A 55,807-nucleotide genomic window follows, 5' to 3' on the forward strand; every position below is an offset into this window, starting at 1 on the left:
GAGAACCGCGAAGTCGGCGACGTCACCACCCTGGCCGACTCCAGCGTCATGGACCTCATCTCCAAGGGCCTCAAGACCAGCAACGACGACTGACCCAACACCACACACAGGGGCGCCCTCCCAACCCCGGAGGGCGCCCCTGCTGCTGTCAACAGGAACGTGAAGTTCCTGTCAGATCGTTCGGCAGGACCCTTCTGACCTGCGAAGACGACACTCCAGGACCGTTTCGCACGGCAACCATCCGCGGTGCGGATGTTAGGCTTTCGTCAAAGGTGTGCCGGGAAGTCTGGTCGGCGTTCGTAGTCCGTGCTATCCGCGATCGGAGCCCTCGCGTGTCGAAAGCCGACCACAACCAGTCCCCGCCCACCTCGGCCAAGAACTTCGACTTCGGCGCTTATCTGCGCACCGAAACCGTCGGCGGGATGGTTCTGCTCGCGGCCACCGCGATCGCGCTGCTGATGGCCAACTCCCCGCTGTCGGAGTTCTACCGGGCCGTCCGCGACTTCGAGCTGGGGCCGGAAGCCCTGCACCTGCACCTGAGCGTCGGCGAGTGGGCCAAGGACGGCCTGCTGGCGATCTTCTTCTTCGTCGCCGGGCTGGAGCTCAAGCGCGAACTCGTGGTCGGCGAGCTGTCCAACCGCAAGAGCGCGATGCTGCCGGTGATCGCCGCGCTCGGCGGCATGATCGTCCCGGCCGTGCTCGCCTTCGCGATCGGCCACGGCGCGCCCGGCGCGCACGCCGCCTGGGCCATCCCCGTCGCCACCGACATCGCCTTCGCGCTGGGCGTGCTGTCGCTGACCGGCTCCTGGATGCCCACCGCCGCGCGGGTCTTCCTGCTCAGCCTGGCCGTGGTCGACGACCTGGGCGCGATCGTCGTGATCGCGGTGCTGTTCACCGACGGCCTGAGCGTGCTCGCGCTGCTCGCCGCCGTCGTGCTGTGCGTCGTGTACTGGTACCTCCAGCGCAAGCGCGTCACCAGCCCGTTCCTGTACGTGCCGCTGGCCGTGGCGGTCTGGGTCGCGGTGCACACCAGCGGCATCCACGCCACCATCGCCGGTGTCGCGCTCGGCCTGCTCACCCGCGTCCGCCGCGACCCGGACGAGGAGGCCTCGCCCTCGGAGCGCCTGGAGCACCGACTGCAGCCCTGGTCGGCCGGTCTGGTCGTGCCGGTGTTCGCGTTCTTCGCCGCCGGGGTGCCGGTGGACGGCGAAGCGCTGGCGGCGATCGGCGAGGACAAGGTCGCCATCGCGGTCATCGTCGGCCTGGTGGTCGGCAAGCTGGTCGGCATCTTCGGCAGCTCGTTCCTCGCGGTGAAGCTGGGCATCGGGGCGAAGCCGACCTCGGTGCGGTGGAGCGACATGGCGGCGCTGGCGATGCTCGGCGGCGTCGGCTTCACGGTGAGCCTGCTGATCGCCGACCTCTCGCTGGAGGGCGCGGCGGCCGAGCGCGCCAAGGCGGCGGTGCTGATCGCCTCCGCGATCGCCTCCCTGGTCGCCGCCGCGATGCTCTTCCGCCGAGGCCGCAAGGTCAAGAACGACGAGGCCAACGCCGAATCCTGACCGCCCCGCAGAACGGGCCTGGAAACCCCGGAGAAGTCACTCGCGGGTAACGCACCGCGAGTCGCCCGGTCGGCCGCTGATCGCGCGTGGCACGATGGGGCACGTGAACAGCGCCCAGAACAGCACCAACGGCAGCCGTGACGGTGCGGGGTGGACCGCGGTCACGTCCATCCCGCTGTCCGAGGAGGGCACTGCTCCTGACGGCCAGTCCGTCGGCGCGTTGGTCCGCGATGCCACGACGCACCTGTCCACACTGGTCAGATCCGAGGTGGAGCTGGCCAAGACCGAGCTCGCCGGCGAGGTGAAGAAGGCGGTCAAGGGCAGCGTCTACTTCATCCTCGCGCTGGCCGTGCTCGGCTTCAGCATGTTCTTCCTGTTCTTCACGCTGGCCGAGGGCCTGGCCCAGCTCGGGCTGTGGCGGTGGGCGGCGTTCGGCATCACCTTCCTGCTGATGCTGGTGGTGGCCGGTTTCCTGGCCTTCCTCGGCTACCTGCGGGTCCGCAAGATCAAGGCCCCCAAGCGCACCATCAAGTCGCTGAAGGAGACGTCCCAGCTGGCCAAGCGCCACAAGGACGAAGAGGCGACCCCCGCGGCGTAAGACGCCCGACCGCGCCGCACCCCCACCCGGAGGTGCGGCGCGTTTTCACGTCCGCCCCCGGGTAGCGACCTGACCGGCGGGCCGTCGGCCCACGGCATCGCAGTTTCAACTGAAACTGCGGTCGGCCGTGGGTGGAAGTTCCAGTTTCAATTGAAACTGCGGTCCTCCGCGCGCGGCCGAGGTCGAAGAGGTGCCCCCGGTCAGCTCGTGCAGCTGCCGGTGGAGACCGGGGTGGTCAGGCGCGGGGCGGCGGCCACCTCGTCGGCGACCTCCGCCGCGGTGAGGGCGAAGCCCGTCTCCGGGTCGTCGACCGCCGCGCCGAAGACCACGCCGACCACCTTGCCGCTGGGGTCGATCAGCGGGCCGCCGGAGTTCCCGCTCTGCACCTTGCCGCGCACCGTGTACACCTCGCGGACCACCGTCTGCGCCTCGTAGATGTCCGGGCCGCGCAGCCTGATCTGCTCCCGGACCCGGCCCTCCGACGCGGTGTACGGGCCGTCCAGCGGGTAGCCCAGGGCGATCACGTCGCTGCCCGGGGGCACCTCGCCCTGCGCGAAGGTCATCGCGTCGGCGTCCAGGTCCGGCACCGACAGGATCGCGACGTCCACGTCCGGCTTGTACATCACGACCTCGGCGTCGAACTGGCCGCGGCCGATCTCGATGGCCACCCGGTCGGTGCCCGCGACCACGTGCGCGTTGGTCATCACCCGGTGCGGCGAGATCACGAACCCGGTGCCCTCCAGGGCCCGCGCGCAGGACGTCGCGCGCCCCCGGACCTTCACCACGCTGGCCCGCGACTCGCGCACCACCGGGCTGCTGGCCAGCGCCGGGTCCGGCGGCGCTATCTCGGCCACCGGGGTCTGCGAGAACGGCTCCAGGGCCTGCGGGAACCCGGACACCCCGAGCATCTCGCGCAGGTCGTTCGGCAGCTGCCGGGCCGAGTCGGGCATCACCGAGTTGACCGCGCTGAGCACCTTCGACCGGCTGATCGCGGCGGCCAGGCCGGGCAGCGCGGACGCGGAGGTGAACGGCAGCGCGACCAGCCACGCCACCACCAGCACCGCCACGAACTGCAGCACCGAGCCCAGCGCGTTGTCCACGCCGGTCAGCCGCCGGGAGGTGATCCGGTCGCGCAGCTCGCGCCCGGCCCACATGCCGAAGGTCTCGCCGAAGGCGACCAGCAGCACCACGATGCCGACGCCGAAGCCGAGGCGGGCCACCGGGCTGTCCAGCCGGTCCAGCAGCAGCGGGGCCACCTTCAACCCGACCACCGCGCCGACGAACACGCCGAGGAACGAGAAGAACGCCGTGACCAGGCCGCTCCGCGCACCCGACACTGCGGCGAGCAGTGCCAGCAGCACCACCAGCAGGTCGACCCAGTTCACCCGCTCACCCCTCCACCCGGCGATCAGACCGCACTACGGTCTCAGACCGGTCAAGCACGCCCGAACCCGATGTCCTCGGCCTCCTCCGCGGCCCGCCAGGCCTCGTCGAGCTCCCGGACGTCGGCGCGGTTCCAGCGGCGCGCCCACCCCGCCAGGTCGAGCAACCCGGACAGCAGTCCACCGGTGAACCCCCACACCAACATGCCGGGCACCAGGAACGCCGGGCCCGCGTGCCGCCCGGTCAGCTCCACCCGCAGCCGGTTGGCCGGGTCGGTCAGCCAGGAGATCGGCACCCGCGCGACCGCGGCGGTCTCCCCGGGGTCGACCGGTGCGACCGGCGAGGGCTCGGCCCAGTGCGCGAGCACCGGGGTCACCCGGAAACCGCTGTGCGGGACGTGCAGCTCGGGCAGGGTCACCAGCGGGCGAACGCCCTCCGGCCGCAGCCCCACCTCCTCGACGGCTTCGCGGAGGGCGGCGTCGACCGGTCCGCGATCAACATCGTCGAGCGAGCCGCCGGGGAAGGCAACCTGGCCCGGGTGCGAGTTCAGACCGTCGGCGCGGCGCAGCAGCAGCACGTCCGGGCCGCTCTCGCCCTCGCCGAAGAGCACCAGGACGGCGGCGGGCCGGGCCTCCGCGGGCGGGTTCTCGCGCGGCCAGCCGAAGTGCCCCGGGTCCAGCTCGGCGGCGCGCTCGACCAGCGGTCGCAGCCATCCGGGCAGCTCAGCGGGGTCGACGAGCAGTTTCGGGCTCACCGGGCCCCCAGCGTGCGCTCGACGGCGGCCCGGACCTCGTCCGGCGTCTCGAACGCGATCGGCGGGTCGATGCGGCGGACCTCGCCGGAGCCGGTCACCACGTAGCTGATCGGGAGCACGTTGGGCGCCTTGAGCGCGGCCCGGATGCGGTTGTCGCCGTCATGCACGTTGGGGAAGTGAACGCCGAGTTCGGCGAGCAGGTCAAGACCGTCGCCGGGATCGCTCTGCACCTGCACCCCGAGCACCCTGATGGCGCCCGGCTGCTCGGCGTAGGCCTGGAGCGCGGGCAGCTCGGTGCGGCACGGTCCGCACCAGGTCGCCCACACGTTGACCAACGTCGGCTCCCCGGCCACGGCCGCGCCGACGTCCGCCCGCGAACCGTCGGCCAGGCAGCTGCCGGTGACCCCGGCCAGCTGCGCCGGAGCACCCTCCCCGCTCGGGCAGGGTTCCAGCGCCGCAGCGGCGCGCTGCGCCGGGTCGACCGGCTTCGCCGCAGGTGGCGAGGCAGGTGCGGCGGTGTTCGCGGGTTGCTCGGCGTCGCGCGGCCAGAGCGCGATCACCCCCAGCACCGCGAGCACCAGGACGACGATGGTCCAGCGGATCTCGGTCCGGAAGGCGCTCACGCCACCGGCTCCTTGGCCGCGGCCTGCTCGACGGTGCGCTCCGGGACCTCCTCGACCACCCCGGCCAGCTCCAGCAGCCGAGGTGCCTCCGGGCCGCGCACCAGCTTGGCCGCGGCGGCCGGTTCGGTCGGCCCGAGCCCGTACGACGGGCAGTCCTTGGCCAGCAGGCAGGCACCGCAGGCGGGCTTGCGGGAGTGGCAGACGCGGCGGCCGTGGAAGATCACCCGGTGCGAGAGCATCGTCCAGTCCTTGCGCGGGATGAGCTCGCCGATCGCGTGCTCGACCTTGACCGGGTCCTCCTCGGCGGTCCAGCCCCAGCGGCGGACCAGCCTGCCGAAGTGGGTGTCCACCGTGATGCCCGGCACGTCGAAGGCGTTGCCCAGGATCACGTTGGCCGTCTTGCGGCCGATGCCGGGCAGCTTGACCAGCTGCTCCAGCTTCGACGGCACCTCGCCGTCGTACTGCTCCACCAGCGCCGCGCCCAGCCCCATCAGCGACGCGGCCTTGTTCCGGTAGAAGCCGGTGGAGCGGATCATCTCCTCCAGCTCGGTGCGGTCGGCGCCCGCGTAGTCGGCGGCCGTCGGGTACTTCGCGAACAGCGCCGGGGTGACCTCGTTGACCCGCTTGTCGGTGCACTGCGCGGACAGGATCGTCGCGACGGCGAGCTCCAGCGGCGTGTCGAAGTCCAGCTCGCAGTGCGCGTCCGGATAGGCTTCGGCGAGGGCTCGCACCATTCGGCGAGCTCGTCTCACCAGGCCCAGCCGGGTTTCACCGCCCGCGCGGGGCTTGGTCTTCTTGGTTCGAGCCAGATCCGACACCCCACCAGACTACGGATCCGGCCGACGCGGACGGTGGCCGTACCAACGCGCCCACCCGGCAACCCGACCCCGGTTGCACCCTGCTCGACGGCATGCGTGAGGATGTAAATCATGGTGGCTGCCTGGTTCGTCATCGTCGTGCCGCTCGTGATCATGTTCTTCACGCTCTTCATGGAGCGCGTGGAGGCCCGCCTGCGGCACGTGGCGGTGCAGGAGAACGAGGTGGAAGAGCTGCTGGAGAACGCCCGCCCCGACGAGGTGCGGGCGCTGTTCCGGCAAGGTATTGGACGAGCGCTGGAGTTGTTCCAGCTTCGCAGGGTGGGACGCGCCGGTAGGCTGCGTACTCGCCGTTCGCGCGACCAGTCTTAGAATTGCTGGTAGTGATCGGCGGCACACCGCCAGACGCGCGCACGCGGGTCCGGCACCACAGCAAGCCGCCGCGTCTCAACATGGAGGGACGAGGTGGACGAGACCCTGGCCCGGGCCGGCATCTTCCAAGGAGTGGAGCCGGCCGCGGCGGAGGCCCTGGCACAGTCGCTGGAACCGGTTGAGTTCCCGCGCGGGCACGTGATCTTCGCCGAGGGCGAGCCGGGTGACCGGCTCTACATCATTCAGTCCGGCAAGGTGAAGCTCGGGCGCAAGTCCCCGGACGGCAGGGAGAACCTGCTGGCGATCATGGGGCCGTCGGACATGTTCGGCGAGCTGTCCATCTTCGACCCGGGACCGCGGACGTCGACGGCGACCACGGTCACCGAGGTCCGCGCGCTGAGCATGGACCGCTCCGCGCTGCGGCAGTGGATCGGAACCCGCCCGGAGATCGCCGAGCAGCTGCTCCGCGTGGTGGCCCGCCGTCTGCGGCGCACCAACGGCATGCTGGCGGACCTGATCTTCACCGACGTTCCGGGCCGCGTCGCCAAGGCGCTGCTGCAGCTCGCGCAGCGCTTCGGCAGCCAGGAGGCGGGCCTGCTGCGGGTCACCCACGACCTGACGCAGGAGGAGATCGCGCAGTACGTCGGTGCTTCTCGGGAGACCGTGAACAAGGCGCTGGCGGACTTCGCGCACCGCGGTTGGCTGCGGCTCGAGGGCAAGAGCGTGCTCATCCTCGACCCGGAGCGGCTCGCGCGCCGCGCCCGCTGACCGGAACGCCGCAACGCGCGCGAACGACGCGCGTCGGCCGACGGATCCGGGACCTTCTCCCGGATTCTTCAGTCGACGCGCGTTTTTGCGCGCCCGGAAGCCGGTAGTTCTCCCCTCCCCAGGAGCGGCCTCGGCTGGTAGGACGGTGATCAGCTGAGGAGAGGGGCGGGGCGTGCACTGGATCGGATACCTCGGGGCGGCCGCGCTGGCCGCGCTGCTTGTCGCGATCGTGGCGGACCGGCGGAGCGCTCGGCGGGATCGCGCCCGCGAGGAGCAGCTCGAACACGCCCGGGCGGTTCGCGCGGAGCGCCGTGCCAAGCAGCCGATCTCGATCAAGCGGCCGAGCGGTCCGGTGGAGAAGCCGGTCCTGCCGCCGCACCGCCGCAGCAGCGGCTGGGTCGGCGGGGGTGACGGCTTCCACGACGGCGGTGGCGGCTGGGACAGCGGCGGCTTCGGCTGCGGTGACTCCGGTGGCGGCGACTCGGGCGGCGGCTGCGACTGACGCCGGACATGTGAAGGGGCCGGGCGCCACCCCCGACGCGGCGCTCCAGCCCCTTCACATGTGCGTGGTTAATCCCCCGACGACCAACCACGCTCCCCCGATCCTCCGATGCGTCGGCCCCGAATCCTCGACACCGGAGGAAAGCTTTTCTCGACGATGCTGGACGACGGGTGCCGCCAGCAAGGCCCTCTCACCTTCCAGGACGCAGCCAGCCAGAACTCGGTTGCAGAGTTCACCCGTTCCGGCTAACCACTTGCCAGTGTGCCGCGCCCCGGCGCTCAGCGGACCGGGTCGAAAGTCCCCACTTGTCCCAGGTGAGCCGAATTACCCGCGCGCAGTTTGGTACCGGAGTACCACTATCGCGATACTGGACGGGTGTCCCAATCCGCTTCCCTCGCCGACTACCGCACCGCCCTGACCGCACCCGGTGCCCGGGGGCCGGTCATCACCTCGCTGCTCGGCCGCCTGCCGATCGCCATGGTCGGCCTCGCCCTGATGCTCTACGTGCAGCGCGAGACCGGTTCGTTCGCCGCCGCGGGCCTGGTCTCGGCGGGTGCGCTGATCGGCGTCGCCTGCGGATCGGTCGCGCAGGGCCGGATCATGGACCGGGTCGGGCCGACCAAGCCGCTCTACGTGATGTCCGCGATCTTCGCGGTGCTGGTGGCCTTCGAGGTCGCGGCCATCGAGCTGCACGCCCCGGTGGCGCTGATGACCGGGCTCGCGTTCCTGGTCGGGGCCAGCGAGCCGATGGTGGGGCCGGCCTCCCGGGCCCTGTGGGCGGAGCTGCTGCCGCCCGGCCCGGCGCGCAACGCCGCGTACTCCTACGAGGCGATCAGCATGGAGACGTTCTTCATCCTCGGGCCGGGCCTGGCCGGGCTGATGGTCGCGATGCCGTGGCCGGGCACCGGGGTCGTCGTCGGCGCGGCGTGCATGGTGCTGGGCAGCGTCGGCTTCGCCTCCACGCGCGCCGCCCGCGCCCAGCGGCCGGAGCCCAAGCAGGGCCGCACCAGCCTGCTCGGCGCGATCGCCAGCCCGGGCATGCGGACGGTGGCGCTGGCCGCGCTGGGCTTCGGCACCCTGATCGGCTTCATCGAGGTCGGCGTGCCCGCCGCGGCGGTCGAGGCCGGTTACCCGACGGTCGGTGGTCTGCTGCTGAGCGTGCTGTCGGTCAGCTCGGTGGTCGTGGGCGTCCTCTACGGCCTGCGCCCCTGGCCGCGGCCGATGCACCTGCGCCTGCCCGCCCTGCTGCTCGGCTTCGCCGGGCTGATCACGCTGCTGGCCCTGCCCGCCACGCTGTGGGGCCTGTGCCTCGCGCTGCTGGTCGCGGGCAGCTTGATCACCCCGCAGTCCACGGCGCACTCGATGGCCATCGAGATCGCCGCCCCGGAGGGCACCGCGACCGAGGCGTTCGGCTGGGTGGTCACCTCGGTGACGCTCGGCGCGGCCATCGGCCAGTCGGTCAGCGGCCAGCTGGTCGAGCTCAGCGGCCCGGCGGCGTCCTTCCTGACCGCGAGCGCGGTCGGCGTCGTCCTCGCCGCGGTCCTCTGGCTCCGCCGCCGCACGCTCCTGCCCACCCGCGACGACGTCTCCCTCGCCGGGGTCTGAGCTACGCGGTCTCGCGGAGGTAGGTGAGCTGGGCGCGGACCGTGAGGTCGGCCGCTGGCCAGACCGAGCGGTCCACGTCGGCGTAGACCAGCTCCACCACCTGGCGCGGGGTGGCGTCCGGGCCGAGGTCGGCGAGGGCTGCGCGGACCTGGTCCAGGCGCTGGTGGCGGTGCTGCAGGTAGTGCGTCGCGATCGCTCGGACGTCCGGGAGCTCGGGGCCGTGGCCGGGGAGCACCCGCAGGCCTTCCGGGAGGTCGGCGAGGCGGCGCAGCGATTCGAGGTAGGAGCCGAGGTGGCCGTCCGGGTGGGCGACCACCGTGGTGCCGCGGCCGAGCACGCTGTCGCCGGTGAACACCGCCGGTTCGTCGTGCTCCACCGCGAAGCAGACCGAGTCCGCGGTGTGACCCGGGGTGGCCAGCACGCGCAGTTCCACGCCGCCCGCCTCGACGACCTCGCCGTCGCGCAGCGGCTCCGCGTCACGGCACAGCGCCGGGTCCAGGGCTCGCACCGGAGCGCCGGTGAGCTCTGCGAACCGCTCGACGCCGTCGGTGTGATCGCCGTGGTGGTGGGTCAGCAGCACCAGCGACACCGGGCCGTGGTCGGCGACGCGGCGCAGGTGGTCGGCGTCCTCCGGGCCCGGGTCGATCACCGCACGGCCGGTCGCGCCGGGCTCGCCCACGACCCAGGTGTTGGTGCCCTCCAGGGTCATCGGCGACGGGTTGCGGGCCAGCAGGACCGAGGCGTACCGGGTGACCGGTCGCAGCGTGGCGTAGGCGGGGTGCTCGGTCACTTCGCCTCCTCGAATCCCGGCTCGCCGGGGAGCAGCACGTGCCAGCGGCCGTCGCGCTCGACCAGCTTCGGGATGATCTTCGACAGGGTTCGCTCGGCTTCCAGTGCAGCTGACACGCTGCGATGCTCGGCGAGCTCCTCCAGCGTGACGCGGGTCGGCGGGAGCAGGTGGCTGCGGCCCTCTGCGCAGTCCGCGAGCGCCTGCTGCGGCGTCGCCCAGTACGCGGCGACCGCTTCCGAGGTGCCCCCGTCGGCCTGCTGGCCGGTGGGCATCGCGGCGAGGAAGAAGCGCGTGTCGTAGCGGCGCGGTTCGCGCTCCGGGGTCACCCAGTTCGACCACGGGCGGAGCAGATCCGCGCGCAGCACCAGGTCCTCACCGGCCAGGAACTCGGCCAGCGACAGGTCCCGGGCGACGAGCCCGGCGCGCGCGGCGGCGTAGTGGCCGGTGTCGCCGACCAGCGTCGTCGCGTCCGGACCGGCGAGCAGCACGCCGGACTCCTCGAACGTCTCGCGCACGGCCGCGCACACCAGCGCCCGCGCGGTCTCCGGCGAGCAGCCGAACCGCTGGGCCCACCAGTCCGGCCCGGGCCCGTGCCAGGCCACCGAGACGTCCGCGTCGCGCGGATCGACGCCGCCGCCGGGGAAGACGGTCATCCCGGCGGCGAAGGCCATGCCCTTCACCCGCTTCTGCAGGAAGACCTCGGGTCCCGCGGAACCGTCCCGGACCAGCATCACGGTCGCCGCGTCCTTAGGCGCCACCGGTCGGCCCTCAGGCATTTCGGGGACGAATCCCCTTGGCAGGGACCGATCTCCGGGATCTAGCACCATGCCGGACACAGTACCGCCTCGCAGTACCGCCTCTCCGCGATCTTCAGCGGTGGTGACGTTTTGGGGCGATCTTGCGTTTTCGGGGTTTCTTGTGGCTGGGTTGCGTCACGGTCCCCTGAGGTGCGGTGGGGTGGGGATCGGGTCTGTGCCCGGCAAGGTCGGCGGTTTTGTCTATAACTGGCCAGGCGTTTTGGGCGTGGTGGGGTGTCAGTTCCAGGCAAAACCGACGCCAGCTCGGGGCTTGCCGGCGCCTTGGGCGCACCCCCGATTGCCGTAACCGGGTTGGGGCATCGGCACCATTGGCGGCATGAGCGAAGCATTGCGGGTCGGCGTGATCGGAGCTGGACCTTGGGCGCACCGGGTGCACGCACCCGGGTTGGCGGCGCACCGGGGAACTCGGTTGGCGGCGGTGTGGGCGCGGCGGTCCGAGGCGGCCGAGGCCCTCGCCGAGGCGCACGGCGCGGAGGCCGTCGGCAGCTTCGAGGAGCTGCTCGACTCCGTCGACGCGGTGGCGTTCGCGGTCCCGCCCGCCGTGCAGGCCGAGCTCGCGCCGCGGGCGGCCCGCGCGGGCAAGCACCTGGTCCTGGAGAAGCCGCTGGCCGACGACCCGGCCGGGGCAGAAGCGATCGTCGAGGCGGTGACCGGGGCCGGGGTGGCGGCGCTGATGATGCTGACCCGCCGGTTCGACCCGGAGGTGCAGCGGTGGCTGGCCGGGCTGCCGGAGCTCGGCACCTTGCAGGGCGCGACCGGTCGCTGGCTGGCGGGCGGTCTGCTGGCGGGCGACTACGCGGCCTCGGCGTGGCGACAGCAGGACGACGGCGCGCTGATCGACGCGGGCCCGCACGCGATCGACCTGCTCGACGCGGCGCTCGGCGACATCGAGGAGGTGCACTTCGCCGACCGCGGCGCCGACGGGCTCTGGCAGCTGGTGTTCGGCCACGAGGGCGGCACCACCAGCACGCTGGCCCTCTCGCTGCGCATGCCGGTGCAGCCGTCGCTGGTGGACTTCGCGGTGTACGGCGAGCACGGGTGCGCCCCGCTGACCGGTCGCCGCACGGCGGCCCGCGAGTGCTACGCGCAGCTGCTCGACAACCTGCTGGTCATGATCCGCGAGAAGCGCGTGGACCACCCCTGCGGCGTCCACCGGGGCCTCCACCTGCAGCGAGTCCTCGCCGACGTCCTGAAGGCCCGCTGACCAGCCCGCGCGGCGACGTTTCCGCAGGTCGTGATACGTGAGCAGTTGCGACCCCGCGGGTCAGGAGCGCTGCTGCTGGGGGGCGTAGGCCTGGTTGTTGGCCGGGGCCGCGCCGATCGGGGGGAAGCCGCCCGTGCCGCCCGGCATGGTCGACGTCCAGCCCTCCTCGCCGTTGTTCGCCCCGTTCTGGCGGCGCGGCGGGGCGGTGGTCCGGTCCTGCTCGCGCTGGGCCAGCTCCTCGTGCAGCTTCCGCAGCAGGTTGCGCTCCCGGTCGGTCAGCTTCGCGTCGACCGCCGCCGGGACGCGCATCCCCGGCCCCTCGGCTGCCGCCTCGGCGCTCCGCGCGAGCGCCGGGGCCTCCTCGCGCTGCGGCTCCGCCTCGCGCTGCGGTTCGGCGCTGTGCCGCCGCTCGCCCTGCTCGCTGCGCGGCTCCGCGGCGGGTGCCGCTGGCGCGGCGGCCGCGGGCGCTTCGCGCTGCTCCGCCGGGGGTTCCGGCTCCGCCTGGCGCTCTTCGACCGCGGGGCGGGCCGGGGCCGGTTGTTCGGCCGGGGCCGCGTCCAGGTGCACGCGGTGGGCGGCGGCGAGGGCTTCGCGGTGGTACTCCGGCAGTTCGGTGCCGCTGTCGAAGACCTCGACCGAGCAGTTCAGACCGGCTCGGCGCAGGGCTTCCAGCAGCTGGTAGGCGACTGCCGAGGTGGAGCCGTCGGCACCGACCTCGGCGAGGAGGATGCGGCGCGGCACCGCGCCGTAGCTGACGCCCGCCGGGGTGGTGCGGGCGGCGCACCACAGCCCGCGCAGGCCCTGGAGGCGGCCGGTGATCGGGGCCAGCGCCGCGACCAGGTCCGCGTCGACCTCGTTGGGTTCGCCGAAGCGGTGTTCGCCGACGGGCACCGCGTCCACCACGTGCAGCCGGTCGGCGAGGGTCTGCGCGGAGCGGGATTCGTCGAGCGAGCGCCGCAGGTGGTACTGCTCGGTGGTGTTGACCGGGATGCGGCCGGCGATCAGGCAGCCGGTGAGGTACTCCGCCGCGGCGGCCGGGAGCCCGGCGCCGAGCAGTTCGCGGGCCGCGTTGATCCCGTCGTCGTCCACCCGCCCGGCCATGGCCAGCAAGAGGTTGTGCAGCCGGTCCTCGGGGCCAGCTCCCTCAGCCACGTGCACCACGTTGCCTCCTTCGGATGTCGGTCGCTCAACCACGACGACCGGCGAGTTCTTCGGCTCCCGCGCACACCAGCGCCGATTCGGCGAGCGCGGCGCGGTGGTAGGCGGTCGGTTCCTGCTCCGGCGGGAGCGCTTCGACGCGGGGTTCGGGTTCGCCGAGCGCGCGCAGGACGCGCTGGATCTCCCCGGTGAGACCGATGACGTCGGCGGATGCGGTCACCAGCAGCACCAGCTTCGCGGTTCCGGCGCCTCCGGTGGTCCGCCAGCTGCTGCGCACCTCCCGGACGCCCGGTCGGCCGCGCAGCGTGGCGCCGAGCACGAGGAGCGCGGAGTCGGCGACGGGGTCGCCCGGGCTCTCGGCGGTGAACGCGTGCTGCGGGGCGGTGTCGGGGTCGGCGGGGAGGACAGCGTTGACCACCGCGGGGTCGGCGCCCAGCGGGAGCAGCGCTTCGGCGAGCAGGCGGTGCTCGGCGTCCTCGAGGCCGATCCGCTCGCGCACCAGCGTCCCCGGGAGGACTTGCGCGATCACCTCCGCGGCGTCCCCGGCGAGCCAGTCGCGGAAGCGCCACAGGTGCCGGTCGGGCAACCGGTCGGCGAGTCGAAGCAGCAATTCGTGGCACAGCAGCTCGTTCTCACGCACCGCCAACGTCGGCCCCCTCCAGCCTCGTCTCCGTCGATGCGGGTGTCGCCCGCCGCCCCCCGGCTCCAGTTACACCCGTCCAGGTGAACCTTGGTCGCGTCGGCCGGATCAATCAAGCCCTTGAACGACCGTTCCGCAACACAATCGAATTGATCATCCCCCGTTTGGGCTAACCGGTTCCGGCGAACTCAATCACGGGGTGATCACAGCGTACTGGTCGCCGTCACGAGTTCGCGGCCCAGCCACCGAAAAACGTCGCGGATCACCCGACGTGCCGAGAACAAAACGCGGCGTCACCCGAAAAAAGGGCGACGCCGCGCACGTCGGGTCTGGAACGTCTCATTCGACCTCGACGACCAGCTCCACCTCGACCGGGACGCCGAGCGGGAGCTCCGCAACGCCCACCGCGGAGCGGGCGTGCTTGCCCGCGTCGCCGAAGATCTCGCCGAGCACCTCGGAGGCGCCGTTGACCACCGCGGGCTGCCCGGTGAAGCCCTCGGCCGAGGCAACGAACCCGACGACCTTGACCACCCGGACCACCGAGTCGAGCCCGACCAGGTTGTCCACCGCCGCGAGCGCGTTCAGCGCGCAGATCCGGGCGTACTGCTTGGCCTCGTCACCGCTGATCTCCGCGCCCACCTTGCCGGTCGCCGCGACCTCACCGGCCACGATCGGCACCTGACCGGCGGTGAACACCAGCGACCCGCTGCGCACCGCGGGCACGTAGTCCGCGACGGGGGCCACCACCTCCGGCAGCGGGATGCCCAGCTCCGCCAGGCGATCCGTCCAGCGCCCCATGTCAGGCCTCCTTCGGCCGCTTCAGGTAGGCCACCATCTGCTCACCGGTGGGACCGGGCAGCACGGAGACCAGCTCCCAGCCGTCCTCCCCCCACTGGTCGAGGATCTGCTTGGTCGCGTGGATCAACAGCGGCACGGTCGCGTACTCCCACTTCTGCATGCGGGCAGCTTAAGGCCCTGCACCGAACTCGTTCCGCGTGGCGGTGCCGGGTCCCCGAGCTGCGTCGGGGTGCGACCCGGAGACATCTCGGGATCCCGGGACCTACGCTGATCGCGTGACCGACTGGAACGGGGAACTGAATCAGGCCCGATTGCACGTGGTCAGCGGCAAGGGCGGCACCGGGAAGACCACCGTCGCCGCCGCGCTCGCGCTCGCGCTCGCGACCGGCGGTCACAAGGTGCTGCTGATCGAGGTCGAGGGCCGCCAGGGCATCGCGCAGCTCTTCGACACCGCGCCGCTGCCCTACGCCGAGGAGTGGATCGCCGCGGCGCCCGGCGGCGGCGAGCTGCGCGCGCTGGCCATCGACGCCGAAGCCGCGCTGCTGGAGTACCTGTCGATGTTCTACAACCTCGGCTTCGCCGGACGCACGCTGCGCAAGATGGGGGCCATCGAGTTCGCCACCACGCTGGCGCCGGGCCTGCGCGACGTGCTGTTCACCGGGAAGATCAAGGAGTGCGTCGGCCGCACCGACGAGCACGGCCGCTACGTCTACGACGCGGTGGTCGTCGACGCGCCGCCGACCGGGCGGGTGGTCAAGTTCCTGGACGTCACCCGCGCGATGGCGGACCTGGCCAAGGTCGGGCCGATCCGCGACCACAGCGACGGCGTGGTGCGGCTGCTGCACTCCAGCGACACCGTCGTGCACCTGGTGACCCTGCTCGAAGAGCTGCCGGTGCGGGAGACCCTGGAGGCGGTCGCCGAGCTCGACGCCGCCGACCTGCGGCCCGGCGGGGTGCTGTGCAACCGGGTCCGCCCCAACCGGCTGCCCGCCTCGGCCGTCGCGACCGCCGCCGAGGGCCAGGTCGACGCCGACCAGGTCCGCGCCGGGTTGGAGGCGGCCGGGCTGCGCGTCGACGAGGACGAGCTGGACGGGCTGGTGCACGAGACGATCGAGCACGCGATCCGGGTGCGCGCCGAGGAGAGCGCCCGCCGCCAGCTCGGCGAGACCGACCTGCCCACCGTCGCGCTGCCCGAGCTGACCGCCGGGATCGACGTCGCCGAGCTCTACGAGCTGGCCGAGATACTCACCGAACACGGCATCCGGAGCCCCCGATGAGCGAACCGCTGCGGCCCGCGCAGGTCGACGTCGACGCCCTGCTGGACGACCCGAACACCCACGTCATCGTCTGCTGCGGCTCCGGCGGCGTGGGCAAGACGACCACCGCGGCGGCGCTGGCGGTGCGCGCCGCCGAGCGCGGCCGCAAGACCGCGGTGCTCACCATCGACCCGGCGCGGCGGCTCGCCCAGGCGCTCGGCCTGCGCGAACTCGGCAACCAGCCGAAGCAGGTGGTGGTGGAGGGGTTCGAACCGGCGGGCGACCTCAACGCGATGATGCTGGACATGCGCCGCACCTTCGACGACATGGTGCTCGCGCACGCCGGGCGGGAACGCGCCGAGCAGATCCTGAACAACCCCTTCTACCAGACGATCTCCACGTCCTTCTCCGGCACGCAGGAGTACATGGCGATGGAGAAGCTCGGGCAGCTGTCCGCCTCCGGCCAGTGGGACCTGATCGTGGTGGACACCCCGCCGAGCCGGTCGGCGCTGGACTTCCTGGACGCCCCGCAGCGGCTGTCCACCGTGCTGGACGGGCGGTTGATCAAGATGCTGTCCAGCCCGGCGCGGGTCGGCGGCAAGGGCCTGCGCAAGATCGTCGGCGCCGGGTTCGGGATCTTCGCGAAGGCCGTCTCGACGGTCATCGGCGGGCAGCTGCTGGCCGACGCCGCCCGGTTCGTGCAGGCCTTCGACTCCACCTTCGGCGGGTTCCGGGAGCGCGCCGAGCACACCTACCGGCTGCTGCGCTCCCCCGGCACGGCGTTCCTGGTGGTCGCCGCGCCCGAGCCGGACGCGCTGCGGGAGGCCGCCTACTTCGTGGAGCGGCTGGCCGGGGAGCAGATGCCACTGGTCGGCCTGGTGGCCAACCGGACGCACCCGGTCTTCACCGGGCTGGCCGGGGCGCGCGCGACCGCGGTCGCCGAGGAGATCGAGTCCGGCGGTTCCGCGCCGCTGGCGTCCGCCGTGCTCCGGGTGCACGCCGATCGGGTGGCGGTCGCGGAGCGGGAGAAGCGATTGCTGGCCCGGTTCACCCGAGCGCACCCGGAAGTGGCGCTGGTCGGAGTTCCCGCACTTCCGTCCGATGTGCACGATTTGGCGGGATTGCGGGAGATCGGCCGGCGACTGGCCGGTGAATAACGGGTAACGGGGCCGGGCAATCCGCGCGGCGAATTGCCCGGCCCCGCCCCGAATGGACTAGCTCACCTGGTACTCGTCGAAATCGACGTATTCCCGGCGGGCCGCTTCGAGCAATTCCCGCCAGTTGCGGACATCGGGCCGACGGCGCAGCAGCGCACGCCGCTCCCGCTCCGTCATTCCGCCCCACACGCCGAATTCGATCTTGTTGTCGAGCGCCTCGCTGAGGCACTCGGTTCGCACCGGGCAGCCGAAGCAGACCATTCGCGCCTTGCGCTGCTCGGCTCCGCGGACGAACAATTGGTCCGGATTCTGGTCACGGCAAGCGGCGTTGACCCGCCAGTCCCCCTGCTCGAACATAGAGTTCCCCCAGCTCCTCACTGGATCGTCGGCGACCGTATTTCGTCCGGAGCCCCCCGGCACCGGATGCTGCGGCGGTACGCTCGGCCGCAGCAGTGCTGTCGCTGGACGTAGACGGACTGTAGAGCCCCCCGGTTCCACAACCAACCAAGGGTTGTCGCTCCGTTATCTTTCGAACTCATCACATCGGGCGGACTTCGCCCGTGACACTCCGTCACGAACCGGTTCCGTTTTAGGCTGGCGAAGTGCGTGTCCGGGACGGCTTGCTGAAGCTTTTCGGTCTGTGTGTGCTGGCTGGCGTACTGGTCGCCGGATTGTTGTTCCCGGTAACGGGATCACTCGGCGTGGTCTCCAACCGCGCCAGCGATGCGGTGAACAGCATCTCCGCCGACCTGATGACCAAGGAACCTCCTCTTGTGACGACCGTCACAGACAAGGACGGGCGGCCGATCGCGTACCTGTTCGACCAGAACCGGACCCCGGCCGCGCCGGACCAGATCGCCGACACCATGAAGGCCGCCATCGTGGCCATCGAGGACCGGCGGTTCTTCGACCACCAGGGCGTCGACTGGGCGGGCACGGTGCGCGCCGCGGTGACCAACCAGGTGTCCGGCTCGATCGCCCAGGGCGGTTCCACCCTCACCCAGCAGTACGTGAAGAACTACCTGGTGCACGTGGTCGCCGCCGGTGACCCGGTGAAGCAGCACAAGGCCATCGAGCAGACCCCGGCGCGCAAGCTGCGCGAGATCCGGATCGCCCTGCAGCTGGAGAAGCAGCTCTCCAAGGAGGAGATCCTCGCCCGCTACCTCAACGTGGTGCCCTACGGGAACCAGGCGTACGGCATCGCGGCGGCCTCCCGCACCTACTTCAACACCACCCCGGACCGGCTGACCATCGCGCAGGCCGCACTGCTGGCGGGCATGGTGAACAGCCCCAGCGCGCTGAACCCGGAGAGCAACCCCACCGAGGCGATGGACCGCCGCAACCTGGTGATCAAGGCGATGGAGGACCAGCAGCGGATCACCCCGGAGGCCGCCGAGGAGGCGCGCAACTCGCCGCTCGGCCTGGTCCAGCCCCTGCAGGGCATCCCCAACGGCTGCGTGGGCGCCGGACCGGCCGACGGGTTCTTCTGCAAGTACGTCATCGACTACCTGGAGCGCGCCGGGTTCACCGAGGAGCAGCTCAAGACCGGCGGCTACACGATCCGCACCACGCTGGACAAGCACGCCACCGACGCCGCCAAGGCCGCCGCCGAGCGGGGCGTGCCGAAGACGACCAAGGGCATCGCCAACGTGATGAGCGTGGTCGAGCCCGGCAAGGAGAAGCACCGCGTCCGGGCGCTGGTGGCCAACCGGGACTTCGGCCTGGACGCCTCGCAGGGGCAGACCGCGTACGCGCTGCCCAGCGGAGTGGTCAAGTTCGGCGCCGGGTCGGTCTACAAGGTGTTCACCGCGGCCGCCGCGCTGGAGAAGGGGATGGGCATCTACAACACCATCCAGTCCCCCGGCTCCTACACCTCGTCGGTCTACAAGAACGGCACCGCGCCCTACACCGTGGGCAACGCCGAAGGCGTGCGGCCGGGCCCGCGAACCCTGCAGATGGCCCTGGCGACCTCGCCGAACACCGCGTTCGTCGCGCTGCAGGAGCGCGCCGGGCTGGAGCAGACGGTGGACATGGCCGTGCGGCTCGGCATGCGGCAGACGCTGCAGAACTACACCGCCTTCGGCGACCCGGTGGCCCCCAACAGCGCCAACGGCATCTCGCAGGCCGACTACGTCAAGCAGCACAACATCGGTGCGTTCACCCTCGGGTACGCGCCGACCAGCCCGCTGGAGCTCAGCAACGTCGCCGCCACCATCATGAGCGGCGGCACGTGGTGCCCGCCGACGCCGATCGAGCAGATCCTGGACCGCAACGGCAACCCGGTGTCGATCACCGAGGACCCGTGCGAGCAGGCCGTCGACGAGGGGCTGGCGAACGCGCTGGCGGTCGGCATGAGCCGCGACGACCAGCCGGGCGGCACCGCCGCCGCGGCGGCCGCCGGGGCGGGCTGGACCCGGCCGCTGGCGGCCAAGACCGGGACCACCGAGGCGCACCAGTCCGCCGGGTTCCTCGGCGCCACCCCGCAGTACGCCGGGGCGGTGCTGACCTTCAGCGACGGCACCTCGCCGCAGGGCATCTGCGACAGCGACCCGCCGCGGCTCTGCGGGGTCAACGGCGGCAACATCTACGGCGGCAAGGTGCCCGCGCGGACCTTCTTCGACGCGATGAAGCCCATCCACGAGGGCAAACCGGTCGCCCCGCTGCCGCCGACCACCAAGCGCTACGAGACCGGCGGCGACGAGTTCCAGGTGCCCAACGTGGTCGGCATGAGCTCGGACCGGGCTGGCGAAGCACTGGAGAAGGCGGGCTACAAGGTCCAGGAGCGCTCGGTGAACAGCCCGCGCAAGCGGGGCCTGGTGGTCAGCCAGACGCCGCGCGGGTTCGCGCTGCCGGGCGAGACGGTGACGATCTCGGTGAGCACCGGCTACGTCCCGCCGCCCTCCCCGGAGCGGCCACCGCCGCCGTCACCGGAGCGACCGCCCGAGCGACCACCGGAGCAGCCACCGGAACAACCGAATCCGCCCGGCATCCCGCCGGGGATCTTCCCACCGTGACCGACCAGTGCGGGCGCTTCCGGACCGGAGGCGCCCGCACTGCTGTGCGGAGCCGGGGGCGGGGCCGAGGTGGGGGTTCTTAGACTCGATTGCGTGACGAACACGCAGGTGAGCACCAGACGCGCGCGATCCCGGTACCGGCTGTTGGAGGTGCGGGCCGCGGAGCGGGTCACCCCGCGGATGGTGCGGGTCACGCTCGGCGGCGAGGAGCTCGCCGACTTCGTCAGCAACGGCAGCGACCAGCGGATCAAGCTGTGCCTGGCGCAGCCCGGACAGCCGATGCCGCTGGGCCGGACCCGCGCCGAGGTGTTCGCGCTGCCCCGCGAGCAGCAGCCCCGGCAGCGCACCTACACCGTCCGCCGGTTCGACCCGCAGCGGCAGGAGCTGGCGATCGACTTCGTGGTGCACGACCACGACGGCCCGGGCAGCACCTGGGCGGCGCAGGCGGCCCCGGGCGACCAGATCGTGACGGTCGGCCCGAGCCCCGCGTACCAGCCGCAGCCCGACGCCGACCCGCTGGTGCTGGTCGGGGACGAGACGGCGCTGCCCGCGATGTCGGCGATCCTGGAGGAGCTGCCCGCCGAGGCGAAGGTGCGGGTCTTCGCGGAGGTCGCCGACGCCGCGGAGGAGCAGTCGATCGACTCCGCGGCGCAGGTGGAGTGGAACTGGCTGCACCGCGACGGCGTCCCCGCCGAGCAGAGCACCCTGCTCGTCGACGCGATCCGCGCGGCGGACCTCGGCCCGAACCCGCACGTGTGGATCGGCGCCGAGGCCGACGTGGTGCACGAACTCCGAGAGCACTGCCAGCGCGAGCTGGGCCTGGACCGCCGCCGCCTCTACGCCCTCGCCTACTGGCGCCGCAACACCGCAGGCGACTGACCGGAGGAATGAGCGCCTCGCTGTGCGTGGCGGTGCGGGTAGCGGAAGCGCCCGCCTGGCTGTGGGTGCCCTGACTTGTGTATGACCCGATACACGGCGTCAGGGCCGTCCTCGCCGGAAGGAACCCCGGAGGGGTGGGCACCGTGAACCCACGGCGGTGCAAGCTGACAGCGTGGGCTATGCGCCTGCGGCGCATGCGACCCTCGCCGATCGGTGCCGGCCGCCCGTCGCGGGCACTGTTCACCGCAGAAAGCGGCTCACGCCGCTTGCCCGAAGCAGAACCCGGTCAGCCGACGAGTTCGGCTTTGACGAGGGCTGCGACCTTGCCGCCCTCGGCTCGGCCCGCGACCTTGGCGTTGGCCGCCTTCATGACCTGGCCCATCTGCTTCATGCCCGGGCGCTCGCCGAGTTCCGCCTCGACCTCGCCGACCGCGTCCTTGACCAGCTGCGCCAGCTCGTCGTCGCCCAGCGGCTTCGGCAGGTAGCGGCGCAGGATCTCCGCCTCGCCGACCTCGGCCTCGGCCTGCTTCTCGCGCCCGGCGCTGCGGAACGCCTCCGCCGCCTCGTCGCGCTTCTTGGCCTCCTTGCTCAGCACGCGCTGCACCTCTTCGTCGGTGAGCTCGCGCGCCTGCTTGCCGGCCACCTCCTCCTTGCCGACCGCGGCCAGCGCCATCCGCAGCACGCCGGTGACCACGGTGTCGCGTTCCTTCATCGCGGCGGAGAGGTCCGCCCGCAGCTTGTCCTTGAGCTCGGCCATGCGCTGATTATCCCGTCGTCCGCGCGGGCGGGGCACGCGGTCCGCCGCGGGTGCCGGAGCCGACGTAGGGTTGGTGGGGTGAACAAGTTCGGGCGACTTCTGCTCAGCGCGGGCGCTCTCGGCGCCGCGACGGTCACCTACTCGGCCGCGATCGAACGGCGGCGCTGGACGCTGCGCCAGGTCTCGCTGCCGGTGCTCGACGAGGGCACCGCCCCGCTGCGCGTGCTGCACATCTCCGACCTGCACATGACGCCGAACCAGCGGTCCAAGCAGCGGTGGGTGTCCGAGCTGGTGGACCTCGACCCGGACCTGGTGGTCAACACCGGCGACAACCTCGCCCACCCGCAGGCGGTGCCCGCGGCGCTGCGCGCGATGGGACCGCTGCTGGACCGGCCGGGCGTGTTCGTCTTCGGCAGCAACGACTACTTCGGGCCGACCGCGAAGAACCCGGCCCGCTACCTCCTGCCGTCGTCGAAGACCAAGCGCATCCACGGCGAGCCGCTGCCGTGGCGGGACCTGCGCGCGGCGATGGCCGAGCGCGGCTGGCTGGACGCGACGCACCGCCGCCACGAGATCGAGGTCGCCGGGGTGCGCATCCACATCGCCGGGCTGGACGACCCGCACCTGCACGCGGACCGCTACGACCTGATCGCCGGTCCGCTCCCGGAGGACGTGCAGCTGCGCCTCGGCGTGACGCACTCCCCCGAGCCGCGGGTGCTGGACAGCTTCGCCGAGGACGGCTACGACCTGGTGCTGGCCGGGCACACCCACGGCGGCCAGCTGCGGGTGCCGGGCTACGGCGCGCTGGTGACCAACTGCGAGCTCGACCGCGGCCGGGCGCGCGGGGCGTCGACCTGGGGCGAGCGGATGCACCTGCACGTCTCGGCCGGGCTGGGCACCTCGCCGTACGCCCCGGTGCGCTTCGCCTGCCCGCCGGAGGCGACCTTGCTGACCCTGCTGCCCCGCTCCGAATCACCCGCCCTCACCAGCGAAAACGCGAAGAAGGGGACCCCGTTCGGAACGGGTGAGAGCGTCCGGTAGAGTATGATCCAGCGGTTGGGGCGAGCACCCGAGATGCTCCTCCGCTGGAAGATCGGGGTGTGGCGCAGCTTGGGAGCGCGCTTCGTTCGGGTCGAAGAGGTCGTGGGTTCAAATCCCGCCACCCCGACAGGTGAGAGGGCCTGGTCGGAACTTCGCAAGAGGTTCCGACCAGGCCCTTTCTCTATGCCTGGACACCGCCGCCGGGAGAAGGCGTGCCATCACGTAGCACCTGGTGCTACACCGGCCTAAGTATCGGGAATCCTCGACACCAACATCATGGTGCTGCGCCGCTGGATCAACGTCGACGAGCTGCCTGCCGACATGGCGATCACCGCGATCACGTTGGCCGAGCTCTCCGCCAGCCCGAACCAGGTGCGCAGCAATGCGGAGCAGAGTTCGACCCCATCCCCTTCGGCGCAGAGGCCGCCCGGATCTACGGCAGGGTCACCGCCGCGGTGGTCAGCGCGGGCCGCAAGCCCCGGCGCAGGGTCGCCGACCTGATGACCGCGGCCATCGCCATCGCCGAGGAGCTCCCTCTCTTCACGACCAATCCCGACGACTTCAAGGGATTGGACGACCTGCTCACGATCGTCCCCGTCACGCGGCCACTGGTCCCCCACGGCCGTTAGGCCAGCAGGACCCCGCGTTCCGCCGCCGCGAAACGACCGCCAGCACCTTGCGCTCGGCGATCCGACGGGGCGAGATGCAGCCTGACGCCGACCTCGTCCTGACGGCCATCCGCGCGCGCTGAAACGCCCCGCCACTACGCAAGTTCGGCCAGGAACGTTCGGGCTGCTTCTCGGATGGCGGGTGGGTTGAAGTGCTGCTCCTGCCAGGTTTTCGCGCGGAGCGTTCCGCGGTCTCGGTAGGCGCGCATGATGCGCACGTGGTCGCGGCGGCCTACGAAGCGCCGGAGGTCCGCTTCGGTTCGCCACACCGAGACCGCGCCTGATCGGGGGCACCTCGGGTCGGGCGCCAGCCACAGCCACATCCCCAGCGCGCCTTCGAGGCCGGGCCACGTCTTCCGGAGGGCCATTCCCCGGGCTGCCACGCCGACGGCCGTCCACGGTCGGTGCGGGGTGAACTCGGTGACGCTCACGATCACCGGGTCTCCGCTGGTCGCCGCGGCTCCGGGCTTCCAGCGGGCGAACCAGATGTCGGTCATGGTGGGCTCCTCGCAAAGAAATAGCACGGTCGTTCGTGCTTCTTTTATACGCAAGTGACCGCACGGTCGTCCACCTTTCCTCGGTAGACTCGGAACCCGGGGCAGGAGGTGGACGAGTGGCCGACCGGCGGATCGAGCGCGGGAACCAGACCCGCCAGCTGGTCCTGCGGCGCGCGGTGGACCTGGCTTCCGTCGAGGGGCTCGAAGGGCTCTCCCTCGGGCGGCTCGCGAGCGAGCTCGAGCTGAGCAAGAGCGGCGTGTTCGCGCTGTTCGGGTCCAAGGAGGACCTGCAGCTCGCCACCATCGGCGCCGCCACCAAGATCTTCGCCGAGCACGTGATCGAGCCCGCGCGGGACACCTCCTCGGGACTCGACCGGCTGTGGCGGACCTGCACCGGCTGGCTGACCTACTCGCGGGACCGGGTGTTCCCCGGCGGCTGCTTCTTCTACGCCGCCTCGGCCGAGTTCGACGCGCGCACCGGCAAGGTGCACGACGCGCTGGTCGCCGCCCGCGCCGACTGGCTCGACCACCTCGAACGGACCGCTCGGGAGGCCCAGCAGGCGGGCGAGATCCGGCCCGACGCCGACCTCTCGCAGCTGGTCTTCGAGCTCGCCGCGTTCCTGGAGATGGCCAACGCGGAGTCCGTCCTGCGCGACGAGTTCTCCTGCTACGACAAGGCATCCCGGGCCGTGCTGAACCGCCTGCGCGGTGTCGCCGCCGATCCGTCGGCGCTGTCGTGATGGCGGTTTCCCGCCAGCTTCCGCCGACAACGGGCGCGACGATCGGGGCATGACTTCTCGCGTGCTGCCGATCGGATCCGATGTGCTGGACGAGCTGCGCAAGTGCGATGACGCCGGGCGGGAACCGCAGGTCCGGGTCGAGGACGACGCTTACGGCCAGCCGCTGCGCTGCTGCCTGCGGCGGAGCCGTCCCGGCGAGCGGATCGCGCTGGTCTCCTACGCCCCGCTGCGGCGGTGGGCCCGGGACCGCGGTGTCGACCCCGGCGCTTACGAGGAAGTGGGGCCGGTGTTCATCCACGCCGAGACCTGCGACGGGCCGGAGAGCCCGGTGTGGCCGGAAGCGATCCGCGGGACCCGGCGGGTTCTGCGCGCCTACGACGGCAGCGGGCAGATCCGCGGCGGGTGCCTGCTCGACGGCAACACCGAGCTCTCCGAGCGCACCGCCGACGACCTCCTCCTGGACCCCGAGATCGCGGTGGTGCACGTGCGGGCCGTGGAGTTCGGCTGCTTCCTGTTCGAGGTTCGGCGTTGAGCGCCTGTCGGTACCGCAGGTCGCGGGGGCATCGGGCAGTATCGAGGGGGTGAGCACCTACCCCGAGGCGAAGATCCCCGAGAAGCTTTTCGACGACCCCGAGCGGGAGGCCCGGTGGCGGGCGCGGTTCAGCGCGCCGCGCGTGTCGTTGCCGGACTGGGCGCGCGACGCGCCGCAGCGCAGCCTGTACGTGTCGAACTTCAGCGGTACCTGGGAGCTCTACGCGTGGGACCGCGACGCGGACAAGCACCGCCAGGTCACCGACCGTCCGAACGGGACGTTCCACGGCACGCTGTCCGCGGACGGCGAGCAGATCTGGTGGTTCGACGACACCGACGGCGACGAGTTCGGCAGCTGGCGGGTGGAGCCGTTCCACCCCGGTGGTGAGGCGAAGCCCGCGCTGCCGGGCACGCACCCCGGCTACCCGGCCGGTCTGGAGCTCGGCCGGTCGGTGATCGGCATGGGGATGTCCACCGATGACGGCGTGACGGTCTGGGTGGTGCGCGACGGCAAGCCGGAGGTGCTCTACGAGCACGAGCAGGACGGCGGGCTGTCCGCGATGTCCTGGGACGAGTCGATGCTGGTGATCTCGCACTCCGAGCACGGCGACAGCCGCCACCCGGCCCTGCGGGTGCTGCGCACCGACGGCTCCGAGGTCGCGGAGAAGTGGGACGGCCCGGGCAAGGGGCTCGACGCGCTGGCGTTCGCGCCGGTCGCCGGCGACCCCCGGCTGCTGGTGCTGCACGAGCGCCGCGGCAAGGAGGAGCTGCTGATCTGGGACGTCGCGGCGGACACCGAGACCGAGATCGAGCTCGACCTGCCCGGCGAGGTCTCGGCCGACTGGTACCCGGACGGCAAGGCGCTGCTGATCGCGCACACCCACCACGCGCGGACCACCATGCACCGCTACGACCTGACCACCAAGACCCTCACCGAGCTGGCCACGCCGCCCGGCACGGTGGTGGGCGCGACCGTGCGGCCGGACCACTCCGTGGAGTACGTGTGGTCGTCGGCGGCGACGCCGTCGCTGGTGCGCACGGTGTCCGCCGACGGCGAGGACCAGGTCCTGCTGACGCCGCCCGGGGAGCGGCCGCCGGGGTCGGAGGCCGTCACCGACGTGTTCGTCGAGGTGCCGTACGGGCCGAACGACACGGTGCACGCGCTGGTGGCCCGCCCGGCCGGGGCCGAGGACGGGCCGCTGCCGACGGTCTTCAACCTGCACGGCGGGCCGCACGCGGCGGACGAGGACCGGTTCTCGGCCTACCGCGCGGCCTGGCTGGACGCAGGGTTCGCCGTGGTGGAGATCAACTACCGGGGCTCCACCGGGTACGGCTCGGCCTGGCGCGACGCCATCGAGGGGCGGCCGGGGCTGACCGAGCTCGAGGACGTCGCGCGGGTGCACGACTGGGCCGTCGAGGCCGGGCTGACGACCCCGGCGCAGAGCATCGTCGCGGGCGCGTCCTGGGGCGGGTACCTGACGCTGCTGGCGCTGGGCACCCAGCCGGAGCGGTGGGCGGGCGGCGTCGCCGGGGTCCCGGTGGCCGACTACGTCTCCGCGTACGCCGACGAGATGGAGCCGCTGCGGGCCTACGACCGCGCGCTGTTCGGCGGTTCGCCGGAGGACGTGCCGGAGGTGTACGAGAAGGCCTCGCCGATCACCTACGTGGACCAGGTGCGGGTGCCGACGCTGGTGCTGGCCGGGGACAACGACCCGCGCTGCCCGATCCAGCAGATCCTGAACTACCTGGACCGGTTGGGGCAGCGGGACATCCCGTTCGAGTTCTACCGCTACGACGCGGGCCACGGCTCGCTGGTGGTGGCCGAGACGCTGCGCCAGGTGGCGGCGGAGATCCACTTCGCCCGCCGCGCCGTCGGCCTGGGCTGACGCCCCGGGGGGACCGCGGTTTCCGCGGGAACCGCGGTCCCCGAGCTTCCGATCACAGGGTTTCGGCGCGGACGACGTCGAGGTTGTGGAAGGTGGGTTCCTCGTCGCAGAGGTCGCGCATCTTGCGGGAAAGGGCGTCGGTCTCCGGGAGGCGCGAGTTGCGCATCGCCTCGTCGTAGGACGGGAACTCCACGAACTCGTAGTAGCTCCCCGGCTTCTCGTGCTCCTGGGTGAGCACCGCGCGGGTCGCGGTGCACTTGCCCCCGGTGACCGCCTCCCACTCGTCGAGCAGTTCGTCCAGCTGATCTCGCTTGCCGGTCTTGAACTCGATGAGCTGCACGAAGTTCATGCCGTCCGGACCGGTGGCGTGCTCGTCCTCCAGCAGTCCGCGGATCTGCTCGCGCAGCTGCGGGGTGTCCTCGTGCTCGTGCACCGACACCGCGTGCTCGACCGCGGCGCGGAGCACTTCCTCCTCCTCGCCGACGAGGGTGAGCGTGCAGCCGGACTCGCTCGGGTACTTGCGGCAGTCCGCTACCTTCCTGGCCATGGCGGATCTCCTGTTCTGCCGATGGAGTCGCGCAGCCACCCCAGCTCGCGCTCGTACTGCGGGTCGGGGTGGGTGGCGATGCCCTGCACCAGCGGGACGCGCACCTGCGCGGCGGGCCAGAACCAGTCGGCTCGGCGCACCACCAGCCCGGCCATCTGCACCTGGAGCAGGACTTCGACGTTGAGGCGGCAGAGCCGGGTGCCCTGCAGCATCTCCTGCGCCTCGTCCTGAGCTCGCCCGACCACGCCGGGAGCTCGGGTGTGCTCGAGGAACAGCAGCTGCCCGACGGGGCGCAGCACCCGGCCGACCTCCTGCAGCACGGCGCGCGGTTTCGCCGTGCAGCACAGCGAGAACCGGCTGACGACCACGTCGAAGGCGTCGTCCGGGAACGGCAGCTGCGCCGGGTCCGCGTCGACCGGGTCCACCGCGAGGTCCGCGCGGACGCGGCTCACCTCGGCGGACGCGCCGAGCAGCGCCAGGTAGCGGACGTGGCGGTAGCCGAGGAGGTCTTCCGGGTCGAAGGCGCCGACGTCGAGCACCTGGCCCGCCGCCCGCTTGCCGGTCAGGGTGCGGAACCGGTGGAGCATCTCGACTGGCGCGGAGGAGTCCACCCGCTTGTAGTGGCATCGGACGCGCACCGCGCGGGCCCGCTGGGTCATGTCCGCAGCATGCGCGGCACGCAAGCCGTCTACCAGGGGATTCCGGCCCACCGGCTGGTCCGTTCCGGTGGCAGCACTGGCCTGGGATTGATCGAAACCGCAAGAATGGTGGCCATTTCACACAGCATCGAGCAGGCGGGGTGGGGAAATGGCAAGCGTCAGCAGACGGGGCTTCCTGGGCGCGCTCGGCGTCGGCGGTCTCGTCCTCAGCATGTCGGCCGGGACCAACCGGGTGGTCGCGCAGGCGCAGCAGCGGTCCGGGCTGACCGTGCGCGGCGACGAGTTCCTGCTCGACGGCGAGCCGTTCCGGATCATCGCCGGGGAGTTCCACTACTTCCGCACCCACCCGGACCAGTGGCGGGACCGGTTGACCCGGATGCGCGCGCTCGGGCTGAACACCGTGGACACCTACGTCGCGTGGAACTTCCACGAACCGCGGCGCGGCGAGGTGGACTTCACCGGCTGGCGCGATGTCGTGCGGTTCGTGGAGATCGCCGGGGAGGTCGGCCTCAAGGTCACCGTCCGCCCCGGTCCGTACGTCTGCGCGGAGTGGGACTTCGGCGGCCTGCCCGCCTGGCTGCTCGCCGACCCCGACCTGCCGCTGCGCTGCGACGACCCGGCCTACCGCGAGCTGGTCGACGAGTGGTTCGGCGAGCTGCTGCCTCGGCTGGCACCGCTGCAGGCGACCCGCGGCGGACCGGTGATCGCGTTCCAGGTGGAGAACGAGTACGGCAGCTACGGCAACGAGCAGCAGCACCTCGCGCACCTGCGGGACACGTTGCGCCGCAACGGGATCGACAGCCTGCTGTTCTGCTCGAACGGGCCGTCGGAGTACATGCTGCGCGGCGGGAACCTGCCGGACGTGCTGGCCACGGTGAACTTCAGCGGCGATCCGACCGAGCCGTTCGCCGCGCTGCGCCGCTACCAGCCGGAGGGCCCGATCTGGTGCACGGAGTTCTGGGACGGCTGGTTCGACCACTGGGGCGAGCAGCACCACACCACCGATCCCGCGCAGACCGCGGCGGACGTGGCGAAGATGCTGTCGGCCAACGCCTCGGTGACGTTGTACATGGCCGTCGGCGGCACCAACTTCGGCTGGTGGGCGGGCGCGAACCACGACGACGCCGAGGACCGGTACCAGCCGACGATCACCAGCTACGACTACGACTCCCCCATCGGCGAGGCCGGTGAGCTGACCGAGAAGTTCCACCGGATCCGCGAGGTGATCGCCGAGCACGCCCCGGTGCCGGACGAACCGCTGCCCCCGCTACCGCCCCGCCTCCCCGCGCAACGCGTCCGCCCGGACGCCTCGGTCGGGCTGCTGGACTCCCTCGACGTGCTCAGCGAACCGACGCAGCGGTCGGCGCCGGTGCACATGGAGGCGCTGGGCCAGCCGCACGGGCTGATCCACTACCGCACGCGCATCCAGGGGCCGCGCGAGACGGCCGGGCTGAAGGTGCGCGGGTTGGCGGACCGGGCGCTGGTGTTCGCCGACGGCGCGCTGCTCGGGACGCTGGACCGGAACGAGCCGCAGGGTTCGGTGGAGGTGCCGGTGCCGGGCGAATCCGTGCAGCTGGACCTGCTGGTCGACCCCGGCGGCCGGATCAACTTCGGGCACCGGCTCAACGACCCCAAGGGCATCACCGACCGCGTGCTGCACGGCGGGCAGGCGCTGTTCGGCTGGGAGATCCGCCCGCTGCCGCTCGACGACCTCTCCGGCCTGCGCTTCTCCCCCGGCACGGCCGCCGGACCGGCCTTCCACCGCGCGGCGCTGCGGATCGGCGAGCCCGCGGACGGGTTCCTCGCGCTGCCGGGCTGGACGAAGGGCCTGGTGTGGCTGAACGGGTTCCTGCTCGGCCGCTACTGGTCGATCGGCCCGCAGCGCACCCTGTACGCGCCGAGTCCACTGTGGAGGGCCGGGGTCAACGAGCTGGTCGTGCTCGAGCTCCACGAGCCCGGCGCGGAGATCGAGCTCCGCTCCGAACCCGACCTGGGGTGACTGGTCGTGAGTGCGTAACAGTGTTCGAACACTGTTACGCACTCACGAGCCCCGGAGGTCCAAGCGGTACTGCAGCTCTTCGAGGCGCTGGCCCCACTGCTGGACGGATTTCCGCTCCACGCAGCGGAATCCGGCGTCGAGGTAGAGGTGCGCCGCGGCTTCGAGCTGGCCGACCGTCCAGAGCTTGACCTGCTCGAAGTCGCGGTCCCGCGCGTGGTCCAGGAGGGCGCGGATCAACCGTCTCCCGACGCCCGCCCCTCGCGCCGCGGGCGAGACCAGGAACCACCGCAGCTGCGCGACACCCGCTCCTTCGTCGGTGAGCGCGACGGTGCCCACGACCTCGCCATCGCGCTCGGCGAGCCAGAGCAGGCCGGGATCGGCGCCCGGGGCGTCGCGGGCTTCGCCCAGCGCTGCGGCGAAAGCCGCCAGACCTCGGGCGACGTGCGCTTCGAAGCGCTCGTCGAAGCCGTACTCGCGGGCGTAGAACCGGCCGTGCATGGCGAGCACGGTGCCGAGGTCGCCGGGCTTCGGACCGGTCCGGATGGTGATCTCGGGAGCCATCTCCACTCCTGGCGGTGAAACAGTTGTTTCACCCGTAGGCTAGCAGTCCGACCAGGACCGGAACAGAGGGCGACGATGACCGAGCGGGACACGGGGCGACGGGCCGAGCTGCTCGCGAAGCTCCTGGACTACTCCGCCGCGCACGGCCTGTCGGAGGTGTCGCTGCGCCCGCTCGCGGCCGCGGTCGGCTCCAGCCCGCGCATGCTGCTGTACTTCTTCGGCTCCAAGGAAGGCCTGGTCCGCGAGGTGCACCGGCACGCCCGCGACGTCCAGCTCCAGCTGCTCGCCGACGCCCTGGCGGACTGCCAGGACCGCACCGATGCGCTGCGCGCGCTGTGGCGCTGGCTGAGCTCCACCGCGCACCGCGACGTGATCCGGTTCTTCTTCGAGAGCTACGCGCGCTCGTTGCAGGGCGGCGCGTGGGAGGGCTTCGGCGAGGCCAGCGTCCGCGAGTGGCTGCCGCCGCTCCAGCAGGCCCTCGGCGGCTCCGAGGCGGAGGCGACCCTGGCGCTGGCCGCGCTCCGCGGACTGGTCCTCGACCTGCTGGCCACCGGGGACACCGAGCGCGTGGACGCCGCGTTCGAGGCCCTGCTCGCCGGGATGTGAGATGGTCGACGCACCGGAATATCTGGTTCCGCGCGGTTGTCGACCCCTGTCGTGAGCCATCTCTTCGAACCGATCAAGCTGCGCGACCTCGTCATCCGCAACCGCGCCTGGGTGTCCCCGATGTGCCAGTACTCGGCGACCGACGGCGTGCCCGACGACTGGCACCTGGTGCACCTCGGCCAGTTCGCCACCGGCGGCGCCGGGCTGATCATCTCCGAGGCCACCGCGGTGGTCCCGGAGGGCCGGATCAGCCCGCAGGACACCGGCCTGTGGAACGACGAGCAGGTCGCGGCCTGGCGGCGGATCACCGACTTCCTGCACGAGCAGGGCGCGGCGACCGGTGTCCAGCTCGCGCACGCCGGGCGCAAGGCGTCCACCTCCGCGCCGTGGGAGGGCGGGCAGACGGTCCCCGAGTCCGAGGGCGGCTGGGAGACGGTCAGCTCGACCAGCAACGCCTTCGGCAACTACGCCGCGCCGCGCGCCCTGACCGAGGCCGAGGTGGCGGAGCTGCCCGCCCAGTTCGCGGCGGCCGCCCGCCGGGCCGAGCAGGCCGGGTTCGACGTGGTCGAGCTGCACTTCGCGCACGGCTACCTGGCGCACCAGTTCTACTCGCCGCTGGTCAACGACCGCACCGACCGCTACGGCGGCGACTTCGACAACCGGGTGCGGGTGCTGCTGGAGATCACCGACGCGGTCCGCGAGGTGTGGCCCGCGGACCGGCCGCTGTTCGTGCGGATCTCGGCGACCGACTGGGTCGAGGGCGGCTGGACCGGCGATGACTCGGTGCGGCTGTCCCGCCTGCTCGCCGAGCGCGGGGTGGACCTGGTGGACGTCTCCACCGGCGGTGCGACGCCGAAGGCGGACATCCCGGTCAGCGCCGGTTACCAGGTGCGCTTCGCCCGCCAGGTGCGCGCCGAGGCGGACGTGCCCACCGCGGCGGTCGGCCTGATCACCTCGCCCGAGCAGGCGGAGGAGATCGTCGCCTCCGGTTCGGCGGACGCGGTCCTGCTCGGCCGCGAGCTGCTCCGCGACCCGCACTGGCCGCTGCGCGCGGCCGACCGCCTGCACGCCGACAACATCTGGCCGAAGCAGTACGAGCGCGCCCGCCGCGTCTGACCGTCCGCCGAGGTGGAGGGCACCGCCCCTCCACCTCGGCTGCTCGTCCACTGTGGAGATGCCGGGGGGTTCTGGGGCGAAGTTGCCCCGGTGGTGTTCGATTCGCGTAATCTCGCCTCAGGAACTCCTCGGACGTGAGATGGGCATGCGTACAACACCAGTCACAGCCGCCGCTGCGGTGGTCCTCACCGGCCTGCTGCTCACGGGGTGCGCGACCTCGGAGGACGACGCACCTGCACCGGAGGAGGAACCGCTGGTCGGCCCGACGTTGGCCGGGTTCGACCCGTGCGCGGTGCTGTCCCAGAGCGACCTGCAGCACGTCGGGGTCACCGCGCCCGGGGAGCAGGCCGACGAGAACGGCGAGGTCGGCTGCAACTTCCGCGGCGACGACGAGTTCCTGCTGCGGATCTCCAAGGCCGAGACGACCGACCTCGACGCCTGGCAGCAGCAGCGCGGCGGCTTCAGCAGCTTCGAGCCGAACACCGTCGGCACCCGGCCCGGCATCAGCGCGGTGCCCAGCGGCTCCCCGGAGTTCTCCTGGTGCAGGCAGATCGTGGCGGCCGGGGAGGGCTCGGTCTCGGTGGAGCTCAAGTACAACGCCGACACCGGCCCGGCCGACCCGGAGACCTGCGCGAAGGCCCTGGAGATCGCCCAGGTCCTGGAGCCCAACCTCCCCTGACCGACGCCTCGTGAGTGCTTTGCGGTGCTACGACCCCGCAAAACGCTCACGGGCGATCACCTGCCGGGTCAGGACGCGAGCTGCGACTGCCACATCCAGTGGGCCTTCTCCAGCTCGGCCGCGATGCTGATCAGCAGGTCCTGGGTGACCAGGTCCGTCTTGTCGGACTCGTCGATGCGGACGCGCAGGCGGCGGATCAGCTCGCCGAGCGCTCGGGTGATCGACTCGATCACCTCCTTGTCGCTGCGCCAGTCCGATTCGAACTTCGGCAGTCCGGAACCCTCCGCCACCGTGGCGGCGCGGCCGTCCGGCGAGACGCCGATGGCGGCGGCGCGCTCGGCGACGTCGTCGGCGAAGCCGCGCGCGGTGCTGACCAGTTCGTCGAGGTGCAGGTGCACGTCGCGGAAGAACCGGCCGACGACGTTCCAGTGCGCCTGCTTGGCCACCAGGTGCAGGTCGATCAGGTCCAGCAGCGTCGCCTGCAGCAGCTTGCCGGTGGTGTCCTGGTCCTGGTCGTTGAGCGGGCTGGTGATCGGAGCCTTCTGGGCCATGAGCGGTGCAACCTCCTCGGACGCGAGCTGCCTCGCAACCGAGGGTGCTGGTTCGGCGGTACTGGCGCACTTCGAACGGCTGCGGACGGTGACCTGGGTCGCCTCTCCGGCGCTGCGCCACGGCCGACCGAGCGCCGAAGAGATGGCCGACCGCGCTCAGACGGTGAGGACGAGCTTGCCCTGGAGGTGACCGCCGTCGAGCAGCCGGTGCGCGTCGGCGACGCGCTCGAACGGGAACGTCTCCTGCACGTGGACCCGCAGCCTGCCCTGTTCGACGAGTTCGGCCAGACCTCGCAGGGCGACCGGATCTGGGTCGACCGCGATGCCGCTGAAGCGCATGCCAGCCGCCTCGAACTCGGCGGCGAGCTCCGAATCCCCCTCGGCGACCGCCGTCACCAGGTGACCGCCGGGACGGAGCACTGCGAGCGACCGCTCGACGGCGTCGCCGCCGAGCGTGTCGAGCACCAGATCGACGTCGCGGATCACCTCCGCGAAGTCGACCGCCGTGTAGTCGACCACCTCGTCGGCGCCGAGCCCCTCGACGAACTCCCGCTTGCCACCGCTGGCGGTCGTGATCACGTGCGCGCCGAGTGCTTTGGCGATCTGGATCGCGACGTGGCCGACCCCACCGCCACCGCCGTGGACCAGGACGCGGGCGCCCTCGGACACACCGCCGAGGTCGACGAGGCCCTGCCACGCCGTCAGCCCGACGACCGGCAACGCCGCAGCCTCGACGTGCGAGAGCGACGGCGGCTTGCGCGCCAGGTGCAGCGCCGGAGCCGACACGACCTCGGCGTACGCACTCGCCGCCCGGGGGAACAGCGGCATTCCGAACACTTCGTCCCCGGGCCTGAACCGCCATGTCGCCGCCTCTTCGACCACGCCGCTGATGTCCCAGCCGAGGATGAACGGCGGCTGGCCGATCAGCGGGAACTCACCGGCGCGCAGGCGCGCTTCCAGCGGGTTCAGCCCGATCGCCGTGACGCGGACGAGGACCTCGGTCGGCAGGGGCCGGGGCTCGGGCGCGTCCGCGATGGTGAGCACCTCGGGGCCGCCGAGCGCTTGCTGGGTGATGACTCGCATGACTCTCCTTGCTCGGGAGGGGCGAGAACCCAGGCTAGGTTTCCGATAGGAACCAACAGGTACCTTTGGCGCCATGAGCGGCTTCGGCCCCGACGATCCGTTTCTCGCCGACTGCCCGGCACGCCTGGCGGTCGAGCTGATCGCCGACAAGTGGACGGTGGTCGTGCTCTACGGCCTCAGCAGGGGTCCGGTGCGGCATGGCGAGCTGGTCGAGCTGATCGGCGGCATCTCCCGCAAGATGCTCACCCAGACGCTCCGACGGCTCGAGGCCCACGGGCTCGTCCGCCGGCACGCGTACGCCGAGGTGCCGCCCCGCGTCGAGTACGAGCTCACCCCGCTCGGAGCGACGCTGATCGATCCGATCCACGTGCTGACCGAATGGGCGAGGGCGAACGGCGACGCAGTGCTCGACGCGCTCGACGCTGATTCCGAGCCGGTCGCCCACGGCGACTGAGGCGCAGGCGACGGTAGAGCGTCCAGCGCGGCTTCATGCCCGCATCTGGCATGCAGGTGCCAAGCGCCGTTCGGTGAAGCACCAGATCCTGGTTCCGCAGCCGCGAGCAGCAAAGCGCCGGATCGATGCGGTACCGCAGGCGCACGATCAGCGGCTCGGGACCTTCTCAGGAGCGGTTCGCGAAGTCCACGACCTGGCGGCCGATGGTGCGCAGGATGGTGGCGACCTTCTCGTCCGCGCACTCACCGCCGGGTTCGAAGTGCGTCTCCGCGGAGTTGACCGCGCCGCCGAGCGGCGTCGGCCAGCCGCGAAGCGCGTGCACGACGGAGCGCAGGGCTTGCAGCGTGGTGACGGTGGCCTGCCAGCCGTACGCGATGCCGATGCAGCCGACCGCGCGGCCGTCCAGGTAGGGCCGCTCGTCGTCGCGCAGGTCCTCCGCGTAGTCCAGGGCGTTCTTGATCAGGCCCGAGACCGTGCCGTGGTAGCCGGGCGAGGAGAGGATGACGCCGTCGGCGTTGCGCAGCGCGTCCACCAGGTCCAGCGCGTTGTCGGCGCGCTCGGTCAGGTGCGGGTCGTAGAACGGCAGGGCGAGGCTGCTGCCGGTGATCGCGTGGACCTTGGCACCGGCTTCCCGGGCTCCCGCCAGCGCCGCGTGCAGCGCGCGCTCGGACTGCGAGTCCGGCCGCACCGAACCGCCGATTCCCACCACGGTCACCGTCATGCGTTGATCCTTCCACCCGCGCGCCGCGCCTGTCTTCCCCCGACGGACGTCGCCACGCTACGACTTCGAGCCCGGTCGAGGTCAAAGCGGAACGGCGGTGTGCTGGAACACAGCTACTTGCGGGTAGCCTCAACGTCGCCCTGCTGCCTTCCCGGGGAGGTCCACGCCCATGCCCAAGGTCCTCGAACTGGTGCAACCGAAGCTGGAGGCCGCGGCGCTGCGCGGCATCTTCGCGCTGCCCCGCCCCGTGCGACGGCTGATCGCCGGACCGCCCATCCGCCTGGACGACCAGGAACTCGCGCTGGACGCCCAGCTGCTGCTCAAGCTGCAGAAGCTCCGCGGGCACGAGCAGCTCGCCGCCGCCACGCCGGAGCTGGCCCGCGCGGCGATGCGCCAGGGCACCCGCCTCACCTCGACCGCACCGGTCAGCGGCGTGGTGGTCGCCGACCGGCAGATCCCGACCGCGAACGGCGAGCTGGCCGCCCGGCTGTACCGGCCGCGCGAGCTCACCGGCACCAGCCCGCTGCTGGTCTTCTTCCACGGTGGCGGCTGGGTCATCGGCGACCTGGACACCCACGACGACCTGTGCCGGTTCCTGGCCAAGCACGCCGGTGTCCGGGTGCTGTCGGTCGACTACCGGCTGGCCCCGGAGTTCCCGTTCCCCGCCGCGCTGGACGACAGCCTCGCCGCCTACCGGTACGCCGTGGACAACGCCGCCGAGCTGGGCACCAGCAGCGACGCGATCGCGGTCGGCGGGGACAGCGCGGGCGGCAACCTGGCCGCCTCAGTCGCCCTGATCGCCACCCGATCCGACCTGGTCGCGCCGGTGTTCCAGCTGCTGATCTACCCGGCGGTGGACGCCACCGCGCGCCGCCGCTCGCGGGAGCTGTTCGGCAACGGCTTCCTGCTCACCGACGAGGACATGACCTGGTTCATGGACAAGTACCAGCCCGACGAGGCCCTGCGCGCCGACCCGCGCCTGTCGGTGCTGCTGGCCGAGGACCTGAGCGGCCTGCCCGCGGCGTGCGTGGTCACGGCCGGGTTCGACCCGCTGCGCGACGAGGGCGAGGCGTACGCGGCGCGGCTGGCCGAGGAGGGCGTGCCGGTGATCAGCCGCCGGTTCCCGGACCTGATCCACGGCTTCGCCAACCTGCGCACCGTCGGCGACCGCTTCCAGGAGGCCCTGTTCGAGATCGTCGGCGCCCTGCGCGCTGGGTTGTCCCTGCAGAAGACGTGAGGTTCACGGCGCGGACGGATCGGCCGCCCGCGCCCGGGCGCGGGCGGTCTCGGACAGCCGACCGCTGATGTCGGCGAGCGTGGCCCCGCGCAGCGAATCCCACCAGGCCCGGTCCGCGTCGAGCACGATCTTCGCGACGGGGCACGGCCCCGTGCACCGCTGGCGTTCATCGGGCTGGGCAACGGATTCCTGCTGCCGCCGCTGATCGGTGCGGCGCTGGCCCAGGTGCGCCCGGACCAGGCCGGGTCGGCGTCGGGCACGGTGACGACCGCCCAGCAGTTCGAGAACTCGCTCGGCGTCACCGTGCTCGGCACGCTGGTCTTCGCGCTCGGCGGGTCCGGGATGCTCGCCGCCGACACCCGCCGTGGAAGCTGTCTGCGCGGTGTGCGTCGTGGCGGTGGTGCTGATCGTGCGCGGCACCGAGGAGGAGGCGTGATGCGGAAGGCCATCGTCATCGGCGGCGGGATCGGGGGCTTGGCCGCCGCTGCCGCACTGGTCCAGCGGGGCTGGCAGGTGGAGGTGCTGGAACGAGCGCCCGAGTTCACCGAGGTCGGCGCCGGGATCTCGGTGTGGCCGAACGCGTTGCGCGCGTTGGACGTCCTGGGGCTGGGCGACCCGGTGCGCGAGCGCGCGGTGCTGTCCGGGCAGGCGGGCATCAAGGATTCCGACGGCCGCTGGCTCTCGCGCATGGACACCGCTGAAGTCGAGTCCCGCTTCGGATCGGTGGTGATGCTGCACCGCGCCGAACTCCTCGACGTCCTGCGCGCCGCGGTCCCGCCGGAGGCGCTGCGCAGCGGCGTCGAGGTGCACCAAGCGCGGCCGGACGGCGTCGTGCTGCACTCCGACGGGGAATCCCGGGCGGACCTCGTGGTGGGCGCTGACGACATCCGCAGCGCCGTCCGGACCTCAGCCTGGAGCTCGTCCCCAGCACCGCGCTATGCCGGTTACACGGCCTGGCGGATGATCACCGAGCCGATCGAGATCGGCGACAGCGGTGAATCCTGGGGCCGCGGCGAGCGATTCGGCTACGCGGCCCTGCCGGACGGGCGGGTCTACTGCTTCGCGGTGGCCAACGCCCCGGAAGCCGGACCCCGCACGGGGCTGGCCGAACTGCGCCGCCGGTTCGCGTCCTGGCACGCCCCGATCCCTTCGCTGCTCGACGCGACGCGCGAGGAGTCGGTGCTGCACCACGACCTGTACGAGATGCCGCCGCTGCGGTCCTACGTGAAGGGCCGCATCGCGCTGGTCGGCGACGCCGCGCACGCGATGACGCCGAACCTCGGTCAAGGAGCGTGCCAGGCGCTGGAAGACGCTGTGGTGCTTGCGGAAACGGCGCCTGACCTCGCGAGCTACGACCAGAAGCGACGGCCCCGAACGCAGCGGATAGCCGCACTGTCCCGCCGGATGGGCATGGTGGCGCAATGGTCGTCCGCCCCCGCCGTGGCACTGCGAAACACGGCCCTGCGCCTAGCACCGAAGTCCGCGGCCTTCCGCTCCCTGGAGCCGGTCCTGAACTGGCGCGGTTGATTTCCGGTGCCGGGGTCGCTGGCCGCGAGCCTCGGTACGAGGAAGATCAGTGTCTTGGCGGCTGGAGCTCATGGGGGTGCGATGGGGCTGCTTGACTGGTTCACCGGGACCAAACGGCCTTCGGGTGAGGTTGCGCCGCAGTCCGTCGAGGCCGTTCGCACAGCACTTCTCGGCGTTGGCGGGCCGGACGAGCCGTTCGTGGTTCGCGACGGGCGGCCGGACGGCGTCGACCTGGTCGCCGAGTGGAAGATCGCCGATGCGCACTGGTGCGGCTACTTCGGCAACGCGACGACGATCAGCAGGACGTTGATGCGGCTGGACGTGTCGAGGCACCAGGTTCGCTCCGCGGACCAGGAGTGGTCGGTCACGTGGGTCGGGGGAGCTCCGCGGCTGACGCTGGCGGGGAAGTTCGCACGGGGCCAGATCAGCAAGAGGTCCTACAGCGCCACCTTCACACGCGACGAGCGGGGAAGGCTCGTCGCGGAATCCCAGCGAACGTTCTCCGCAGGCGAGTTGAAGGCTCCCCTGCAGGACGCAGTCACCGGTGCCGGATGGACTTGGCGCGGACTGGTGATCGGGAAGCTCTGAACCACCTCAGGAGCCGTGCCGGGGCGGGGCGATTTCGTGCGAAAGCGCCATGTTCGTCGACGGGCTCTTGCTGGTGGCCGGGGGGCGGTCGTTGGGGTCGTGAGTGGCGGTGGTGGTTCCGGCTTCACCTCCGGTGGTGATAGCCGGGGGGCTGGCGAGCAGAGGTGCCGTTGGGTGTGGGGTTTCGCGGGGTTCGAAGCGGTGGGTGGTCGGCTTGGGCGTGTTGCAATTTCAATCGAAATTGCGTCGTTCTCGACGGAACCTGCGGTGGCGACGTGGGCAATTTCAATCGAAATTGCAGTCGTCACCACCCCTCCGACGGCCGATGTAGACCACCCCTCCGACTGCCGTGGTAGACCACCCCTCCGACCACCGACGTAGACCACCCCTCCGACGGCCGTCGTAGACCGCCCCTCGGACGGCCGTGGTAGCTGGGTGGGTTGGTGGGGAGGGCTTCGCCCGAGGGGGTCAGCGGTCGGTGCCGAGGAGTTCTCTGAGGCGGTTGAGGAGGTCTTCCCGGTTCGTGGCTCCGAGGCGTTGTTTTATGCGGCTCATGTGGTGTTCCACCGTTTTCGCCGAGATGAAGAGGCGCTTGCCCACCTGCTTGTAGGTCAGGCCCGCCAGGACCAGTTCGGCTACTTCCTTCTCCCGCTCGCTGAGCATTCCGCCCTCGTCGCCGCGGACCGCTCGGGGGCGCGGGGGTTTGCCCTGCAGGGCTCGGGCGCATTCGAGCAGGGCCAGCATGGCGCGGCGGTCCGCGGTGCGGATCGCCGCTTGTCCCGCCAGGCGTGCGCCGTCCCATGCCAGGCCTGCTGCGTGGAGGGCTCGGGACGTTCGTTCGACCTCGTCCTGGTCCACCTGGCCTGCGAGGATTCCCAGCCACACGCGTGCTGCTTCGGCCATCGCCGCTGCTAGCGGGTTGTGGTGGGCCATGGACGACAGTTCCGCCGCCCGCTGCTGGGCCGTGTCCAGCTCGTCGAGGACGATCGATGCCTGGAGGCGCTTCCAGGTCAGCATCGACGTCCAGAGCGGCGGGTTGTCCAGGCGGTCGAGGAGGGCCAGGGCTTCGGTCAGGTACGGGTCGATCCAGTCCTGGTCCCGCAGGCGGGCCGCCGCGACCACCAGTTCTCCCAGCGGGAGCAGGGCGAACAGGTCCACCGAGTGCTCCGCCACGACTTGGCGGGCCTGGCCGCGCGCTGCGGCGAGTGCGGCCATGTCGTTGTCGCGGCTGGCGATTCCGGCTTCGATCGCCGTGGCCAGCAGTCGGTCCCGGGTGGTCAGCTCGCCGGTCGGCAGCTTCGCGCGCGCGGCCACCGTGTCGCCGCGCACCAGCGGCAGCCATGCCGCCAGCAGGCGGTGGCGGTCGCGCAGCAGCGGGCCTCCCGCGTCCGTGTCGATCGCCCGGTCCAACGTGGACGACGCGACGTCCAGCTCGCCGCAGTGCAGGGCGACCAGGGCCGCCACCGACGCCGGGGAGTCCGGCAGCAGCACACCGCGCCCCACCGGTTCCGACAGCGATGCCGCTCGCACCAGGGTGGACAGCGCGATGGAGGCCGATCCGGTGACCGATTCCCGGACCCCGGCGGCCAGCTGGACGGCGGCGCCGGTCATGGACGTCGGCGGGCCCGCGTCGTCCGCGGAGCTCAGCAGCTCGTCGGCGTCGGCCAGGCGTCCGGCGCCGATCAGGCCGACCGCGGCGAAGGACCGGTCGCCCGGCCAGCGCAGCCGCCCCACCGACCAGCGGCACATCTCCGCCGACCGCTCCAGCAGTCCGCGCTGCGCCAGCACGCTCGCCGCGACCTGCACGCCGAGCTCCCGGTCCGGGACCGCCGCGTCCACGACCACCTGGTCGGCCAGCCGCAACGCCTCGTCCAGCTCCCCCGCCACCGCCGCGGCCCGCGCGCGACGGGCGGCCACGGAGGTCGCCGGGGCTCCGGCCGAGACCGCGGCGTCGAACAGGCGCGGCGCCAGCTTCGGCGCGTCCAGCAGCGCTTCCTCCCCGGCCTGCTCGAACGCCTTGGCGAGCGTCGCTTCCGGGAGCAGCGCGATCTCGGCACCTAGCAGCGGGCTGACCAGCGGCAGCACCGGGCCACCGCGGGCCAGCTGGGTCTCGACCAGGCGGCGGGTCACGCGGAGCCGCTGCTCCCACGGCGTCAACCGCAGCACTGCCTCGCGCACGATCGGCAGCAGCACGTCGTCGGCCGCCACCAGACCTCCGGAGCGCACCGCCAGCAGCGCGGCGCCCACCTCGGCGGGGTCCAGGTCGAGCAGCGCCGCGAGCAGGTCCGGGTGCGGGGTCGCGCCGACCGCCATCGCCGTCACGCACGCCCGACCGGCCTCGCCGAGCTGGTCCAGGTCGTGCTGGAACTGGTCGAGCGCGCGCGGCGGCAGAACCGCGACGCCCGGCTCGACGGTGCTCAGCACGCGGCTCACGTAGCGGGGGACGCCGCCGGTCTGCGCGTGCAGCCAGCGGATCCAGTCCGCCGAGGCGGTGCCGACCTGGACGGCCAGCTCCTCCGGGCTGAGCGCGGAGAGCAGCACCGGCGCGCCCAGCTCGCCGATCAGCTCGCCCAGCGCGGCGGGGCGCGGACCCGGCCGGTAGGCGACCAGCAGGCGAGCTCCCGGCTGCCGGGCGATCTCGACCAACCTGCCGAGCACGGACTCGTCCAGGCGGTGCGCGTCGTCGACCAGCACCGCGCCCTCGTCCGCCCGGTCCAGCTCGGCCGGGCCGAGCACCGGCACACCGGCCGTCCGGTAGGCGTGCGCCAGCTCGGTCAGCAGTGCGGTCTTGCCGTAGCCGCCGGGGCCTTGGACACCTGCGGTGATCGGTGCGGACGGGGCGGTGGCGACCGCCGACCGCAGCCCGGTCGCGTGCCCGTCCAGCAAGGAGGTCGTCGAGTGGTTCACGCCTGCCGTCCTTGTCGGTCCGTCATTGGCGCATGTGCTGGAAGAGGCCCAGCAAACCGCCGCCGGTCGGGGGAGTCGGCCAGAGGAAGGTGAGCAGCAGGCCGCCGATGATCAGCGCGGCGGCCAGGGACAGCTTAATGATCTTGATCCGGCGGGCGCGGTCCTCGTCCGGGGGGTCCAGCGGCATCGGCTCCACCTCGATCGGCGGCCGCGGCGCCTCCGGGATCTCGACCTCCTCCTCGTCGAAGTCCGATCCCTCGATGCGCACCAGCACGCTGGTCTCGTCCACCGAACCCTCGTCGACGTCGGTGGAGAGCAGCTGCACCGCGGCCGACGCGGCGCCGCTGGCCGCCGCCAGCTCCGGTGAGACGTCGACCTGCGGCGGCACCTTCAACCGCTCGGCCACCAGCTGCTTGAGCAGCGGGACCCGGGCCGTGCCGCCGGCCAGCACCACCGCGTCCAGGTCGTCCGGGGCCAGCGTCGCCGACTGCACCGCCTGCAGGACCAGCTCCGGCACCCGCTCCAGGTGGGGCCGGGCGAGCTGCTCGTACCGGGAGCGGGACAGCGCGAACTCGGTGCGCACCCCGGGCAGCTCCACCCGCACCTGCGCCCCGGCCTGGTGCGACAGCGCCTCCTTGGCCCGGACGCACTCGGCGCGCAGGTGGGCCAGCGCGGCCCGCTGGTTCAGGTCGGCGAGGTCCAGCGCGTCGATCCGGTCGCCGAACTCCGCGCGCACCGCGGCGAAGATCTCGTCGTCCAGGTCCTGGCCGCTGGGGTGGTCGGCGGTCAGCGAGGAGCCCACCACCTCGAAGCCGCGCTGCCTGCGGCGCAGCACCGTGGCGTCCATCCCGCTGCCGCCGATGTTGGCCACCGCGATCGGTTCGTGCTCGGGGACCTGCTGCTTGGCCGCGTAGTCCAGGGCCACCGCCAGCGGTTCCGGGACCATCGTGACCTCGTTCAGCCCGAGCTGCGCCAGGGCCTGCTGCACCAGCCGGATGCGGTGCGGTCCCCAGGTGGCGCTGTGCGCGATCGCGATGTGCTCGGCCGGGTGCCCCTGCCGGGCGGCCACCACGTCGGCGACCCACTCGACCATGGTCGCCACCAGGCGCTGGGCGGGCACGAACTCGCTGCCCACCAGCAGCGGCAGGTCGTCGCCGAGGCGCGCGGTGAACCCGCGCACCACCCACTCGTGGTGGGCGATCTCCTGGCGCTGGGCCGCCTCCCCCGCGACGAACGAACCGTCCTGCACCTTGCACAGCACGGTCGGCACCACCGGCCCGGCGGCCAGCGGGACCGGGGTCGCCGCAGCCCACCGGCTGCCGTCGCGGCGGGCGATGGCCGCGGTCGTGGCCGTCGCGCCGAGATGAACGCCGAGGACGTAAGGCATGCAATCCCTTCGTGTCACCGATCGGCCACCATCGGGCGATACCCGTGGCGGCGCAGGGTGGACACAATTTAGCGCGCACCCGGTTACGCAGAGGTATCGGACACCCCATCCGGCCCCCTAACGGACCACCTAGTGGATCCCCTAATAGAGGTTTGAGTAACTAGGAGTCGTACCCGATGGCTAGGGGGCCGCGGGCCCATAGCGTGATCGACACAGGGGTGAGGGACCGCGCGACCTCACTCGGAAACCCCAGTCGAGACCGCTGAGCACATCGGGAGGCCCAACGATGGTGAACCCTCAGCACGGTCGGGCCGAGTCCACCACTCCAGACCCCGGGACGCACTCCACCGGCCTTCCGGAAGAGCCGACGCTGTACGAGTTCCTCACGCGCCTCGTCAGCGACCCGGCCGCCCGGTCGGCCTTCGACGCCGATCCGCAAGCCACGCTGGATCAGGCCGGACTCGGGGGAATGAGCGCGACGGACGTGCTGCACGCCTCGTCACTGGTCCTCGACTACGCGCCGGTCGAGGTGGTGACGGAGTACGGGCGCTCACTCCAGAGCAGCGTCGAGAAGTTCGCTGCGAGCGCCCAGGCCGTCGCGTTCAACCAACTGCATCCCGCACATCCACTAGATCAGGAAGATCACATGCTGCAGAACATCGCCCCCCAGCCCGAGGACTTCGGCAAGGACAACGACGTCGACGCGACCCTGCCGGCCCCGGCCCCGGCCCCGTCGCACAACACCGACGTGGACGTCGACGTCGAGCAGAACGACTCGCACAACCTGATCAGCATCCACCACGTGCTGAGCGACAACTCGGTCGGCAACGACAACATCATCGGCTCCGTGGTGGGCAACACCGTCGGCCAGGTCGGCGACAGCCTGGACCTCGGCGACGTCACCAACACCATCGGCAACTCGGTCTCCGAGGTCAACCAGACCGCCAACCACGTCTTCGACACCAGCGTCGACCTGACCGCCGGTGCGGGCTCCATCGTCTACGGCGACGTGACCAACCTGGTCGGCAACGTCACCAACGGCGACGTGACCAACGTCGTGGGCGACGTCACCAACGTGGCCGGTGACCTGAACGTCGGCAACGTGCTCGGCGACGTCACCAACGGCGACGTGACCGAGATCGTCGCGAACGCCCCGGTCGTGGGCGACGTGGTCGGCGACGTGACCAACGTCGTGGGCAACGCCCCGGTCGTCGGCGACGTGGTGGGCAACGTCACCAGCGGCGACATCACCAACGTGACCGGCGTGGTCGGCGACGTGACCAACGTGGCGGGCGACCTGCCGGTCGTCGGCGAGGTCACCGGCGTGGTCGGCGACGTGGCGGGCAACGTCCCGGTCGTGGGCGACGCCCTGGGCACCGTGGCCGGTGGCGACGTCAGCGCCCTGCCGGTCGACGACGTCACCTCCGCGCTGCCGGTCGACGACGTCACCTCCGCCCTCCCGACCGAGCCGGTCGAGGCCGTGACCGGCACCGTCGGCAGCCTGCCGGTCGTCGGCGAGGTCGCCGACACCGCCACCTCCGCCCTGCCGCTGGACGTGGACGGCCTGCTCTGAACGCAGTGAGCGACTGAATGCCGGGATCCGCCGCGCGCGGATCCCGGCATTCCGCGCATTTCCGCGGTTTTTCCGCAACAGCGGGCGACGGAAACGATGTGAGTTCAGCCGTTCGGGTTTATCTCTTCGCGACGGCAGGCCACAATCGACGCCGTGATCGAGACGGCGTTGGTGGAACTGATCGATCGCGCGACTGCGGAATGCGCCGAGCAGCAGCGCGCGGATCTGCACAACCGCCTGCGCCAGATCCGCACCAGGGTGCTCGATCCGACGCAGCTCGTGCTGGTCGTCGGCGAGTCGAAGCAGGGCAAGAGCGCGCTGGTCAACGCGATCGTGAACGCCCCGGTGTGCGCCTCCGGCGACGACGTCACCACCGTGGTCCCCACCCTCGTCCGCTACGCCGACGAGCCGACCGCGCTGCTCATCGAGCACGAACCCCGGCAGGGCCCGGCCGCGCTGGACCGGATGCCGGTGCCGATCGAGCAGGTCCAGGAGCACCTGGACCGGGCCCTCGCGCTCGGCCGCCCCGTCACCCGGGGTGAAGTGGGCATTCCTCGCGCGGTGCTGCAGAACGGACTCGCGCTGATGGACACCCCCGGGGTCGGCAGCGTCTCCTCGTCGCTGACCGCCACCACGCTCGCCGTGGTCGCCGAGGCCGACGCGCTGCTGATGGTCTCCGACGCCACCCAGGAGCTCACCACCAACGAGATCTCGTTCCTCAAGCAGGCCACCGCGCTGTGCCCGAACGTCGCGCTGGTGCTGCCCAAGATCGACCGCACCCCGCACTGGCGGAAGGTGCTCGAGGTCAACCGCAAGCACCTGGACAACGCCGGGGTGGCCGCCAAGATCTTCCCGGTCTCGGCCAGCATCCGGATGCGCGCGATGCAGGCCAAGAACAGCGCGCTGAACACCGAATCCGGATTCCCACCGCTGCTGGAATTCCTGCAGACCGAACTGGCCGGAAAGCACGAGCAATCCACCAGGCGGTTGGTCGCGCACAACGTTTCCGAGGCCCTCACCCAGGTCAACGACGCGCTGAAAGCCGAACTCGCCGCGCAGAACCCGCGCACCGCCGCGGAAACCCTGGTCGAGCTGGAAACCGCGCAGCGCCGCGCCGAAGACCTCCGCCGCGTCTCCAACCGTTGGCAGAAAGCGCTCAACGACGGCATCTCCGAGCTCTACGCCGACATCGAGTTCGACTTCCGCGAGCGCAGCTGGGCGATCCTGCACGAGGTCAACGAGATATTCGAGACCGCGGACCCGCTGGAGATCTGGGACGAGTTCCGCGAGTGGCTCGCCGACCGGCTCACCGACGCGATCGTCGAGACCTTCGAGTGGCTGGACGCCCGGCAGGCCCGGCTCGCCGAGGTGGTCGCCGAGGAGATGCGCGCCGAGCACAGCGCGGACAGCCCGGCGCTGGAGCGCATCCGGCCGCCCTCCCCGCTGGACGAGGTGCCGGAGCCGAAGCTGCCCGCCCGCAGCGAGTACAAGCGGTTCGACCAGTTCCTGACCGGTCTGCGCGGTTCCTACGGCGGCGTCCTGATGTTCGGCATGATGACCTCGATCGGCCTGGGCCTCGGGCTGTTCAACGTGGTGTCCATCTCGGCGGGCGTGCTGCTCGGCATCAAGAGCCTCGACGAGGAGAAGGACTCGCGGCTGCGGCGCCGCCAGACCGAGGTGAAGAGCGCCGTCCAGCGCCACGTGGAACAGGTCATCTTCCACGTCAACCGGGAGGCCAAGACCGCCATCCGCACCGTGCACCGCGGACTGCACGCGCACTACATGCAGATCACCGAGGACGCGCAGACCGAGATCAGCCGGGCCATCCAGGAGATCAAGCGCTCCGCCGAGCGCAGCGCGGTGGACCGCGACCAGCGGGCGCGGGAGATCCGTCAGAAGCTGGAAGACCTCACCTCGCTGCGCCGCCGGGTCACCATGCTCACCCAGAACCGGATCACCGCGGCATGACCGGCGAAGCCCTGCTGGACCGCGCCCGCGCGCTGCTGATCCGCACGATGACCTTCTACCGGGACGACCCGCGCACCTCGACCTGGCTGCGCGGTCGGCTGGAGCGGCTCGAACAACCGCTGCGCATCGCGGTCAGCGGCCGGGTCAAGGCGGGCAAGTCGACGCTGATCAACGCGCTGGTCGGCGCCGAGCTCGCCCCGACCGACGCGGAGGAGCGCACCCAGGTCAGCACCTTCTACCAGTACGGGCCGGAACCGAAGATCCTGGTGCACACCCCGCACGGCACGGTGCAGAACGTCCCGGTGACCACGCTGGACGCCAGCACCATCCGCGACCTGCAGCACTGGCGGCCCGACGAGGTGGCGCGGCTGGTCATCGAATCGCCCACGCCCGGCCTGCAGGCCATCACCCTGATCGAGACGCCGGGCGTGGCCTCGGCGGCGGTGCAGGAGACCGGGCGGTCGGCGCTGGCGCAGATCCTGTCCGAGGCGGACGCGGTGCTGTACCTGACGCGCTACCCGCGGCAGACCGACCTGCAGTTCCTGCAGTCGGTCAACGAGCTGCAGACCGCCCGCAGCGTCCCGATCAGCACGATCGTCGCGTTCTCCCGCGCCGACGAGACCGGCAGCGGCGGACCGGACGGGCTGCAGGCGGCCGAGCGGATCGCCGAGAGCTACCGCAACGACCCGACGCTGCGCTCGTTCGCGCAGCACCTGATCCCGGTGGTCGGGCTGCTCGGGCAGGCGGTGGCGACCATGACCGACGAGGAGTTCACCGCGCTGGGCAACCTGGCCCGGCTGTCCCAGAACGACCTGGAAGCGCTGCTGCTGTCCGCGGACCGGTTCGTCAACAGCAAGATCGAGTCGACGCCCGGGCCCATCCGCCAGCGGCTCTTCGAGCGGTTCGGGCAGTTCGGCCTCGGACGCGCGCTGACGCTGCTGCGCAGCGGGGTGACGGAACCGAAGAAGCTGCGCTCGGCGCTGCTCGACGAGAGCGGCCTGAACTCGCTGCACGAGACCGTGCACCAGCAGTTCGTGGAGCGGCAGGACGCGCTGCGCGCCCGGTCCGCGATGCTGGCCGTGGACATGGTGCTGCGCGCCAACCCCCGTCCGGGCGTGCAGCAGCTGCGCGGCGAGTTCGAGCACCTGCTGGCCAACGCGCACGAGTGGGACGAGCTGCGGCTGCTGTCCGCCCTGGACTCCGGCCAGGTGCGCTTCAGCCGCCCGCTCCAGGCGGAGGCGAAGCGCCTGCTGGGCGCGTTCGGCAGCAGCCCACACGAGCGGCTGGGCCGCGACGAGACCGCGCTGGCGGTGGACCTGGCCGACGAGGCGGCGGCCGCGCTCGCCCGCTGGCGCCAGCAGTCGGTGAACCCGCTGCACGACCGCATCCACCGCGAAGCGGTCCGAACGGTGCTGCGCAGCTGCGAACGCCTGGTCGTCAACCAAGCCCACGCGCCGCACCGCCCCTCCCCGCAGGCGGGGCAGCCGCAGGCAGCGACGCAGCACCAAGCGGCGCAGGCAGCACAGCACCAGGCTGGGCGATCTCAGGCGGCGCGGCAGGCGGTCAAGCCAGAGCAGGTGGCTCAACCTCAGCAGGCGGTTAAGCCGCAGCAGGTGGCGCAACATCAGGCCGCGCAGTCGCAGCAGGCGGCGCAACATCAGGCCGCGCAGTCGCAGCAGGCGGCACAGCATCAGGCTGGTCAGCCGCAGCGGCGACGTGCTCAAGCCGCCCATTCCCAGGACAGCTACCCCCGACCGGGACAGCCGCAACCGGTCGCGCAGCCGCAGCCCGGGCAGCAGCGCCAGCCCCGTCGCCGACGCGCCGCGCAGCACCAGGCCTCGCCGCAACAGGTGGTGGAGGCACCGCAGAACCCTCCGGCGGAGCAAGATCCTCAGGACGACCCGGGAACGCATTCCCGGCACTAGATGTCCACAGTGGATCGTTCGCGACGGTTGCCGATCCCGCCGAGGTTCTTTCGGGATGTCCGGGGTCGGCTCCTCGGCGCTTTCGCGCGAAACCGGCGTTCCGCACGTGTGGGAGGCTGCGTTTTCGCGCGAAACCGGCGGAACCACCGTCCCGGGTCGAGCCCTGGAAGCTGAAACCCGGCCCGTCTTGGAGGAGTGCAGTGGACATCGTTCAGCGCGCGTACGACCACCCCGACGTGACCGCGCTCGTCGGACGTCTGCAGGCCGAGTACTCGCGGATCTACGGCGCGCCGGACGACTCCCCCACCTGCGCGGCTCAGTTCAGCCCGCCATCCGGCGGTTTCTGCGTGGGCTACGAGCGCGGCACCGCCGTGGCGATGGGCGGGTGGCGCCACCTCGGCGGCGGGCGCGCCGAGCTCAAGCGCATGTACGTGCCCGACGAACACCGGGGCAACGGTTACTCGCGCGAGGTCCTCGCGTGGCTGGAGAACGCGGCGGCCGCGGACGGCGCTGCGGAAATGGTGCTGGAAACCAACCAGCGCCACCCGGCCGCGCTCGCCCTGTACCGCTCGGCCGGGTACACCGAGGTCGAGGCGTTCGGCTACTACGCCGACGACCCGCTCACCGTCTACCTCGGCATCCCGCTGCCCCGCCCCGCTTAGCACTGCCGAACACGCACCCGCGAGTTGCCTTCCGGCCCCGGAAATGGAGCGAAGGTCCTGGGAGTCGGGGGCTCCCAGGACCTTCGCGCGTGGTGGTTGCCGCAGTCAGCAGCGGTGGGCCGAGTTCCTCAGCCCGGTTCCGGGGCGATCAGCCCTGGACCTTGTCGGCGATCTTGTCGCCGGTGTCCTTGTCGACGCTGCGCCAGTAGTCGAGCGCCTTCTCCAGGATCGGCTTGGACACGCCCTTGGAGAGGTGACCGGCCACGTTGTCCACGAACCGGGCCCGCTCCTCGTCGCTGAAGACGGTGCGGACCAGGGTCCCCGGCTGGCCGAAGTCGTCGTCCTCGGAGTGCAGCCGGTACGCCGAGCGGATGACCTCCTGCTCCACCCCGGCGGCCGAGTCGTCGGTGCCGTAGGCGGCGTCGGCGCGCGGCCCCCCGTAGGAGTTCGGCGCGTACACCGGGTCGTGGTCGATGCTGAACCGCATCGAGCCGTCCTTGGCGTAGCTGTTCACCGGTGCGATCGGGCGGTTGACCGGCAGGTCCATGTAGTTGGTGCCGATCCGGTAGCGGTGCGCGTCCGGGTAGGAGAACAACCGGCCCTGCAGCATCTTGTCCGGGGAGGCGCCCACGCCCGGCACCATGTTCGACGGCTCGAACGCGGCCTGCTCGATCTGCGCGAAGTAGTTCTCCGGGTTGCGGTTCAGCACGAACCGGCCGACCTTGATCAGCGGGTAGTCGCCGTGCGGCCACACCTTGGTCAGGTCGAACGGGTTGAACCGGTAGTCCGCGGCGTCCTCGAACGGCATGACCTGGACGTACAGGGTCCAGCTCGGGTGCTCACCGGCCTTGATCGCGGTCCACAGGTCGCGGATGTGGTGGTCGGCGTCCTCACCGGCCATCCGGTCCGCCTCGGCCTGGGTCAGGAAGTCGTGGCCCTGGTCGGTCTTGAAGTGGTACTTGACCCAGAACTTCTCGCCCGCCGCGTTGATCCACGAGTAGGTGTGCGAGCCGTACATGTTCATGTTGCGCCAGGTGCGCGGGATGCCGCGGTCGCCCATCAGCCAGGTCACCTGGTGCGCCGACTCCGGGCACTGGGTCCAGAAGTCCCACTGCATGTCGTGGTCGCGCAGGTGGTTGTCGGCGCGGCGCTTCTGCGAGCGGATGAAGTCGGGGAACTTGATCGCGTCGCGGATGAAGAACACCGGGGTGTTGTTGCCGACGAGGTCGTAGTTGCCCTCGCTGGTGTAGAACTTGATCGCGGTGCCGCGCGGGTCGCGCCAGGTGTCCGGCGAGCCCAGCTCACCGGCGACCGAGGAGTACCGGACCAGGGTCTCCGTCTTCGCGCCCGGCTGGAACACGGCGGCCTTGGTGAACTGGCTGACGTCCTCGGTGACCTCGAAGAAGCCGAAGGCGCCGCCGCCCTTGGCGTGCACCACCCGCTCGGGCACCCGCTCGCGGTTGAACTGCGCGTTCTTCTCGATCAGGTAGTGGTCCTGGAGCAGGACCGGCCCGTTCGGGCCAGCGGTCAACGAGTGGTCGTCACTGGCCACCGGGATACCGGCGTTGGTCGTCGTGGGTCGTGGCGAACTCACGATCGTCCCTCCTCGTGGTGGTGGCTGGGTTCCTCCGGCCCGGGTGCCGAGGACCGGCAGTCGGGGCAGTACCCCCAGAACACGACCTCCGCTTCGTCCACCGCGTAGCCCGCGGTGGACGAGGGCGTCAGGCACGGCGCGGAGCCCAGGACGCAGTCGACGTCCTCGGTCCGGCCGCACCGCCGGCACACCAGGTGGTGGTGGTTGTCGGCGGTCCGCGTCTCGAACCGGGCGGGGTGCCCGGCTGGCTCGATCCGCCGCAGCAGCCCGGCGTCGCTGCACGCGTGGAGCACGTCGTAGACGGCCTGCGTGGACACCGATCCGAGTTGCCGCCGCACCGCGGTCGCCACCTGGTCGGCGGTGGCGTGCGGGTGGTCCGCCAGCCACCGCAGCACCGCGAGCCGCGGTCTGGTGACCCGCAGTCCGGCGGCTCGCAGCCGCCCGGGCAGGTCTCCCGCACTCCCCGCGGTGTTGCCGTTGGTCGCACTGAGGGTCATGGCGTGGTCCAGTCTGCCACGCCCAAACTGGAACGAGTCAAGAAAACACCCGGAAGTGTTGTCCGGCTCATTCGACCGCCGTTGCCGACGGCCCGGACTCAAAGCGGCAGGTCGCGCAGGGTTTCGTAGACCTGCTCGACCACCGCTCGGCGACGCGCCATCAAGCGCGCGGCCGCCTCGTCCGGCGTCACCCTGCCTTCCGGCACGACCAGCTCGGCGGCGCGCTCCAGTGAATCGAACTCACCAAGTGCCCGCCACCCGAGCAGCACCGCGCCGAGCCCGGACCCGCCGCTGCCCTCCGCCAGGTCCAGGTCGATGTCCAGCGCCGCCGCGATGGCGTCCGCCCACACCCGGCTCCGGAAGCCACCGCCGGTGGCCCGCACCGCGCGCACCTCCGCCCCGGAGTCGCGCACCGCGTCGAGCACCAGCGCCAGCTGCTGCGCCACGCCCTCGACCACCGCGCGGGTCATCTCCGCGCGGCCGTGCGAGCGCCGCAGCCCCAGGAACGAGCCCGTCAGGCCCGGCTCCCACCACGGCGCGCGCTCGCCGAGCAGGTACGGCAGGGCGATCAGCCCCTCCGCGCCGGGCGGCACGGCCGCTGCTTCGTCGAGCAGGTCCGCCACGTCCACGCCGAACGCCTCGGAGGCCCACTGGGCGACGACCGCACCGTTGCTCACGGCACCGCCGATCACCCACAGCCCGTCGGCCAGCGCGTAGCTGAACGTCCGGCACCGCTCGTCGACGCCGGGCTTGTCCCGGGTCACGCGGAGCGCCCCGCTGGTGCCCAGCGACAGCGCGGCCACACCCGGCTGGACCGCGCCGACGCCGAGGTTGGCCAGCGGACCGTCGCCGCCGCCGAGCACGACCGGCAGCCCCTCGGGCAGCCCGACAGCCTCGGCCACCTGCGGTTTCAGCGGCATGGTCGTCGTCGGCGCGTGGATCTCCGGCAGCTGCTCGGCGCGGATGCCCGCGACCTCCAGCGCCGGTTCGTGCCACTGCAGCGTCGACATGCTCTGCAGCCCGCTGCCCGAGCTCAGCGAGTACTCGGTGACGAACTCCCCGACGAAGTCGGCGACCACGAAGTCCTTCAGCGCGCACCAGCGCACCACGTCGCGGGTCAGGTCGGAGCGGCTCCCGGTCAGCCAAGCCAGCTTCACCATGACCGACTGCGTGTGGACCGGCGTCCCGGTCGCCCGGTGCAGCGCGGCGGCGGCCTCGCGGTCGGACCGGATCCGCGCCGCGACCTCGGCGGCCCGGGTGTCGGCCCAGTTGAACGCCGGGGTGGCCGGAGCGCCGGACGCGTCGAGCCCGACCAGCGTGTGCATGGCAGTGCTGAACGACAGCCCGGCCACCTCGTGCCCGTGCTCCTTCGCCCAGGCCACGCACTCCGCCAACGCCTCGATCGCGGCGCCCCGCACCTGCACGGCGTCCTGCGTCGCCTCACCGGTGTCGTCGGTCCGCAGCGGATACCCGCGCTCGGTCTGGTGCAGCACGCGAGCGTCGACGCCTGCCGCGACGACCTTCGTCGCGGTGGTGCCGAGATCGATGCCGAGGACAACCGGGGCAGCACTCATGCCCCCAACCTATCCGCCGAACGCAGCAGCCGAGCCACGCCTCCACGGCAGGAGCCACCGCACAGCGCCCGATCAAGGCTCGGGCGGCGGCACACCGTGCGCTGCGGTGACGAACGACACGGCTCGGTCGTCCCTTCGGACACGTACAACAGCCTCCTTCGGTTCGCGGTGGCGCGAGCGGTCTTCCGGGAGCGCCACGAATTCGTCCAGGGTCAGCAGGTGGCCGGGCCACGTGGTGGTGTTCATGGGTCCACTGTGGCGGGAGGTGCCCGCGGGGTTCAAGGAGAATTGGATATGAACACACGTTCGAATGAACTTTGAATCCGTTGCGCCGCAACGAAAAAGCGCCTCCCTCCCCTGATCGGGAGGAAGGCGCCCTGTCGAGCCGGGGGCTTACTTCGCGAGGGTTTCGGCGATCTCGTAGGTGTTGAGCGCCGCGCCCTTGCGGAGGTTGTCACCGCAGACGAAGAAGTCCAGCGTGTTCGGGAAGTCCAGCGCCTGGCGGACGCGGCCCACGTACGTCGGGTCCTCGCCGACCACCCCGGCCGGGGTCGGGAACACGCCGTTGTCGTGGTCGTCCTGCAGGACGATGGTCGGCTGGGCCTCGAACAGCCGGTGCGCCTGCTCGACGGTCACCTCGCGCTCGAAGGTGGCGTGCACCGCCAGCGAGTGCGTGGTCACCACCGGCACCCGGACGCAGGTCGCGGAGACCTTCAGGTCCGGGATGCCCAGGATCTTGCGGGACTCGTTGCGGACCTTCAGCTCCTCGGAGGTCCAGCCGTCGTCCTTGCGCGAACCCGCCCACGGCACCACGTTCAGCGCCAGCGGGGCCTTGAACGGCGTCTCGGCGGGCAGCCCGGCCGCGGCCAGCGCCTCGGCGACGTCACCGGCGCGCGCCCCGACGCCCTTGCCCGCCACCGCGGCGATCTCCGCCTGCAGCCGGTCGATGCCTTCCTGACCAGCACCGGAAGCGGCCTGGTAGGAGGAGACGACCAGCTCGCGCAGGCCGAACTCGCGGTGCAGCGCGCCCAGCGCCGCCATCATCGACAGCGTGGTGCAGTTCGGGTTGGCGATGATGCCCCTCGGCCGCTCGTGCACCTTCTCCGCGTTGACCTCGGGCACCACCAGCGGCACGTCCGGGTCCATCCGGAACGCGCCGGAGTTGTCCACCGCGATCGCGCCGCGCTCGGCGGCCACCGGGGCCCACTGCGCGGAGACCTCGTCCGGCACGTCGAACAGCGCGATGTCCACGCCGTCGAACGCCTCCGGCGCGAGCTCCACGACGGTGCGCTCCTCGCCGCGCACGGTGATCTTCTTGCCCGCGGAGCGGGCCGAGGCGATCAGCCGGATCTCGCCCCACGGCACGGATTCGCGGTTGTTGATGATGTCGATCATCACGGTGCCGACCGCGCCGGTCGCACCCACGATTGCCAGCGTCGGCGCCATCAGCGACCACTCCCCGCGTACACAACGGCTTCCTCGTCGCCACCGAGCTCGAACGCGTCGTGCAGCGCGCGCACCGCGTCGTCGAGCTGGGTGTCGCGGATCAGCACCGAGATCCGGATCTCCGAGGTGTTGATGATGTCGATGTTCACCCCGGCGTTGGACAGCGCCTCGCAGAAGGTCGCGGTGACGCCCGGGTGCGAGCGCATCCCGGCGCCGACCAGCGAGACCTTGCCCACCTGGTCGTCGTAGACGACCTGGTCGAAGCCGACCTCGTCCTTGATCTTCTCCAGCTCGGCGACGGCCACCGCGCCGTTGCTGCGGGCCACCGTGAAGGTGATGTCGGTGAGCCCCGAGGCGGTGCTGGAGACGTTCTGCAGCACCATGTCGATGTCGATCTCGGCGTCGGCGACCACGCGGAAGATCCGACCCGCGACGCCGGGGTTGTCGGGCACACCGCGCACGGTGACCTTCGCCTCCGACCGGTCGTGCGAGACGCCGGTGATCATGGCCTGTTCCACGGAAAGATCCTCCACTGAGCCGGACACGGTCGTACCGGGCTTGGGCGAGTAGGACGAGCGGACGTGCAGCGGCACGCCGTAGCGGCGGGCGTACTCCACCGCGCGCAGGTGCAGCACCTTCGCGCCGGTGGCCGCCATCTCCAGCATTTCCTCGTAGGTGATGCGCTCCAGGTGCTTGGCGTCGGACACGATGCGCGGATCTGCGGTGTAGACGCCGTCGACGTCGGTGTAGATCTCGCACACGTCGGCGTTCATGGCCGCCGCCACCGCGACCGCGGTGGTGTCCGAGCCGCCGCGGCCGAGCGTGGTGATGTCCTTGGTGTCCTGGGAGACGCCCTGGAAACCGGCGACCAGCACGACCTGGCCCTGGTCCAGCGCCTCCTGCACGCGACCCGGGGTGACGTCGATGATCCGGGCGTTCTGGTGCGCCGAGGTGGTGATCACCCCGGCCTGCGACCCGGAGAACGAGCGGGCCTCCGCGCCGAGCGACTCGATGGCCATCGCGACCAGCGCGTTGGAGATCCGCTCCCCGGCGGTCAGCAGCATGTCGAGTTCGCGCTCCGGCGGGGCCGGGTTGACCTGTTTGGCGAGGTCGAGCAGCTCGTCAGTGGTGTC

56 protein-coding genes and 1 tRNA gene (1 of these 57 cut by a window edge) are annotated in these 55,807 nt (G+C 71.7%); 28 read left to right on the plus strand and 29 right to left on the minus strand.

Going from position 1 to position 55,807, the window contains the following annotated elements:
- The first annotated feature begins 332 nt into the window (after positions 1 to 332).
- Both nhaA and F1721_RS06080 read left to right on the plus strand, forming a co-directional pair.
- On the plus strand, positions 333 to 1,559 hold the full coding sequence (nhaA, locus tag F1721_RS06075; RefSeq protein WP_150065586.1) for a Na+/H+ antiporter NhaA: 1,227 nt from the start codon (positions 333 to 335) through the stop codon (positions 1,557 to 1,559).
- Between the two features lie 94 nt (positions 1,560 to 1,653).
- Positions 1,654 to 2,157 carry a phage holin family protein gene (locus F1721_RS06080; protein WP_150065587.1) on the plus strand — a complete coding sequence of 168 codons (504 nt, stop codon included), beginning with the start codon at positions 1,654 to 1,656 and terminating at the stop codon, positions 2,155 to 2,157.
- Between the two features lie 200 nt (positions 2,158 to 2,357).
- Here F1721_RS06080 and F1721_RS06085 read toward each other — a convergent pair whose 3' ends face one another.
- Genes F1721_RS06085 through nth form a run of 4 tightly spaced genes read right to left on the minus strand, consistent with a single transcriptional unit; the run spans position 2,358 to position 5,651 of the window.
- Positions 2,358 to 3,542 (minus strand): MarP family serine protease, encoded by a 1,185-nt coding sequence (locus tag F1721_RS06085; RefSeq protein ID WP_150065588.1) that lies wholly within the window; start codon positions 3,540 to 3,542, stop codon positions 2,358 to 2,360.
- A 50-nt stretch (positions 3,543 to 3,592) separates the two neighbouring features.
- A complete protein-coding gene (locus F1721_RS06090; RefSeq protein WP_150065589.1) occupies positions 3,593 to 4,294 on the minus strand; it encodes an NUDIX hydrolase in 702 nt (233 codons plus the stop codon).
- On the minus strand, positions 4,291 to 4,917 hold the full coding sequence (locus F1721_RS06095) for a TlpA family protein disulfide reductase (RefSeq protein ID WP_150065590.1): 627 nt from the start codon (positions 4,915 to 4,917) through the stop codon (positions 4,291 to 4,293). Before F1721_RS06095 ends, F1721_RS06090 begins: the two co-directional genes overlap by 4 nt.
- A complete protein-coding gene (gene nth, locus F1721_RS06100) occupies positions 4,914 to 5,651 on the minus strand; it encodes an endonuclease III (RefSeq protein ID WP_246154551.1) in 738 nt (245 codons plus the stop codon). The genes F1721_RS06095 and nth overlap by 4 nt, the downstream gene beginning before the upstream one ends.
- A 198-nt stretch (positions 5,652 to 5,849) precedes the next feature.
- Here nth and F1721_RS06105 point away from each other — a divergent pair, with 198 nt between their 5' ends.
- The 4 genes from F1721_RS06105 (at position 5,850) to F1721_RS06120 (ending at position 8,979) form a co-directional block, all read left to right on the plus strand.
- Positions 5,850 to 6,104, plus strand: coding sequence for a hypothetical protein (locus tag F1721_RS06105; RefSeq protein WP_029535541.1), 255 nt, complete (start codon positions 5,850 to 5,852; stop codon positions 6,102 to 6,104).
- Positions 6,105 to 6,197: 93 nt separating this feature from the next.
- The gene (locus tag F1721_RS06110; RefSeq protein ID WP_093156348.1) at positions 6,198 to 6,872 is read left to right on the plus strand and encodes a Crp/Fnr family transcriptional regulator; all 675 of its coding nucleotides are present in this window, start codon (positions 6,198 to 6,200) and stop codon (positions 6,870 to 6,872) included.
- Between the two features lie 172 nt (positions 6,873 to 7,044).
- Positions 7,045 to 7,374 carry a hypothetical protein gene (locus F1721_RS34325; protein WP_170301379.1) on the plus strand — a complete coding sequence of 110 codons (330 nt, stop codon included), beginning with the start codon at positions 7,045 to 7,047 and terminating at the stop codon, positions 7,372 to 7,374.
- Between the two features lie 375 nt (positions 7,375 to 7,749).
- Positions 7,750 to 8,979 carry an MFS transporter gene (locus tag F1721_RS06120; protein WP_150065592.1) on the plus strand — a complete coding sequence of 410 codons (1,230 nt, stop codon included), beginning with the start codon at positions 7,750 to 7,752 and terminating at the stop codon, positions 8,977 to 8,979.
- A gap of 1 nt (position 8,980) precedes the next feature.
- Here the strand turns inward: F1721_RS06120 and F1721_RS06125 are convergent, their stop codons facing one another.
- Both F1721_RS06125 and F1721_RS06130 read right to left on the minus strand, forming a co-directional pair.
- Positions 8,981 to 9,769: an MBL fold metallo-hydrolase gene (locus F1721_RS06125; protein WP_150065593.1), complete on the minus strand. Its 789-nt coding sequence runs from the start codon at positions 9,767 to 9,769 to the stop codon at positions 8,981 to 8,983.
- The gene (locus F1721_RS06130; protein ID WP_170301380.1) at positions 9,766 to 10,596 is read right to left on the minus strand and encodes an NUDIX hydrolase; all 831 of its coding nucleotides are present in this window, start codon (positions 10,594 to 10,596) and stop codon (positions 9,766 to 9,768) included. The genes F1721_RS06125 and F1721_RS06130 overlap by 4 nt, the downstream gene beginning before the upstream one ends.
- Before the next feature lie 307 nt (positions 10,597 to 10,903).
- Here F1721_RS06130 and F1721_RS06135 point away from each other — a divergent pair, with 307 nt between their 5' ends.
- Entirely contained in the window at positions 10,904 to 11,791 is an 888-nt protein-coding gene (locus F1721_RS06135) for a Gfo/Idh/MocA family protein (protein WP_150065595.1), read from the plus strand.
- A gap of 60 nt (positions 11,792 to 11,851) precedes the next feature.
- On the opposite strand, the gene F1721_RS06140 is transcribed toward F1721_RS06135, so the two are convergent.
- The 4 genes from F1721_RS06140 to sp36 all read right to left on the minus strand — a co-directional run bounded on the left by F1721_RS06140 (position 11,852) and on the right by sp36 (position 14,547).
- Positions 11,852 to 12,943, minus strand: a complete 1,092-nt coding sequence (locus tag F1721_RS06140; RefSeq protein ID WP_246154340.1) for a hypothetical protein — start codon at positions 12,941 to 12,943, stop codon at positions 11,852 to 11,854.
- 34 nt (positions 12,944 to 12,977) lie between these two features.
- The gene (locus F1721_RS06145) at positions 12,978 to 13,595 is read right to left on the minus strand and encodes a hypothetical protein (protein ID WP_150065596.1); all 618 of its coding nucleotides are present in this window, start codon (positions 13,593 to 13,595) and stop codon (positions 12,978 to 12,980) included.
- A gap of 333 nt (positions 13,596 to 13,928) precedes the next feature.
- Positions 13,929 to 14,387 (minus strand): RidA family protein, encoded by a 459-nt coding sequence (locus F1721_RS06150; protein ID WP_150065597.1) that lies wholly within the window; start codon positions 14,385 to 14,387, stop codon positions 13,929 to 13,931.
- 1 nt (position 14,388) lies between these two features.
- Positions 14,389 to 14,547, minus strand: coding sequence for a Sp36 family protein (gene sp36 / locus F1721_RS06155; RefSeq protein ID WP_093157991.1), 159 nt, complete (start codon positions 14,545 to 14,547; stop codon positions 14,389 to 14,391).
- Positions 14,548 to 14,662: 115 nt separating this feature from the next.
- Between sp36 and bagA the strand changes: the two genes are divergently transcribed.
- Positions 14,663 to 15,664: an ATPase BagA gene (bagA, locus tag F1721_RS06160; protein ID WP_150065598.1), complete on the plus strand. Its 1,002-nt coding sequence runs from the start codon at positions 14,663 to 14,665 to the stop codon at positions 15,662 to 15,664.
- Positions 15,661 to 16,800 (plus strand): ATPase BagB, encoded by a 1,140-nt coding sequence (bagB, locus tag F1721_RS06165; protein ID WP_150065599.1) that lies wholly within the window; start codon positions 15,661 to 15,663, stop codon positions 16,798 to 16,800. The genes bagA and bagB overlap by 4 nt, the downstream gene beginning before the upstream one ends.
- A gap of 57 nt (positions 16,801 to 16,857) precedes the next feature.
- On the opposite strand, the gene F1721_RS06170 is transcribed toward bagB, so the two are convergent.
- Positions 16,858 to 17,157 carry a WhiB family transcriptional regulator gene (locus tag F1721_RS06170; RefSeq protein WP_150065600.1) on the minus strand — a complete coding sequence of 100 codons (300 nt, stop codon included), beginning with the start codon at positions 17,155 to 17,157 and terminating at the stop codon, positions 16,858 to 16,860.
- Positions 17,158 to 17,402: 245 nt separating this feature from the next.
- Here F1721_RS06170 and F1721_RS06175 point away from each other — a divergent pair, with 245 nt between their 5' ends.
- Both F1721_RS06175 and F1721_RS06180 read left to right on the plus strand, forming a co-directional pair.
- Positions 17,403 to 19,814: a transglycosylase domain-containing protein gene (locus tag F1721_RS06175; RefSeq protein WP_170301381.1), complete on the plus strand. Its 2,412-nt coding sequence runs from the start codon at positions 17,403 to 17,405 to the stop codon at positions 19,812 to 19,814.
- Between the two features lie 93 nt (positions 19,815 to 19,907).
- The gene (locus F1721_RS06180) at positions 19,908 to 20,693 is read left to right on the plus strand and encodes a siderophore-interacting protein (protein WP_246154343.1); all 786 of its coding nucleotides are present in this window, start codon (positions 19,908 to 19,910) and stop codon (positions 20,691 to 20,693) included.
- A 286-nt stretch (positions 20,694 to 20,979) separates the two neighbouring features.
- Here F1721_RS06180 and F1721_RS06185 read toward each other — a convergent pair whose 3' ends face one another.
- Positions 20,980 to 21,450: a GatB/YqeY domain-containing protein gene (locus tag F1721_RS06185; protein WP_150065602.1), complete on the minus strand. Its 471-nt coding sequence runs from the start codon at positions 21,448 to 21,450 to the stop codon at positions 20,980 to 20,982.
- Positions 21,451 to 21,528: 78 nt separating this feature from the next.
- On the opposite strand from F1721_RS06185, the gene F1721_RS06190 reads away from it, so the two are divergent.
- Complete coding sequence (locus F1721_RS06190) at positions 21,529 to 22,491, plus strand: metallophosphoesterase (protein ID WP_150065603.1); 963 nt, start codon at positions 21,529 to 21,531, stop codon at positions 22,489 to 22,491.
- A 53-nt stretch (positions 22,492 to 22,544) separates the two neighbouring features.
- Positions 22,545 to 22,618 (plus strand) — tRNA-Pro (locus tag F1721_RS06195).
- A 118-nt stretch (positions 22,619 to 22,736) separates the two neighbouring features.
- Here the strand turns inward: F1721_RS06195 and F1721_RS34710 are convergent.
- Both F1721_RS34710 and F1721_RS06205 read right to left on the minus strand, forming a co-directional pair.
- Positions 22,737 to 23,111, minus strand: a complete 375-nt coding sequence (locus F1721_RS34710) for a hypothetical protein (RefSeq protein ID WP_211840354.1) — start codon at positions 23,109 to 23,111, stop codon at positions 22,737 to 22,739.
- Between the two features lie 143 nt (positions 23,112 to 23,254).
- Positions 23,255 to 23,656 carry a hypothetical protein gene (locus tag F1721_RS06205; RefSeq protein ID WP_150065604.1) on the minus strand — a complete coding sequence of 134 codons (402 nt, stop codon included), beginning with the start codon at positions 23,654 to 23,656 and terminating at the stop codon, positions 23,255 to 23,257.
- Between the two features lie 116 nt (positions 23,657 to 23,772).
- Between F1721_RS06205 and F1721_RS06210 the strand changes: the two genes are divergently transcribed.
- The 3 genes from F1721_RS06210 to F1721_RS06220 are packed head-to-tail and all read left to right on the plus strand — an operon-like array spanning position 23,773 to position 26,813.
- Positions 23,773 to 24,396 carry a TetR/AcrR family transcriptional regulator gene (locus F1721_RS06210; RefSeq protein ID WP_150065605.1) on the plus strand — a complete coding sequence of 208 codons (624 nt, stop codon included), beginning with the start codon at positions 23,773 to 23,775 and terminating at the stop codon, positions 24,394 to 24,396.
- 49 nt (positions 24,397 to 24,445) lie between these two features.
- Positions 24,446 to 24,928, plus strand: coding sequence for a DUF1203 domain-containing protein (locus F1721_RS06215; RefSeq protein ID WP_150065606.1), 483 nt, complete (start codon positions 24,446 to 24,448; stop codon positions 24,926 to 24,928).
- Positions 24,929 to 24,977: 49 nt separating this feature from the next.
- Positions 24,978 to 26,813: a S9 family peptidase gene (locus tag F1721_RS06220; protein WP_150065607.1), complete on the plus strand. Its 1,836-nt coding sequence runs from the start codon at positions 24,978 to 24,980 to the stop codon at positions 26,811 to 26,813.
- A 52-nt stretch (positions 26,814 to 26,865) separates the two neighbouring features.
- On the opposite strand, the gene F1721_RS06225 is transcribed toward F1721_RS06220, so the two are convergent.
- Positions 26,866 to 27,360, minus strand: a complete 495-nt coding sequence (locus tag F1721_RS06225) for a DUF1059 domain-containing protein (RefSeq protein ID WP_150065608.1) — start codon at positions 27,358 to 27,360, stop codon at positions 26,866 to 26,868.
- Positions 27,345 to 28,019: a class I SAM-dependent methyltransferase gene (locus F1721_RS06230; RefSeq protein WP_150065609.1), complete on the minus strand. Its 675-nt coding sequence runs from the start codon at positions 28,017 to 28,019 to the stop codon at positions 27,345 to 27,347. Before F1721_RS06230 ends, F1721_RS06225 begins: the two co-directional genes overlap by 16 nt.
- A 148-nt stretch (positions 28,020 to 28,167) precedes the next feature.
- Between F1721_RS06230 and F1721_RS06235 the strand changes: the two genes are divergently transcribed.
- Positions 28,168 to 30,018, plus strand: coding sequence for a glycoside hydrolase family 35 protein (locus F1721_RS06235; protein WP_150065610.1), 1,851 nt, complete (start codon positions 28,168 to 28,170; stop codon positions 30,016 to 30,018).
- A gap of 42 nt (positions 30,019 to 30,060) precedes the next feature.
- Here F1721_RS06235 and F1721_RS06240 read toward each other — a convergent pair whose 3' ends face one another.
- A complete protein-coding gene (locus tag F1721_RS06240) occupies positions 30,061 to 30,579 on the minus strand; it encodes a GNAT family N-acetyltransferase (protein WP_150065611.1) in 519 nt (172 codons plus the stop codon).
- Positions 30,580 to 30,654: 75 nt separating this feature from the next.
- Between F1721_RS06240 and F1721_RS06245 the strand changes: the two genes are divergently transcribed.
- From F1721_RS06245 to F1721_RS06255, 3 genes are all read left to right on the plus strand, one after another.
- Positions 30,655 to 31,185: a TetR/AcrR family transcriptional regulator gene (locus F1721_RS06245; RefSeq protein ID WP_150065612.1), complete on the plus strand. Its 531-nt coding sequence runs from the start codon at positions 30,655 to 30,657 to the stop codon at positions 31,183 to 31,185.
- A 51-nt stretch (positions 31,186 to 31,236) separates the two neighbouring features.
- Positions 31,237 to 32,301 (plus strand): NADH:flavin oxidoreductase/NADH oxidase, encoded by a 1,065-nt coding sequence (locus tag F1721_RS06250; RefSeq protein ID WP_150065613.1) that lies wholly within the window; start codon positions 31,237 to 31,239, stop codon positions 32,299 to 32,301.
- A gap of 145 nt (positions 32,302 to 32,446) precedes the next feature.
- On the plus strand, positions 32,447 to 32,980 hold the full coding sequence (locus F1721_RS06255; protein ID WP_170301382.1) for a DUF3558 family protein: 534 nt from the start codon (positions 32,447 to 32,449) through the stop codon (positions 32,978 to 32,980).
- A 68-nt stretch (positions 32,981 to 33,048) separates the two neighbouring features.
- On the opposite strand, the gene F1721_RS06260 is transcribed toward F1721_RS06255, so the two are convergent.
- Both F1721_RS06260 and F1721_RS06265 read right to left on the minus strand, forming a co-directional pair.
- Complete coding sequence (locus F1721_RS06260; protein ID WP_150065615.1) at positions 33,049 to 33,531, minus strand: Dps family protein; 483 nt, start codon at positions 33,529 to 33,531, stop codon at positions 33,049 to 33,051.
- Positions 33,532 to 33,687: 156 nt separating this feature from the next.
- On the minus strand, positions 33,688 to 34,614 hold the full coding sequence (locus F1721_RS06265; protein WP_150065616.1) for an NADP-dependent oxidoreductase: 927 nt from the start codon (positions 34,612 to 34,614) through the stop codon (positions 33,688 to 33,690).
- A gap of 73 nt (positions 34,615 to 34,687) precedes the next feature.
- Between F1721_RS06265 and F1721_RS06270 the strand changes: the two genes are divergently transcribed.
- Complete coding sequence (locus tag F1721_RS06270) at positions 34,688 to 35,068, plus strand: winged helix-turn-helix transcriptional regulator (protein ID WP_150065617.1); 381 nt, start codon at positions 34,688 to 34,690, stop codon at positions 35,066 to 35,068.
- A gap of 166 nt (positions 35,069 to 35,234) precedes the next feature.
- Here F1721_RS06270 and F1721_RS06275 read toward each other — a convergent pair whose 3' ends face one another.
- Positions 35,235 to 35,789 carry an NADPH-dependent FMN reductase gene (locus F1721_RS06275; RefSeq protein WP_150065618.1) on the minus strand — a complete coding sequence of 185 codons (555 nt, stop codon included), beginning with the start codon at positions 35,787 to 35,789 and terminating at the stop codon, positions 35,235 to 35,237.
- Between the two features lie 169 nt (positions 35,790 to 35,958).
- On the opposite strand from F1721_RS06275, the gene F1721_RS06280 reads away from it, so the two are divergent.
- Positions 35,959 to 37,026, plus strand: a complete 1,068-nt coding sequence (locus F1721_RS06280; protein WP_150065619.1) for an alpha/beta hydrolase — start codon at positions 35,959 to 35,961, stop codon at positions 37,024 to 37,026.
- A gap of 3 nt (positions 37,027 to 37,029) precedes the next feature.
- On the opposite strand, the gene F1721_RS06285 is transcribed toward F1721_RS06280, so the two are convergent.
- On the minus strand, positions 37,030 to 37,446 hold the full coding sequence (locus tag F1721_RS06285; protein WP_150065620.1) for a hypothetical protein: 417 nt from the start codon (positions 37,444 to 37,446) through the stop codon (positions 37,030 to 37,032).
- A gap of 15 nt (positions 37,447 to 37,461) precedes the next feature.
- Between F1721_RS06285 and F1721_RS06290 the strand changes: the two genes are divergently transcribed.
- Positions 37,462 to 38,553 (plus strand): FAD-dependent monooxygenase, encoded by a 1,092-nt coding sequence (locus F1721_RS06290; protein WP_150065621.1) that lies wholly within the window; start codon positions 37,462 to 37,464, stop codon positions 38,551 to 38,553.
- Between the two features lie 6 nt (positions 38,554 to 38,559).
- Positions 38,560 to 39,141, plus strand: a complete 582-nt coding sequence (locus F1721_RS06295) for a hypothetical protein (protein WP_150065622.1) — start codon at positions 38,560 to 38,562, stop codon at positions 39,139 to 39,141.
- Between the two features lie 468 nt (positions 39,142 to 39,609).
- Here F1721_RS06295 and F1721_RS06300 read toward each other — a convergent pair whose 3' ends face one another.
- Together F1721_RS06300 and F1721_RS06305 are read right to left on the minus strand one after the other, a co-directional pair.
- Positions 39,610 to 42,048: a helix-turn-helix transcriptional regulator gene (locus F1721_RS06300; RefSeq protein ID WP_246154346.1), complete on the minus strand. Its 2,439-nt coding sequence runs from the start codon at positions 42,046 to 42,048 to the stop codon at positions 39,610 to 39,612.
- A 22-nt stretch (positions 42,049 to 42,070) separates the two neighbouring features.
- Positions 42,071 to 43,453, minus strand: coding sequence for an Hsp70 family protein (locus F1721_RS06305; RefSeq protein WP_246154352.1), 1,383 nt, complete (start codon positions 43,451 to 43,453; stop codon positions 42,071 to 42,073).
- 268 nt (positions 43,454 to 43,721) lie between these two features.
- Here F1721_RS06305 and F1721_RS06310 point away from each other — a divergent pair, with 268 nt between their 5' ends.
- The 4 genes from F1721_RS06310 to F1721_RS06325 all read left to right on the plus strand — a co-directional run bounded on the left by F1721_RS06310 (position 43,722) and on the right by F1721_RS06325 (position 49,563).
- Positions 43,722 to 45,008, plus strand: coding sequence for an IniB N-terminal domain-containing protein (locus F1721_RS06310; RefSeq protein WP_150065623.1), 1,287 nt, complete (start codon positions 43,722 to 43,724; stop codon positions 45,006 to 45,008).
- Between the two features lie 153 nt (positions 45,009 to 45,161).
- Complete coding sequence (locus tag F1721_RS06315) at positions 45,162 to 46,976, plus strand: dynamin family protein (protein ID WP_150065624.1); 1,815 nt, start codon at positions 45,162 to 45,164, stop codon at positions 46,974 to 46,976.
- A complete protein-coding gene (locus tag F1721_RS35275; RefSeq protein WP_281288740.1) occupies positions 46,973 to 48,901 on the plus strand; it encodes a dynamin family protein in 1,929 nt (642 codons plus the stop codon). Before F1721_RS06315 ends, F1721_RS35275 begins: the two co-directional genes overlap by 4 nt.
- A 200-nt stretch (positions 48,902 to 49,101) precedes the next feature.
- Entirely contained in the window at positions 49,102 to 49,563 is a 462-nt protein-coding gene (locus F1721_RS06325) for a GNAT family N-acetyltransferase (protein ID WP_150065625.1), read from the plus strand.
- 148 nt (positions 49,564 to 49,711) lie between these two features.
- Here the strand turns inward: F1721_RS06325 and F1721_RS06330 are convergent, their stop codons facing one another.
- From F1721_RS06330 to F1721_RS06350, 6 genes are all read right to left on the minus strand, one after another.
- Complete coding sequence (locus F1721_RS06330; protein WP_150065626.1) at positions 49,712 to 51,157, minus strand: catalase; 1,446 nt, start codon at positions 51,155 to 51,157, stop codon at positions 49,712 to 49,714.
- Positions 51,154 to 51,654, minus strand: coding sequence for a Fur family transcriptional regulator (locus F1721_RS06335; RefSeq protein WP_150065627.1), 501 nt, complete (start codon positions 51,652 to 51,654; stop codon positions 51,154 to 51,156). Before F1721_RS06335 ends, F1721_RS06330 begins: the two co-directional genes overlap by 4 nt.
- A gap of 98 nt (positions 51,655 to 51,752) precedes the next feature.
- The gene (locus F1721_RS06340; RefSeq protein WP_150065628.1) at positions 51,753 to 53,228 is read right to left on the minus strand and encodes a gluconokinase; all 1,476 of its coding nucleotides are present in this window, start codon (positions 53,226 to 53,228) and stop codon (positions 51,753 to 51,755) included.
- 72 nt (positions 53,229 to 53,300) lie between these two features.
- The gene (locus F1721_RS34330) at positions 53,301 to 53,474 is read right to left on the minus strand and encodes a hypothetical protein (RefSeq protein WP_170301383.1); all 174 of its coding nucleotides are present in this window, start codon (positions 53,472 to 53,474) and stop codon (positions 53,301 to 53,303) included.
- Between the two features lie 147 nt (positions 53,475 to 53,621).
- Entirely contained in the window at positions 53,622 to 54,674 is a 1,053-nt protein-coding gene (locus F1721_RS06345; RefSeq protein WP_150065629.1) for an aspartate-semialdehyde dehydrogenase, read from the minus strand.
- On the minus strand, positions 54,674 to 55,807 hold the 3' portion of the coding sequence (locus tag F1721_RS06350) for an aspartate kinase (protein ID WP_150065630.1). The gene runs 132 nt beyond the window's last position; only the last 1,134 of its 1,266 coding nucleotides appear in the window; the start codon falls outside the window, past its right edge; the stop codon is at positions 54,674 to 54,676. Before F1721_RS06350 ends, F1721_RS06345 begins: the two co-directional genes overlap by 1 nt.

The sequence above is a fragment of the Saccharopolyspora hirsuta genome, assembly GCF_008630535.1.
Classification (GTDB): Bacteria; Actinomycetota; Actinomycetes; order Mycobacteriales; family Pseudonocardiaceae; genus Saccharopolyspora; species Saccharopolyspora hirsuta.

Bases quoted from the DNA above. Each gene is read 5' to 3' on its own strand.
- F1721_RS06130 (WP_170301380.1), bottom strand. From the start codon at position 10,596: ATGGTGCTAGATCCCGGAGATCGGTCCCTGCCAAGGGGATTCGTCCCC.
- F1721_RS06135 (WP_150065595.1), top strand. From the start codon at position 10,904: ATGAGCGAAGCATTGCGGGTCGGCGTGATCGGAGCTGGACCTTGGGCG.
- F1721_RS06185 (WP_150065602.1), bottom strand. From the start codon at position 21,450: ATGGCCGAGCTCAAGGACAAGCTGCGGGCGGACCTCTCCGCCGCGATG.
- F1721_RS06280 (WP_150065619.1), top strand. From the start codon at position 35,959: ATGCCCAAGGTCCTCGAACTGGTGCAACCGAAGCTGGAGGCCGCGGCG.
- F1721_RS06275 (WP_150065618.1), bottom strand. From the start codon at position 35,789: ATGACGGTGACCGTGGTGGGAATCGGCGGTTCGGTGCGGCCGGACTCG.
- F1721_RS06215 (WP_150065606.1), top strand. From the start codon at position 24,446: ATGACTTCTCGCGTGCTGCCGATCGGATCCGATGTGCTGGACGAGCTG.
- F1721_RS06335 (WP_150065627.1), bottom strand. From the start codon at position 51,654: ATGACCCTCAGTGCGACCAACGGCAACACCGCGGGGAGTGCGGGAGAC.
- F1721_RS06150 (WP_150065597.1), bottom strand. From the start codon at position 14,387: ATGGGGCGCTGGACGGATCGCCTGGCGGAGCTGGGCATCCCGCTGCCG.
- F1721_RS06225 (WP_150065608.1), bottom strand. From the start codon at position 27,360: ATGGCCAGGAAGGTAGCGGACTGCCGCAAGTACCCGAGCGAGTCCGGC.
- F1721_RS35275 (WP_281288740.1), top strand. From the start codon at position 46,973: ATGACCGGCGAAGCCCTGCTGGACCGCGCCCGCGCGCTGCTGATCCGC.
- F1721_RS06290 (WP_150065621.1), top strand. From the start codon at position 37,462: ATGCGGAAGGCCATCGTCATCGGCGGCGGGATCGGGGGCTTGGCCGCC.
- F1721_RS06345 (WP_150065629.1), bottom strand. From the start codon at position 54,674: ATGGCGCCGACGCTGGCAATCGTGGGTGCGACCGGCGCGGTCGGCACC.
- sp36 (WP_093157991.1), bottom strand. From the start codon at position 14,547: ATGCAGAAGTGGGAGTACGCGACCGTGCCGCTGTTGATCCACGCGACC.
- F1721_RS06255 (WP_170301382.1), top strand. From the start codon at position 32,447: ATGCGTACAACACCAGTCACAGCCGCCGCTGCGGTGGTCCTCACCGGC.
- nth (WP_246154551.1), bottom strand. From the start codon at position 5,651: ATGGTGCGAGCCCTCGCCGAAGCCTATCCGGACGCGCACTGCGAGCTG.
- F1721_RS34330 (WP_170301383.1), bottom strand. From the start codon at position 53,474: ATGAACACCACCACGTGGCCCGGCCACCTGCTGACCCTGGACGAATTC.
- F1721_RS06340 (WP_150065628.1), bottom strand. From the start codon at position 53,228: ATGAGTGCTGCCCCGGTTGTCCTCGGCATCGATCTCGGCACCACCGCG.
- F1721_RS06205 (WP_150065604.1), bottom strand. From the start codon at position 23,656: ATGACCGACATCTGGTTCGCCCGCTGGAAGCCCGGAGCCGCGGCGACC.
- F1721_RS06265 (WP_150065616.1), bottom strand. From the start codon at position 34,614: ATGCGAGTCATCACCCAGCAAGCGCTCGGCGGCCCCGAGGTGCTCACC.
- F1721_RS06245 (WP_150065612.1), top strand. From the start codon at position 30,655: ATGACCGAGCGGGACACGGGGCGACGGGCCGAGCTGCTCGCGAAGCTC.
- F1721_RS06310 (WP_150065623.1), top strand. From the start codon at position 43,722: ATGGTGAACCCTCAGCACGGTCGGGCCGAGTCCACCACTCCAGACCCC.
- F1721_RS06230 (WP_150065609.1), bottom strand. From the start codon at position 28,019: ATGACCCAGCGGGCCCGCGCGGTGCGCGTCCGATGCCACTACAAGCGG.
- F1721_RS06080 (WP_150065587.1), top strand. From the start codon at position 1,654: ATGGGGCACGTGAACAGCGCCCAGAACAGCACCAACGGCAGCCGTGAC.
- F1721_RS06270 (WP_150065617.1), top strand. From the start codon at position 34,688: ATGAGCGGCTTCGGCCCCGACGATCCGTTTCTCGCCGACTGCCCGGCA.
- F1721_RS06235 (WP_150065610.1), top strand. From the start codon at position 28,168: ATGGCAAGCGTCAGCAGACGGGGCTTCCTGGGCGCGCTCGGCGTCGGC.
- F1721_RS06170 (WP_150065600.1), bottom strand. From the start codon at position 17,157: ATGTTCGAGCAGGGGGACTGGCGGGTCAACGCCGCTTGCCGTGACCAG.
- F1721_RS06240 (WP_150065611.1), bottom strand. From the start codon at position 30,579: ATGGCTCCCGAGATCACCATCCGGACCGGTCCGAAGCCCGGCGACCTC.
- F1721_RS06260 (WP_150065615.1), bottom strand. From the start codon at position 33,531: ATGGCCCAGAAGGCTCCGATCACCAGCCCGCTCAACGACCAGGACCAG.
- bagB (WP_150065599.1), top strand. From the start codon at position 15,661: ATGAGCGAACCGCTGCGGCCCGCGCAGGTCGACGTCGACGCCCTGCTG.